Annotated in this window: 57 protein-coding genes (1 of these 57 cut by a window edge); 28 read left to right on the forward strand and 29 right to left on the reverse strand. The window is 61.8% G+C overall.

Annotation, left to right across the window (positions count from 1 at the left end; translation table 11 throughout):
• The first annotated feature begins 163 nt into the window (after positions 1-163).
• The 7 genes from rpmH (at position 164) to RTI30_RS00545 (ending at position 4,755) form a co-directional block, all read left to right on the forward strand.
• On the forward strand, positions 164-298 hold the full coding sequence (gene rpmH / locus RTI30_RS00515; RefSeq protein WP_215872187.1) for a 50S ribosomal protein L34: 135 nt from the start codon (positions 164-166) through the stop codon (positions 296-298).
• 3 nt (positions 299-301) lie between these two features.
• On the forward strand, positions 302-631 hold the full coding sequence (gene rnpA / locus RTI30_RS00520; protein ID WP_312262496.1) for a ribonuclease P protein component: 330 nt from the start codon (positions 302-304) through the stop codon (positions 629-631).
• Positions 631-849 (forward strand): membrane protein insertion efficiency factor YidD, encoded by a 219-nt coding sequence (gene yidD, locus RTI30_RS00525; RefSeq protein WP_312262494.1) that lies wholly within the window; start codon positions 631-633, stop codon positions 847-849. Before rnpA ends, yidD begins: the two co-directional genes overlap by 1 nt.
• A 14-nt stretch (positions 850-863) precedes the next feature.
• Positions 864-2,459: a membrane protein insertase YidC gene (yidC, locus tag RTI30_RS00530; protein ID WP_312262492.1), complete on the forward strand. Its 1,596-nt coding sequence runs from the start codon at positions 864-866 to the stop codon at positions 2,457-2,459.
• On the forward strand, positions 2,460-3,821 hold the full coding sequence (gene mnmE, locus RTI30_RS00535) for a tRNA uridine-5-carboxymethylaminomethyl(34) synthesis GTPase MnmE (protein ID WP_312262490.1): 1,362 nt from the start codon (positions 2,460-2,462) through the stop codon (positions 3,819-3,821).
• A gap of 71 nt (positions 3,822-3,892) precedes the next feature.
• On the forward strand, positions 3,893-4,414 hold the full coding sequence (locus RTI30_RS00540; RefSeq protein WP_312262488.1) for a thiosulfate oxidation carrier protein SoxY: 522 nt from the start codon (positions 3,893-3,895) through the stop codon (positions 4,412-4,414).
• Positions 4,411-4,755, forward strand: coding sequence for a thiosulfate oxidation carrier complex protein SoxZ (locus RTI30_RS00545; protein WP_312262486.1), 345 nt, complete (start codon positions 4,411-4,413; stop codon positions 4,753-4,755). Before RTI30_RS00540 ends, RTI30_RS00545 begins: the two co-directional genes overlap by 4 nt.
• Positions 4,756-4,795: 40 nt before the next feature.
• Here RTI30_RS00545 and RTI30_RS00550 read toward each other — a convergent pair whose 3' ends face one another.
• The 27 genes from RTI30_RS00550 to def all read right to left on the reverse strand — a co-directional run bounded on the left by RTI30_RS00550 (position 4,796) and on the right by def (position 31,380).
• On the reverse strand, positions 4,796-5,233 hold the full coding sequence (locus RTI30_RS00550; RefSeq protein ID WP_312262484.1) for an Hsp20/alpha crystallin family protein: 438 nt from the start codon (positions 5,231-5,233) through the stop codon (positions 4,796-4,798).
• Between the two features lie 74 nt (positions 5,234-5,307).
• Positions 5,308-6,204, reverse strand: a complete 897-nt coding sequence (locus RTI30_RS00555) for a lysophospholipid acyltransferase family protein (protein ID WP_312262482.1) — start codon at positions 6,202-6,204, stop codon at positions 5,308-5,310.
• A complete protein-coding gene (locus RTI30_RS00560; protein ID WP_312262480.1) occupies positions 6,201-7,043 on the reverse strand; it encodes a mechanosensitive ion channel domain-containing protein in 843 nt (280 codons plus the stop codon). Before RTI30_RS00560 ends, RTI30_RS00555 begins: the two co-directional genes overlap by 4 nt.
• 60 nt (positions 7,044-7,103) lie before the next feature.
• Positions 7,104-8,012, reverse strand: a complete 909-nt coding sequence (locus RTI30_RS00565; RefSeq protein WP_312262478.1) for a metal ABC transporter solute-binding protein, Zn/Mn family — start codon at positions 8,010-8,012, stop codon at positions 7,104-7,106.
• 128 nt (positions 8,013-8,140) lie between these two features.
• Entirely contained in the window at positions 8,141-9,418 is a 1,278-nt protein-coding gene (locus RTI30_RS00570; RefSeq protein ID WP_312262476.1) for a carbohydrate porin, read from the reverse strand.
• A 213-nt stretch (positions 9,419-9,631) separates the two neighbouring features.
• Positions 9,632-11,467 carry a glutamine--fructose-6-phosphate transaminase (isomerizing) gene (glmS, locus tag RTI30_RS00575; RefSeq protein ID WP_312262475.1) on the reverse strand — a complete coding sequence of 612 codons (1,836 nt, stop codon included), beginning with the start codon at positions 11,465-11,467 and terminating at the stop codon, positions 9,632-9,634.
• 22 nt (positions 11,468-11,489) lie between these two features.
• Complete coding sequence (glmU, locus tag RTI30_RS00580; RefSeq protein ID WP_312262474.1) at positions 11,490-12,869, reverse strand: bifunctional UDP-N-acetylglucosamine diphosphorylase/glucosamine-1-phosphate N-acetyltransferase GlmU; 1,380 nt, start codon at positions 12,867-12,869, stop codon at positions 11,490-11,492.
• A gap of 72 nt (positions 12,870-12,941) precedes the next feature.
• Positions 12,942-13,367 carry a F0F1 ATP synthase subunit epsilon gene (locus RTI30_RS00585; RefSeq protein ID WP_312262473.1) on the reverse strand — a complete coding sequence of 142 codons (426 nt, stop codon included), beginning with the start codon at positions 13,365-13,367 and terminating at the stop codon, positions 12,942-12,944.
• 8 nt (positions 13,368-13,375) lie between these two features.
• The gene (atpD, locus tag RTI30_RS00590) at positions 13,376-14,785 is read right to left on the reverse strand and encodes a F0F1 ATP synthase subunit beta (RefSeq protein ID WP_312262472.1); all 1,410 of its coding nucleotides are present in this window, start codon (positions 14,783-14,785) and stop codon (positions 13,376-13,378) included.
• Positions 14,786-14,813: 28 nt separating this feature from the next.
• The gene (gene atpG / locus RTI30_RS00595) at positions 14,814-15,677 is read right to left on the reverse strand and encodes a F0F1 ATP synthase subunit gamma (protein ID WP_312262471.1); all 864 of its coding nucleotides are present in this window, start codon (positions 15,675-15,677) and stop codon (positions 14,814-14,816) included.
• Positions 15,678-15,686: 9 nt separating this feature from the next.
• Positions 15,687-17,231, reverse strand: coding sequence for a F0F1 ATP synthase subunit alpha (gene atpA / locus RTI30_RS00600; RefSeq protein ID WP_312262470.1), 1,545 nt, complete (start codon positions 17,229-17,231; stop codon positions 15,687-15,689).
• Positions 17,232-17,245: 14 nt separating this feature from the next.
• Entirely contained in the window at positions 17,246-17,785 is a 540-nt protein-coding gene (locus RTI30_RS00605; protein ID WP_312262469.1) for a F0F1 ATP synthase subunit delta, read from the reverse strand.
• Between the two features lie 11 nt (positions 17,786-17,796).
• Entirely contained in the window at positions 17,797-18,276 is a 480-nt protein-coding gene (locus RTI30_RS00610) for a F0F1 ATP synthase subunit B (protein WP_312262468.1), read from the reverse strand.
• A 44-nt stretch (positions 18,277-18,320) separates the two neighbouring features.
• Entirely contained in the window at positions 18,321-18,575 is a 255-nt protein-coding gene (atpE, locus tag RTI30_RS00615) for a F0F1 ATP synthase subunit C (protein ID WP_009561114.1), read from the reverse strand.
• A 34-nt stretch (positions 18,576-18,609) separates the two neighbouring features.
• Positions 18,610-19,359, reverse strand: coding sequence for a F0F1 ATP synthase subunit A (atpB, locus tag RTI30_RS00620; protein WP_312262448.1), 750 nt, complete (start codon positions 19,357-19,359; stop codon positions 18,610-18,612).
• Positions 19,360-19,362: 3 nt separating this feature from the next.
• Positions 19,363-19,761 carry a hypothetical protein gene (locus RTI30_RS00625; protein WP_312262447.1) on the reverse strand — a complete coding sequence of 133 codons (399 nt, stop codon included), beginning with the start codon at positions 19,759-19,761 and terminating at the stop codon, positions 19,363-19,365.
• Between the two features lie 49 nt (positions 19,762-19,810).
• Entirely contained in the window at positions 19,811-20,668 is an 858-nt protein-coding gene (locus RTI30_RS00630; protein WP_312262445.1) for a ParB/RepB/Spo0J family partition protein, read from the reverse strand.
• Positions 20,665-21,420, reverse strand: coding sequence for a ParA family protein (locus tag RTI30_RS00635; RefSeq protein WP_312262444.1), 756 nt, complete (start codon positions 21,418-21,420; stop codon positions 20,665-20,667). Before RTI30_RS00635 ends, RTI30_RS00630 begins: the two co-directional genes overlap by 4 nt.
• 92 nt (positions 21,421-21,512) lie before the next feature.
• A complete protein-coding gene (locus tag RTI30_RS00640) occupies positions 21,513-21,938 on the reverse strand; it encodes a hypothetical protein (RefSeq protein WP_312262443.1) in 426 nt (141 codons plus the stop codon).
• A 19-nt stretch (positions 21,939-21,957) separates the two neighbouring features.
• Positions 21,958-22,623, reverse strand: coding sequence for a 16S rRNA (guanine(527)-N(7))-methyltransferase RsmG (gene rsmG / locus RTI30_RS00645; RefSeq protein WP_312262441.1), 666 nt, complete (start codon positions 22,621-22,623; stop codon positions 21,958-21,960).
• Entirely contained in the window at positions 22,624-24,498 is a 1,875-nt protein-coding gene (gene mnmG, locus RTI30_RS00650) for a tRNA uridine-5-carboxymethylaminomethyl(34) synthesis enzyme MnmG (protein WP_312262439.1), read from the reverse strand.
• Between the two features lie 45 nt (positions 24,499-24,543).
• Positions 24,544-25,065 (reverse strand): molybdenum cofactor biosynthesis protein B, encoded by a 522-nt coding sequence (moaB, locus tag RTI30_RS00655; protein ID WP_312262438.1) that lies wholly within the window; start codon positions 25,063-25,065, stop codon positions 24,544-24,546.
• Positions 25,065-26,459: a sigma-54 dependent transcriptional regulator gene (locus RTI30_RS00660; protein WP_312262437.1), complete on the reverse strand. Its 1,395-nt coding sequence runs from the start codon at positions 26,457-26,459 to the stop codon at positions 25,065-25,067. Before RTI30_RS00660 ends, moaB begins: the two co-directional genes overlap by 1 nt.
• Positions 26,459-28,684 carry an ATP-binding protein gene (locus tag RTI30_RS00665; RefSeq protein WP_312262436.1) on the reverse strand — a complete coding sequence of 742 codons (2,226 nt, stop codon included), beginning with the start codon at positions 28,682-28,684 and terminating at the stop codon, positions 26,459-26,461. The genes RTI30_RS00660 and RTI30_RS00665 overlap by 1 nt, the downstream gene beginning before the upstream one ends.
• Positions 28,681-29,952: a 16S rRNA (cytosine(967)-C(5))-methyltransferase RsmB gene (gene rsmB, locus RTI30_RS00670; RefSeq protein WP_312262435.1), complete on the reverse strand. Its 1,272-nt coding sequence runs from the start codon at positions 29,950-29,952 to the stop codon at positions 28,681-28,683. The genes RTI30_RS00665 and rsmB overlap by 4 nt, the downstream gene beginning before the upstream one ends.
• Entirely contained in the window at positions 29,949-30,884 is a 936-nt protein-coding gene (gene fmt / locus RTI30_RS00675; RefSeq protein ID WP_312262434.1) for a methionyl-tRNA formyltransferase, read from the reverse strand. The genes rsmB and fmt overlap by 4 nt, the downstream gene beginning before the upstream one ends.
• Positions 30,877-31,380 carry a peptide deformylase gene (gene def / locus RTI30_RS00680; RefSeq protein ID WP_312262433.1) on the reverse strand — a complete coding sequence of 168 codons (504 nt, stop codon included), beginning with the start codon at positions 31,378-31,380 and terminating at the stop codon, positions 30,877-30,879. The genes fmt and def overlap by 8 nt, the downstream gene beginning before the upstream one ends.
• A gap of 74 nt (positions 31,381-31,454) precedes the next feature.
• Between def and RTI30_RS00685 the strand changes: the two genes are divergently transcribed.
• From RTI30_RS00685 to RTI30_RS00735, 11 genes are read left to right on the forward strand one after another with little or no spacing between them, the layout of a single operon-like run.
• Entirely contained in the window at positions 31,455-32,507 is a 1,053-nt protein-coding gene (locus RTI30_RS00685) for a LysM domain-containing protein (protein ID WP_312262432.1), read from the forward strand.
• On the forward strand, positions 32,504-33,574 hold the full coding sequence (gene dprA, locus RTI30_RS00690; protein ID WP_312283310.1) for a DNA-processing protein DprA: 1,071 nt from the start codon (positions 32,504-32,506) through the stop codon (positions 33,572-33,574). Before RTI30_RS00685 ends, dprA begins: the two co-directional genes overlap by 4 nt.
• Before the next feature lie 9 nt (positions 33,575-33,583).
• Entirely contained in the window at positions 33,584-34,024 is a 441-nt protein-coding gene (locus tag RTI30_RS00695) for a DUF494 family protein (RefSeq protein ID WP_312262262.1), read from the forward strand.
• Between the two features lie 3 nt (positions 34,025-34,027).
• Positions 34,028-36,466 carry a type I DNA topoisomerase gene (gene topA / locus RTI30_RS00700; protein ID WP_312262261.1) on the forward strand — a complete coding sequence of 813 codons (2,439 nt, stop codon included), beginning with the start codon at positions 34,028-34,030 and terminating at the stop codon, positions 36,464-36,466.
• A gap of 3 nt (positions 36,467-36,469) precedes the next feature.
• Positions 36,470-36,802: a ferredoxin FdxA gene (gene fdxA / locus RTI30_RS00705; protein WP_312262260.1), complete on the forward strand. Its 333-nt coding sequence runs from the start codon at positions 36,470-36,472 to the stop codon at positions 36,800-36,802.
• Between the two features lie 17 nt (positions 36,803-36,819).
• The gene (minC, locus tag RTI30_RS00710; protein ID WP_312262259.1) at positions 36,820-37,509 is read left to right on the forward strand and encodes a septum site-determining protein MinC; all 690 of its coding nucleotides are present in this window, start codon (positions 36,820-36,822) and stop codon (positions 37,507-37,509) included.
• Positions 37,510-37,523: 14 nt separating this feature from the next.
• Entirely contained in the window at positions 37,524-38,333 is an 810-nt protein-coding gene (gene minD / locus RTI30_RS00715; protein WP_312262258.1) for a septum site-determining protein MinD, read from the forward strand.
• A 1-nt stretch (position 38,334) separates the two neighbouring features.
• Complete coding sequence (gene minE, locus RTI30_RS00720) at positions 38,335-38,586, forward strand: cell division topological specificity factor MinE (protein ID WP_312262257.1); 252 nt, start codon at positions 38,335-38,337, stop codon at positions 38,584-38,586.
• 18 nt (positions 38,587-38,604) lie between these two features.
• The gene (gene corA / locus RTI30_RS00725; RefSeq protein WP_312262256.1) at positions 38,605-39,711 is read left to right on the forward strand and encodes a magnesium/cobalt transporter CorA; all 1,107 of its coding nucleotides are present in this window, start codon (positions 38,605-38,607) and stop codon (positions 39,709-39,711) included.
• On the forward strand, positions 39,708-40,274 hold the full coding sequence (locus RTI30_RS00730; RefSeq protein ID WP_312262255.1) for an N-acetyltransferase family protein: 567 nt from the start codon (positions 39,708-39,710) through the stop codon (positions 40,272-40,274). Before corA ends, RTI30_RS00730 begins: the two co-directional genes overlap by 4 nt.
• Before the next feature lie 54 nt (positions 40,275-40,328).
• On the forward strand, positions 40,329-41,510 hold the full coding sequence (locus RTI30_RS00735; protein ID WP_312262254.1) for a glycerate kinase: 1,182 nt from the start codon (positions 40,329-40,331) through the stop codon (positions 41,508-41,510).
• Here the strand turns inward: RTI30_RS00735 and RTI30_RS00740 are convergent.
• On the reverse strand, positions 41,507-42,805 hold the full coding sequence (locus RTI30_RS00740; RefSeq protein WP_312262252.1) for an MFS transporter: 1,299 nt from the start codon (positions 42,803-42,805) through the stop codon (positions 41,507-41,509). The two genes, RTI30_RS00735 and RTI30_RS00740, sit on opposite strands and share 4 nt — an antisense overlap.
• Before the next feature lie 242 nt (positions 42,806-43,047).
• Positions 43,048-43,860 carry an IclR family transcriptional regulator gene (locus tag RTI30_RS00745; RefSeq protein WP_312262250.1) on the reverse strand — a complete coding sequence of 271 codons (813 nt, stop codon included), beginning with the start codon at positions 43,858-43,860 and terminating at the stop codon, positions 43,048-43,050.
• 93 nt (positions 43,861-43,953) lie between these two features.
• Between RTI30_RS00745 and RTI30_RS00750 the strand changes: the two genes are divergently transcribed.
• The 10 genes from RTI30_RS00750 to dhaL form a co-directional block, all read left to right on the forward strand.
• Positions 43,954-46,179, forward strand: coding sequence for a phosphoketolase (locus RTI30_RS00750; RefSeq protein ID WP_312262248.1), 2,226 nt, complete (start codon positions 43,954-43,956; stop codon positions 46,177-46,179).
• A 4-nt stretch (positions 46,180-46,183) separates the two neighbouring features.
• Positions 46,184-47,497: a four-carbon acid sugar kinase family protein gene (locus RTI30_RS00755; RefSeq protein WP_312262246.1), complete on the forward strand. Its 1,314-nt coding sequence runs from the start codon at positions 46,184-46,186 to the stop codon at positions 47,495-47,497.
• 2 nt (positions 47,498-47,499) lie between these two features.
• Complete coding sequence (locus tag RTI30_RS00760) at positions 47,500-48,963, forward strand: FAD-linked oxidase C-terminal domain-containing protein (protein WP_312262244.1); 1,464 nt, start codon at positions 47,500-47,502, stop codon at positions 48,961-48,963.
• A gap of 1 nt (position 48,964) precedes the next feature.
• Positions 48,965-50,029, forward strand: coding sequence for a glycolate oxidase subunit GlcE (gene glcE, locus RTI30_RS00765; RefSeq protein WP_312262242.1), 1,065 nt, complete (start codon positions 48,965-48,967; stop codon positions 50,027-50,029).
• Positions 50,030-50,039: 10 nt separating this feature from the next.
• Positions 50,040-51,263 (forward strand): glycolate oxidase subunit GlcF, encoded by a 1,224-nt coding sequence (glcF, locus tag RTI30_RS00770; protein WP_312262240.1) that lies wholly within the window; start codon positions 50,040-50,042, stop codon positions 51,261-51,263.
• A gap of 133 nt (positions 51,264-51,396) precedes the next feature.
• A complete protein-coding gene (gene glpD, locus RTI30_RS00775; RefSeq protein WP_312262238.1) occupies positions 51,397-52,914 on the forward strand; it encodes a glycerol-3-phosphate dehydrogenase in 1,518 nt (505 codons plus the stop codon).
• Between the two features lie 31 nt (positions 52,915-52,945).
• Positions 52,946-54,469: a glycerol kinase GlpK gene (gene glpK, locus RTI30_RS00780; protein ID WP_312262236.1), complete on the forward strand. Its 1,524-nt coding sequence runs from the start codon at positions 52,946-52,948 to the stop codon at positions 54,467-54,469.
• Positions 54,459-55,460 (forward strand): MIP/aquaporin family protein, encoded by a 1,002-nt coding sequence (locus tag RTI30_RS00785; protein ID WP_312262234.1) that lies wholly within the window; start codon positions 54,459-54,461, stop codon positions 55,458-55,460. The genes glpK and RTI30_RS00785 overlap by 11 nt, the downstream gene beginning before the upstream one ends.
• Positions 55,457-56,467 (forward strand): dihydroxyacetone kinase subunit DhaK, encoded by a 1,011-nt coding sequence (dhaK, locus tag RTI30_RS00790; protein WP_312262232.1) that lies wholly within the window; start codon positions 55,457-55,459, stop codon positions 56,465-56,467. Before RTI30_RS00785 ends, dhaK begins: the two co-directional genes overlap by 4 nt.
• A protein-coding gene (gene dhaL / locus RTI30_RS00795) for a dihydroxyacetone kinase subunit DhaL (RefSeq protein ID WP_312262230.1) crosses the window boundary here: on the forward strand, positions 56,461-56,614 show its 5' portion. 458 nt of this gene lie beyond the right edge of the window; only the first 154 of its 612 coding nucleotides appear in the window; it begins with the start codon at positions 56,461-56,463; its stop codon lies beyond the right edge, outside the window. The genes dhaK and dhaL overlap by 7 nt, the downstream gene beginning before the upstream one ends.

Consider the following 56,614-nt stretch of genomic DNA (forward strand, 5'->3'; position numbering starts at 1 on the left):
CAACGCCGAACGGCCACACCATCGACTCGGACAGAAACCACCGCTATCCTTCCTCCTCCAACATCTACCACAGTGCCAAAGGTGGTGGACGCATACATCGCCTTGACTTTAGCGGGGCTTCTCCTTATCTTCTCTGCCCTTACGAAATTTTGGGGTAGACATCATGAAGCGCACTTTTCAGCCCAGCGTCGTGCATCGCAAGCGCACCCACGGTTTCCGTGCTCGCATGGCGACCAAGTCCGGCCGCTTGGTCCTCAAGCGTCGCCGTGCCAAGGGTCGGTACAAGCTCTGCCCGTAAGGAATGAGCAGCCAGGCGTTCACCCGCAACGATCGCCTGCGTAGCAAGGCCGAGATCCAGCGGACCTTGCGCGAGGGGCAAAAGCGCAGTTTTCCAGAACTGGTCTTTTTTCGCCGCGACAATGAGCTCGGCCACGCCCGCCTGGGGCTGGCGGTGAGCCGCAAGGTCGGCAAGGCGGTGCTGCGCAACCGCCTCAAGCGGCGCTTGCGCGAAGCCTTCCGCCAGAGCCCCGGGCGTGCCTTGGCCCAAGATATCATGATCGTCGCCCGGCCGGCAGCGCGCGATGCGGATTACGCGGCGCTCTGCCGCCGCCTTGCCGCCGTGCTGCGCTGATGCGCATCTTTCGTCGCGGCGCCGTCCTGCTGATCCGCGGCTATCAACTCGCCCTCAGCCCCTTTCTCGGGCAAAATTGTCGCTATCATCCCACCTGCTCCCAGTACACCTGTGAGGCCATCGAACGCTACGGTGTGTTGCGCGGCGCCTGGATGGGGATGAAACGCATCGCCCGCTGTCATCCTTTTCACCCGGGGGGGTACGACCCCGTCCCCTGACACCACGGAGCCCCATGGATACCCAACGTACCATTCTCGCCGTCGTCCTCTCGGTCATCGTGCTCTTGCTGTTTGAGTGGCTGGCCCCCCATCCCAAGCCCGCCCCCAAAAATACGCCCACGGCTGCGACCCAATCGGTGCAGAGCCCGGCGGCGGCACCGGTTAGTAGTGCGGCAGCGCCAGCCAGCCCCGTAAGCCCGGTGCCAACGGCGGCCAATTTGCCAGTAGGGACTGGTCCGAGTGTTGCATTCGAGACCCCCCTCTATACCGGCAAGATCTATTTGCAGGGCGGCGATATCCAAAATCTGGGGCTACGCAAATACCCCATTGCCGTCGACAACCCAGCGCCCTATCCGATTCTCGATAGCAGCGCCGCGCGACTAACGGCACAACAGAGCGGCTTTGTTGCTGCCGACGGACAGGTTCTGCATCCGCAATTTTCGGCGCCGGCGAGCGTTACCCCAGGGGCGCCCATCACCCTCAGTGGCCAAGCCGGCCCCTTGCGTGTTGAGAAGACCTTTTCTTTCGCTCCCCACAACTATGTGGTCACCGAAGACATCCGCGTCACCAACACCGGCACGGAGCCCTGGCAGGGCAGCTATTTCGACCAAATTCTGCGCAACGACCGCACCCAGAGCCACTGGTTCATGTCGATCTTTACCGGTGCGGTGTTGATGCACAACGGCAACCTGAGCGAGAAGAGTTTTTCCGACCTACGCGACCATCCGCAGCAGGATGTTGGACCCGGTTGGGCAGGTATGACCGATCATTATTTTCTGCAGGCGGTGCTGCCGGAGCCGCACGCGGCGGTGCAACTTTATGCTCGCCCCGAGGCTGGTAACTACGTGGCGGGGGTACAGCAGGCCCTGCCCACCCTGCAACCGGGGCAGAGCTTTACCCTACGCCAGCAGCTCTTTCTCGGTCCCAAGCAGCAGGAACTGCTCGCGAGTATGGGTCGGGGTCTCGAGCAGACCGTCGATTATGGTTGGTTTGCCATCGTTGCCGAGCCCATGCATGGGGTACTCAAGTGGTTCCATAGCTGGACCGGCAATTGGGGCTTGGCCATCATTCTGCTGGTGATTGCCGTGAAGGTGATTTTCTTTTACCCCTCGGCCATCAGCTACCGCTCCATGGCGAATATGCGCAAGCTGCAGCCCAAGCTGGAGCAACTCAAAAAGGAATGTGGTGACGATCGACAAAAACTAGGCGCCAAGATGATGGAGTTGTACCGCACCGAAAAGGTCAACCCCATGGCCGGCTGCTTGCCCATCATCATCCAGATGCCGGTCTTCATTGCCCTCTACTGGGTGCTGGTGGAGAGTGTTTCCCTACGCCAGGCGCCCTTCATCCTCTGGATCCACGATCTGGCCGTACCCGATCCCTACTACATCCTGCCTCTGCTCATGGGCATCAGCATGTTCTTGCAGCAGCGTCTCAACCCCGCGCCCATGGATCCGGTGCAAAAGAAGATCATGTCGATTTTGCCCGTCGCCTTCGGTGTCTTTTTCTCCTTCTTCCCCGCCGGCTTGGTGCTCTACTGGCTGACCAACAACGTGGTCTCGATCGGCCAGCAGTACCTCATCACCCGTCATGTGATGAAAGAGGGCTGAGTGCCCCGAGCCGACGGCTATCAGCTGGGCGACAGTATCGTCGCCCTGGCGACGGCGGCGGGGGAGGCCGGCATTGGGGTGCTGCGCCTCTCCGGGCCACGGGCCTTGGCCATTGCCAATATTCTCTGTGGCTTGCCGGCAGCGCGGTCCTGGCGGCCCCGCCATGCTTATCTGCGCGCCTTTTACGGCAGCGACGGCGAGCTCCTCGACCGCGGCATCGCCCTCTACTTTCCTGCCCCGCACAGCTACACCGGTGAGGATGTCGTGGAGCTACAGGGGCATGGTAGCCCGGTTCTCCTCGAGGCCCTGCTCGCCGCTGCCGTGGCCCAAGGCGCGCGCCTCGCCCGCCCCGGCGAGTTTACCGAGCGCGCCTTTTTGCATGGGCGGCTCGACCTTGCCCAGGCCGAGGCGGTGGCGGATCTGATCCACGCCCGCAGTCGTTCCCAAGCCCGCGCTGCCCTGGCCAGCCTCGAGGGGCGTTTTTCCGAGGGTATCGATGCCTTGCGCCAACAAATTCTCGGCGCCCTTGCCCTTGCCGAGGCAGGCCTCGATTTTAGCGAGGAAGACTTGGGCGAGGCGCATATGGCGGCGATCGCCCAACAGCTCCAGGGCGTGCAGCAGCAGTTGCAAACCCTGCTGCAACAAAGTCGGCAGGGGGCAAAGCTCGGTCGCGGCGCCCGGGTTGCCCTGCTCGGCCGCCCCAATGTCGGAAAATCGAGCCTGCTCAATGCCCTAGCCGGTCGCGACACGGCCATCATCACCCCCATTGCGGGCACTACCCGCGACATCCTGCGCGAAGAAATCACCCTCAATGGCCTACCGGTGGAGCTACTGGATACCGCCGGTCTGCGCCAGAGCGATGATCCGGTAGAGCAAGAAGGGGTGCGGCGCAGCCGGGCGCTCTTGGCGCGGGTCGATTGGGTGCTGCTGCTGCTCGATGCCAGCAGCGGCTGGCAAGCGGAAGATGCCACCATCCTTGCCGAACTCGATGCGCAACGCTGCACCTTGCTCTGGAACAAAGTGGACCTGCTGCCGGCGTTTTGCCCGCCCGAACTTGGCCCACCCAGTTTTGGCATCTCGGCGCGCACCGGCGCCGGGCTTGCGGACTTGCGCGCGCATCTGCGCGCGGTCGTGGGTGGCGAAGACAGCGCCCCCTATTTGGCCCGGCAGCGGCACGTTCTTGCCCTGGAGGCCGCCGACAACGCCCTGCAAGAGGCCGCCATGCAGCTACACGCGGGCGCCGAAGAGCTCGTCGCTCAGGGCTTGCGCGACGCGGCCGCGGCCCTCGGGCAAATCACCGGCGCTGTCGATGTCGAGGAAATTCTTGGTGAAATCTTTTCGCGCTTTTGTATTGGCAAATAGCCGCTTTGTCAGCCGCGGCATCGTCGACTATGCTGTAGGCTGATTGGCAACCGCAGCATTCGGAGAAGAGCATGCAACGAAGGGAATTCCTGCGTTTGAGCGCCATGGCGAGCAGCCTGGCCGTCGGCGCCACGCTGGTGGGCACGCGCATCGCCCAAGCCGCCCAACTGGATACCTGGCCCGCCGCGGCCTTTGCCGCCGAAAGTCTCGAGGCGGCCTTGCAGGCTACCGTCGCCAAAGATCAGTTGCCGCCCTCGCCCAAGCTTCGCCTGCGCGTGCCCACTACCGTCGAGGATCCTCTCTCGGTGCCGGTTTCCGTGGCCGTCGACCACCCCATGCACAGCGACGACTATATTGAGGCGCTCTATATATTCGTCGACCACAATCCCACCCCCTTGGCGGCCATTTTCCACTGCAGCCCCGCCAATGGTCGCGCCGCTTGCTACCTGCGGGTAAAGGTCTTTCAGGATAGCGCCGTGCGCGTGGTGGCCCGCAGCAACCGTGGGCAACTCTTTGCCTCGGCGCCAGCGCCGGTCCGCGTCGGTCTGCCGCTGGCGCCTCTTCTCAAAAAATCTACGGAGAAAAAACCATGAGCCTTCTGGCAACCACCAGCAGTTTCATTGGCCGGCGGGAACAAGGCATCCTGCTCGAGGTGCCACAACGAGTGCGCGCGGGCGAAATCGTCGAAGTGCGCACCCTGCTCTTCCATACCATGGAAACCGCCCAAGAGGCCGGCAAGGCAAGCTTCATTACGCAAGTGACCGTAGAGCTCGACGGCAAGCCCCTGTGCTCCTTCGATTGCTCGGCCATGATGAGCCCCAACCCCTACCTGGCCTTTCCTGTGCGCGTAGAAAAGAATGGCATGCTGCGCTTGCGCTGGGTCGACAACAACGGTCAAACGGGCTCGGCAGAACGTCCCGTTACGGTGCAATGAAAAAAGGGGGCCGCAGCCCCCTTGCGTGTTGCGCTGTGGATCACTCGATGGCGATCTTGCGCCGCTTGGCCGACTCGGCCTTAGGCAGCACCAATTCCAGCACACCGTCTTTATAACTGGCCTTGCTCTGGCCGGCGTCTACATCCACTGGCAGCTGGATGGTACGCGAGAAATTCCCGTATCGACGCTCGCGATAGATGACCTTGCCTTCTTCCTTGTTGACTTCTTCTTCCTTGCTGCCGCTGATGTACACCTGATTGCCGTGTACCTGAATGTCGAGCTTGTCTTTATCGACACCGGCTACCTCGGCCTTGACCACAATCTCGTTGTCGCGGTCGATGACATCGATATGGGCAATGTTGGGTCGGGTACCCGTAGCGCCCTGCATCGGCCGGAAGAAGCCCGGTAGTACCGCATCAAAAATCTGCTCCACAGGATCCAATACCTGGACGGGAGCTGGGGTTTTTTCCTGACTCATACGAACCTCCTTGCATTGGCTGTCACTCACCTGCTCGGAAATTGGGGACCGCAAAAATGCTTTTCAAGCCCCCCTCAGTAGGGGTATTCCCAGCCGGGGGCGGGGTCTTTGTAGCGACGATGCACCCACCAATATTGCTCCGGCGCCTTGCGGATGGCAGCCTCGAGAACATCATTCATGGTCGCGGCATCGTCTTCGTCGCAACCACTCGGAAAACCCGCAGGCATGGGCAGGATCTCGATCGTAAAGCCGCGCCCAGCCGGTAATCGATAGGCAAAGAGGCCGAAGACCGGGCTACCACGCCGCTGCGCCAAGCGCCCAAGCAGGGGAGTGGTGCAGGCCGGGCGCCCAAAGAAGGGTGCAAAGACCCCTTCCTTGGGGTCGACGTTTTGGTCTGGCAGCACCCCCACGACTTCCCCTTTTTGCAGCGCCTGCAGTAAGGGGCGAATACCGCCCTCCTTGGCCACCAAGCGCGCGCCGCTACGCCCGCGGCCTGCCACCATGCGCGCATTGATGGCAGGATTGCGGGTGGGCATGTAGAGCACCGTCACCGGCCAACGCTGGCCGATGTACTGCACCGCCGCCTCCCAGGCCCCCAGATGGGCGGTAAACAGGATTACCCCCTTGCCCTCAGTCAGGGCGGCATCCACCAGCTCCGCGCCGCGCACCGCACGGATCAGGGCCAGGCTGCGCGCCAGCGGCCAAAACCAAAGCGGCCCCAGCTCGACAAAGGCCTGCCCTAGCTGCTGGAAATGGACACGCAGCCGGCGCCGGCGCGCACGTGGCGATAACTCCGGAAAAGCCAAGCCCAGGTTGATGCGCGCCACCCGGCGTGCCCGCGGCACGAGCATGGCCAGCTCCCCCAAGAAATTACCGAGCAGCACCCGCAGGGGGCGCGGCAAGGCCGCGCACAGGCGCAAAAATGCCGTCAGCACCGCGGCCAGGAGTCGATCGCTGCGCTTTCCGCTCAAGAAGCAGCGGGTTCCGTGTGGGAGACCGCCAAGGTTTGGCGCGAGGCTAGGGCAACGCCAGCCTCGTCAAAGGCTACCTTGATGGCCTCGAGCAGGGCACTGCGGGTGTTGGCGTAGTCCGCCGCCAGCACCCAAGGGCGGGCGAACAGTTGCACGCTGGTTTCCGTGAGCTCCAGCACCCCGTAGCTGGGGGCGGGATCTGCCAATACCCGTGTCTCGGCGGCAACCACTTCGGGTAGGATGCCGAGGGCGCGGCGCAAATCCGCATCTTGGGCGATGGCCAAAACAAGATCGATGCGCCGCTGCCCCAACACCGAATTGTTGGTGATTACCCCGCTGACGATCTTACCGTTGGGCACCGAGAGGCGCCGATTGTCGCTGCTGATGAGGATGCTCTGAAAAAGATGAATGCGCTCTACGGTCCCAGAAATACCCGCCACTTCCACGAGATCGCCAACGGTATAGGGTCGCAGCAGAAGCAGCAAAACACCCGCGGCAAAGTCGCTCAAAGACTTCTGCAGAGCCAGGCCAATGGCCAAACCCGCCGCACCGAGCATGGCCAGCAAAGAAGTCGTCTCCACCCCCAACTGGCCGAGGGCGGCCACGAAAACGACCAAGTACAGCGCAATCTTGATGGCGGAATCGAGGAAACGCGCCAGGGTCAGATCATAATGAAAGCGCTCGAGGGCGCGAGCAGCGAGCCGGCCAAGCCAATGCGCTATCGCAATTCCAATGAGAAGAACCAGCGCCGCCGCCAGCAGATGTCCTGCCCAAGACCAGAGGCGGTCGTGGATCATGGTCGACCAAGAGGGCAGGAAATCCCAGCGCGAATGCAACATGAAAAGGCTCCCAGGAAAAACTCCCAGGAGCCTAGAGCGTGCTCGCCCGGCTGGCAAGAGTCAGTGCAAGACGGTGGTCGATTGCCCTTGGCTTACCGCCCGCTCCAAGGCATTCAACTCGGCCATCATCCAGCGCTGGTAGTCATAGCCCGTGGGCATGGTCTCATACACCCCTACCACCGGAATTTTTGCCGCTTTGGCATTGTGTAGAAACGACTGCGTCAGGCTGTCGGTTACCTGCTGGTTATAGAGGAAAACTTTGACCTGATGACGCTGAAAGAGGGCATTCTGGGTGCTGACATCCTGGGGTGCCGGATCGGTGCCATTCATGATGGCCGCCTGCAAGGCCCAGGGAGTCTTGATATCGCAGCCCGCCGCCTCGAGCATGTAGTCCGCCACCGGCTCGGTTACCGCCACCGGCAGATGCGGGTACTTGCTGCGAAAGGCGCGCAACCCGGCAAACCACGGCTGTAGCGAGGCATCGAAGGCCTTCACCCGTGCTGCAAAGTAGCTCTTTTGCGCTGGCATCATCTCCGTCAGCGCTGCCGCCACCGCCGCCGCCACCTTGGGCATGGTCTCGGGCTTGTACCAAAGGTGCGGATTGCGCGTACTGCTCGGCAGGCCTAAGAGATCCTGCACCACAATCACCTTGCGCGCCGAATTGGGATGGGCAGCAAGGATCTTCTTCGCCCAGCTGTCGTAGCCCAGGCCATTGCGCACTACCAGCTGTGCGGCGGCTACCTCCTGGGCTACGGCAGGGCTCGCCTCAAAGGTATGCGGGTCGGTATTGGGATTGCTTTCGATGGCCTGTACCTGCACATAGGGTCCACCGATTTGGCTGATGACATTGGCGTATTCGTTTTCCACCCCGACCGCCTTGATCGCGGCCGCCTCGGCGCTGCCCAGCCCCAAAAAGAGCAATCCCCAGCCAAGCGCCAGGGAAGAAACAAGCGTTTTGCGAAGTAACATTGCGGCAATCTCCATAAATGCAACTATGTTGCGAATACTCCTACGCCCAAGGATGGCTGTCAACCCAAAAAAGCGCGCCCGGAGGCGCGCAATCGGCTACGGAGACGAGTGAGGAGAAAGCTACCGGGTCAGGAAAACTCCAGATGCAGGCGGAGAATCCCCACCAGGGCATTGGGATAGATACCGCTGGGGTGGGTGATGTACTGCAAATCGGGTTGAATGCTAACGTGGTCATTTAGCTTGGCCACATAGGTAATTTCGTAGGCGGTTTCAGCACTGTGTAAGCGACTGCCCGTAGGCGCATCTTGCGTGTCTTCGCTCGCTTCGAGGCCGAGAGCGTTTTGTAGCGCTGCGGCACGAAACCCCGCCCGCGCGAAGCCTATGGAGAGGGCGTCGTTAGGGCGCCCGGGCACAAAGTGCGAAATTTTGGTACCCAACCCCAAGTACCACGGCACGATGTTTTGCGTAGCGGTCGAGGCACCCCATTGCAGGAAAGGCCCAAGCTGCACCCCACCGACGTCATAGTGCGCCTCCACCACCCCGTAAAGCCCGCTGCTGCTGGGGCCAAGATCTTCGACCTCATCAAAACGGGGCTGCTGATAGTGCCAGGCCCCCAGCTTGAACACCCATTGTCCAAAGGTTTCGGTGTCGTCGTCAGGGTCATCGCCATCCTCCTGGCCCAGGTGCAGGGCGCCTTCCCAAAGCGCGAGATAACCTCGATCAAAGGTCCCACTCCAGGGATGCAGGGCATCGCCCTGAAAAATCCCCGCCTTGCTGCTCCAGTTGCTACCATGGGTGCTAACGATGAAACCAAGGCCGCTGTAAGGATAGGTTGGCGCTGCCGGTACATTCACCGCGATGGTCGGCGTCAGCCCAAACGAGCTGTTGATGAGCTGCAGGGCATTACTCGCCACATCGAAGTAGAGATTGAAATCGGTGAAGCCCACCCGGGTAGCCAACCATGGCGTCCATTGCTGCCGATAATTGGCCTCGTACAGGCGAATCCCGTTTGGCGCGTAGATGTTGCTCGCCACCTGCTGATCACCGCTGAAATCCGTTTGCTCGGCACTGCTGTAGGTCGCAAAAGTAGAAAGATTGATTTGGCCGCCCTTCCACATCCCCGCCTTTTCGCTATCCCACTGCAGGCCCAGCTGCCCCGCAGTATCGTTACTGGCGCCACGCTTGATGCCGCCGGAAAGATTGCTGAAAAGCTCAGTATCCAGATGGCCGGCCCAAGACACGCCATCAACGAGATGAGAGTAGTTGCTGAGGTAACGCGGGGCGACGCCGGTTTGCCCGGCAGCTGCCGAGTCCTCTCCCGGCCCCGGTAAGGCACCCCAAGCCACGGCGCTCCAACAGAGGGAAGAGCTGGTCCACAACAGCGTTTTCAGAAATCCTCGAATCACTTCTTGCTCCCGACTTGTTTGGTGGTGAGCACAAGGATTCCTGATAACGAGTACTTTGTCAAGAATGATTCTTATTCATTATGAAGGTAGTGACCAGGGAAATTGCGAAAACCTTGGGCAGAGAGAGGAGTACCTCCATAGAGGAGTGCCAAAGGTTTCTGAGCTTATGCAACTTTGTTACCTGTGGACACAACGTGATGGGCAGCGTGCGCTCTACTCGACCGTGACTGCTTTGGCGAGGTTGCGGGGGCGATCGACGTCGGTGCCCTTGACCAAGGCGGCATGATAGGCAAGCAGCTGTACCGGGATGGCATGCAAAACCGGCGAGAGCAGGCCGACATGCCGCGGTAGGCGGATGACATGCACCCCGCTGCTCGCCTGGTAATGGCTGTCGAGGTCCGTAAACACGTAGAGCTGGCCGCCGCGGGCGTGGACTTCCTGCATATTGGCGGCGAGCTTTTCGAGCAGGCGGTCGTTGGGGGCAATGACCACCACCGGCATTCGCGCATCTACCAAGGCCAGGGGACCATGCTTGAGCTCTCCGGCGGGGTAGGCTTCGGCGTGGATGTAGGAAATTTCCTTGAGCTTGAGGGCGCCCTCGAGGGCGATGGGGTAATGCAGGCCGCGGCCAAGAAAGAGAGCGTGCTCCTTGTCGGCAAACTGGCTTGCCCAAAGCTGGATTTGCGGCTCGAGGTTGAGCGCCTGTTGCACGCTACCCGGCAGCTGCCGCAAGGCTTCGCGCTGCGTTTGCAGCGCTGCGGCATCGATGCGCCCGCGCACCACGGCAAGGCTGAGCGCCAGCAAATAGAGTGCCACCAGTTGGGTAGTGAAGGCTTTGGTAGAGGCCACCCCAATTTCCGGCCCGGCACGGGTAAGAAAGCGCAGGGCCGAGGCGCGCGGAATCGCGCTCTCGGCCACGTTACAAATCGACAGGGTATGGGTATGCCCGAGGGCCTGGGCGTGACGCAGGGCCTCATAAGTATCGAGAGTCTCGCCGGACTGCGACAGGGTAACCACCAGCTGCCGCGGATCGGCAATGCTCTCCCGATACCGATATTCGTGACCTAGTTCGGCCTGGGCGGGGATGCCCGCCAGGGACTCGATCCACTGCCGCCCCACCAGACTTGCGTAATGGCTGGTTCCGGAGGCGAGGAATAGCACCCGGTCGATCTGTCGCAGGCGCTCCTCGGCCCCTTCGCCCCAGAGCTGGTCGATGGAGAACTCGTCGCCCAAGGCGCCCTCGAGGGTGTCGGCAATGGCGCGGGGTTGCTCGTGGACCTCTTTCTGCATGAAATGCCGATACGGTCCAAGGTCGATGGCGGCGGAACTGAGCTGGCTCCAGTGCTCCTCCCGCTGCAGTGCCACGCCATCCACATCCCGGAGCTGAAAATGATCTTGCGTCAGCGCAGCAAAATCGCCGTCTTCCAAGTACAGCACCCGCCGCGTTACCGGCAGGAGTGCCGCTACATCCGAGGCAAAATAGCGCCCCCCCTCGGCCACGCCTAGCAGAAGCGGGCAGCCACGTCGGTGCAGAATGAGGTTGCCGGGGTCGCGCCGGCTGAGCACGGCAAAGGCATAAGCGCCCTGGAGCTCGCGACTGGCCGCCTGCACCGCCGCCAACAGACTCGGCAGCTGGCTACGATACCAGTGCACCAGGTGGGCGATGACCTCGGTATCGGTCTCGGAACTGAAGGCGTAGCCCAAGGCCTGCAGGCGCTGGCGCAGATTTTGGTAGTTTTCGATGATGCCGTTGTGGACGACGGCAATCTCTTCCGAGGAAATGAGGGGATGGGCATTCTGCTCGGCGATACCACCATGGGTTGCCCAACGGGTGTGGCCAATGCCGATGCCGCTGGCAAAGCCCTCGGCAGCGTGCAGTGCCGCCAGCTCGGCAACCCGTCCAACGCTACGCCGCCGTTGCAAGGCTCCGTCGGCATCCAGAAAGGCCAAGCCCGCCGAATCGTAGCCACGGTACTCCAAGCGCCGCAATCCCTCCAAAATGACGGGGACCACATCCGCTGCGGCAACGCCGCCAACGATTCCACACATACGGGACTCCTAAAGTTTCGGTTTAGGCAGGTGTACCGGATTTTTTCGGCCGTCGCCAGTGAGCAATCGACTTCTGCGGGCTACGGCTCAAGGTCAGCCCGCCAGCCGGAACCTCGCGGGTGATGGTACTACCGGCACCAATGGTCGCACCAGCGCCGACTTTTACTGGGGCAATCAACTGGGTATCGGAGCCGACGAAAACCTCGTCACCAATTTCCGTGCGGTGCTTGTTGGCGCCATCGTAATTGCAGGTAATGACACCAGCCCCAATGTTCACGCCCTGGCCGATTTCAGCGTCCCCCAGGTAACTCAGGTGATTGGCCTTGCTGCCGGCCCCCAGAATTACTTTTTTGGCTTCGACGAAGTTACCAATATGGGCGGCGGCACCAATCTCCGTTCCCGGACGGATGCGCGCAAAGGGGCCAATGCGCGCCGCCGCACCAATCTTCGCCCCCTCCAGGAGCGAATAGGGCAGGATTTCGACATCGTCGGCAATTTCGACGTCGCGCAAGATGGCGCCAGCACCAATCCGCACCCGGTCACCCAATACTACTTGGCCCTCGATGATAACGTTGGGCTCGATCCAGCAGTCGGCACCGAAGCGAAGCTCGCCGCGCAGATCGAAGCGTGCCGGGTCGGCACAGCGTAAGCCCGCCTTTTGCAGGGCGGTAAGCTGCCGGCGCTGATAGAGGCGCTCCACCTCGGCGAGTTGCGCGGCATCGTTTACGCCGAGGGCCTCCTGCGGATCCGGCAGACAGAACGGCTCGACCGGGATCCCCTCGGCTACCGCCAGGCCGATCAGATCCGTCAGGTAGTATTCCCCCTGCGCATTTGCGGGCTGCAGCTGCCCAAGCCAGCGCGCCAGCGGGGCCGCCGGTAGCAGCAGGATACCAAGGTTGACCTCGGCAACTTGCCGCTCTTTCGGGCTGCAGTCACGCTCCTCGCGAATTGCCTGTACCCGGCCATTGGCCCCACGCAGAATGCGACCGTAGCCGTGGGGGTCCGCCAAGATGCCGGTGCAGAGACCCAGCGCGTTTTCGGGCACTGCCGCAATGAAATCCGCAAGGGTTTGCGCTTGCAGGAGGGGAACGTCTCCGTAGAGCACCAGTACGCGCTCGGCCGAATGCAGACCCGATAGCGCCGTACGCAAGGCGTCGCCGGTACCGCGCTGCTCCGCCTGTTCGTGCCAGAGGACATCGATGTCTTCGGCAAAGGCGTTGCGCACCGCCGGCGCGCCATGGCCGATGACCACATGCAGCTGCCGCAAGCCGCGGATAGCACGCGCCGTGGCCAGCACATGGGCCAACAAAGGCCGTTGTGCCAACGGCTGCAGCACCTTTGGCAAGGCCGAGCGCATACGCGTACCTTTGCCAGCCGCTAGAACAACAACGTCGATGCTCATCGGATTCTCCAATAAAGAGGCCCCAGTACGCGACTGCGCTGGGGCCATGAGGGTGCGCTAGACTTGCAGACCTTAGCGCAAAATGCCTTGGTCCCGGAGCCGCTGCAGTGCCTTCAGACGCGCCACCTGCTCGAGGAGCTCCGCCTGAGCTGCGGCATAATCCATCGCGTCGGTGTGATTGGCCATGCGTGCCTCCGCCGCATCCTTAGCGGCCCTGGCCTTGGCTTCGTCGATGTCCGCCGCCCGCTCGGCCGAATCGGCCAAAACCGTCACGCAATCCGGCTGGATTTCGAGAATCCCCCCATTGACGAAGAGATACTCGGTTTCCGCCCCATTTTTGATGCGCAACTCGCCGGGCCGTAGGCCGGTGAGCAACGGGGCATGTCGAGGCAAAATCCCCAACTCACCCATCTGCCCCGGCGCCACGACCATTTCCGCCTGGCCCTCGTAGACGCTGCCCTCGGCACTTACCACGCGCACATCGATTTGCATCGCCATGGCGTCGATCAGCCCTGCTGCAGCTTCTGGGCCTTGGCCAAGGCTTCGTCGATGGTACCCACCATGTAGAAGGCCTGCTCGGGCAGATGGTCGTACTCACCGCTAACGATGGCTTTGAAGCCGCGGATGGTTTCTTTGAGGGAAACATAGGTACCCGGGCTGCCGGTGAAGACCTCGGCCACGAAGAAGGGCTGCGAGAGGAAGCGCTGAATCTTGCGCGCCCGCCCCACCAAGACCTTATCGTCGGCGGAGAGTTCATCCATGCCCAGAATGGCGATGATGTCCTGCAACTCCTTGTAGCGCTGCAGAGTCTTCTGACAGGCGCGGGCAACGTCGTAGTGCTCCTGACCAACGATTTGCGGGTCGAGCTGACGACTGAAGGAGTCGAGGGGATCGAGGGCGGGGTAGATGCCGAGCTCCGCAATCTGTCGCGACAACACCACCGTTGCGTCCAAGTGGGCGAAGGTCGTGGCCGGAGAAGGATCGGTGAGATCGTCTGCCGGCACGTACACCGCCTGTACCGAGGTGATGGAACCCACCTTGGTAGAGGTAATGCGTTCCTGGAGCTTGCCCATTTCTTCCGCCAGCGTCGGCTGATAACCCACCGCCGAGGGCATACGCCCGAGCAGCGCCGATACTTCGGTACCCGCCAGGGTGTAACGGAAAATATTATCGATAAACATCAGGATGTCGCGGCCTTCGTCGCGGAAGTGCTCCGCCATGGTCAGACCCGTAAGACCAACGCGCAAACGGTTGCCGGGTGGCTCGTTCATCTGCCCGTAAACCAAGGCCACCTTGTCGATAACCTTGGACTCTGTCATTTCGTGGTAGAAGTCGTTGCCCTCGCGGGTCCGCTCGCCAACGCCAGCAAAGACCGAGTAGCCGGTATGCTCGGTAGCGATGTTGCGGATCAGCTCCATCATCAACACCGTCTTACCCACGCCAGCGCCACCGAAAAGACCGACCTTGCCGCCTTTGGCAAAGGGACAGATCAAGTCGACGACCTTGATGCCGGTTTCCAGCACCTCGGTGCTTGCCGCCAGCTCTTCAAAGGCGGGAGCGGGACGATGGATGGCCTTGCGCTCGTCGCACTGTACGGCGCCCTTGCCATCAACGGGATGACCGAGCACATCCATGATTCGACCGAGGGTGCCATGACCAACGGGGACGCTGATGGGGGCCCCCGTACGACGCACCGCTAGGCCGCGCTTGAGGCCTTCGCTGGAACCCATGGCAATGCCGCGGGCCACCCCATCCCCTAGCTGGCTCTGAATCTCGATGGTCAGATGATGATCGTCTACCACCACCGCTTCCATGACTTCGGGCACCTGTCCCCGGGGAAAGGCCACGTCGATGACCGGCCCAATCACTTGGACGATATGGCCTACCGCCTGCTCTGCCGCTTGTGCTTCGCTCATGCTCTGCTTCCTCAATAAATCCAAAAAATTACACCGCCGAGGCGCCAGCACTGATCTCCGCAATTTCCTGCGTGATCGCTGCCTGACGCGCCTTGTTGTAGGCCAGCTGCAACTCGCCCACCAGCCGCTTCGCGTTGTCCGAGGCGTTTTTCATGGCCACCATACGCGCACTCTGTTCGCAGGCCAAATGCTCGATGACCGCCTGATAGATGATCGACTCGACATAGCGCTGCAGGAGATGATCGAGCACCGGGCGTGCTTCCGGTTCGTAAATATAGTCCCAACGCTCGGCCGCGACCGTCCGCTGCTCCGGTTTCTTGACCGGCAAGACCTGCTCCAGGCTCGCGCGTTGTAGCATGGTGTTGACGAAGCGCGAAGAGACCAAGTAGAGGGCGTCGATTTCGCCACTGCGGTAGGCTTCGGTCATGACGCGGATGGGACCAATCATGTCGGCAAGGGCAGGACGATCGCCCAAGCCGGTGAGTTCGGCACTGAGCTGGGCACCATGACGACGTAAAAAGCCCACCCCCTTGTTACCGATGGCCGCTACCCGAACCTCTACGCCTTTACTTTCAAGTTCGTGCATCTGCTGCACGATAATACGCAGGACATTGACGTTGAGCGCGCCGCACAGACCGCGATCGGAACTAACCAGGAGAAAACCCACCCGCTTGATGGGACGCTCTTGCAAAAAAGGATGCGCGTATTCCGGGTGTGCCTGCGCCACATGGGCCAGCACCTCCCGAATCTTGTCGGCATAGGGACGCGAGGCGACCATGCGCTCCTGGGCGCGGCGCATTTTGCTCGCCGCGACCATCTCCATGGCCTTGGTGATCTTGCGCGTGTTTTTGACGCTCTTGATCTGGGCGTTGATTTCCTTCGCCTTTGCCATTGCCTTTCCTTAGTAGCTTGCGGTGGACTTGAACTGCTGCAAGGCCGCCTCTAGCTCGCTCTTGATCTCATCCGTCAATGCCTTTTTCTCCTCGAGGGCATCGACCGTTGCCTGATGATTGGAGTGCATGTAGGCGAGCAAGGCCTTTTCGAAGGAGCGGACCTTGCTTACCTCGACGTCATCGAGGGCACCGGCACTGGCGGCGAAAAGAGAGATCGACTGCTCGGCTACTGACATCGGCGCGTACTGATCCTGCTTGAGGAGTTCGGTAACGCGCTTGCCGCGCTCGATCTGCTTGCGGGTGATTTCGTCGAGATCGGAAGCAAACTGCGCGAAAGCGGCGAGCTCGCGGTACTGGGCGAGATCGAGACGAATACCACCACCGAGCTTTTTGATGACCTTGGTTTGGGCTGCACCACCAACGCGCGACACCGAAAGGCCAGCGTTGATGGCCGGGCGAATACCGGCATTGAACAGGTCCGACTCCAGGTAAATCTGCCCGTCGGTAATGGAAATCACGTTGGTAGGCACGAAGGCCGACACGTCACCCGCCTGGGTTTCGATGATCGGCAGTGCGGTTAGCGAACCCGTCTTGCCCTGCACTGCACCATTGGTCTTTGCCGCAACGAAGTCGGCATTCACCCGCGCCGCGCGCTCGAGAAGACGGGAATGGAGATAGAACACGTCGCCTGGGTACGCTTCGCGGCCCGGCGGACGGCGCAGCAGGAGGGAAATCTGCCGATAGGCCCAGGCCTGCTTGGAAAGATCGTCATAGATGATCAGGGCATCCATGCCGCGATCGCGGAAGTACTCACCCATAGTGCAGCCGGCGTAGGGCGCCAAGTACTGCATGGCAGCCGACTCGGAAGCGTTGGCGGCCACAACGATGGTGTACTCCAGCGCGCCGTACTCCTCGAGGGTGCGAACCACGTTGGCAACGGTGGAGGCCTTTTGGCCTACCGCTACATATATGCAGTACACATCCTTGCCCTTCTGATTGAGGATGGCATCGACGGCGACCGCTGTCTTGCCGGTTTGCCGATCACCAATGATCAGTTCGCGCTGGCCGCGTCCGATCGGCACCATGGCGTCGATGGCCTTGATACCCGTCTGCATGGGCTCGTCAACGCTTTGGCGATCGATAACGCCGGGCGCAATCTTTTCGAGGACGTCAAATTCCTTGGCGTCGATGGGTCCTTTGCCATCCACTGGCTGCCCGAGGGAGTTGACCACTCTTCCGAGAAGCTCCTTGCCGATGGGAACCTGCATCACCTTGCCGGTGCACTTGACGATGTTGCCCTCTTCGAGGCCAGAGAATTCCCCGAGCACCACGGCGCCGACATTGTCGCGCTCGAGGTTCATGGCCAGGGCATACTTGCCGCCCGGCAGCTCCAGCATTTCGCCGTACATCACGTCTTCTAGACCATGAATACGAAGAATACCGTCGCTAAGACTAGTGATTGTGCCTTGCGAGCGGGTTTCGACCCGCCCTTCGAAACCTGCTATCCGCGCGCGGATCAGGTCACTGATTTCCGAGGGATTCAGTTGTTGCATGCCATTACCTCAATTCAATTGCGAAGATTTTGCGCCAGCTGCTGAAGCTGACCGCGCACGGATGCATCTATGGATTCGTCGCCGGCCTGAATCAACAGGCCACCGAGCAGCTCGGGATCGATTTCTTCCCGCAGGGTAATGCGCATGCCGGGGTGGCGTCGCTCCATGGCCGCCACCACCGCCGCCTTCTGCGCGTCATCGAGAGCGAAGGCGCTGGTGACGAGAACGTCGAGCTCGCCTTTGGCACGACGCAGGGCGTCACGGAAAAGGTTGGCGATCTCGCGAGCAAGCAACCAGCGATCGTTGCGAATGAGCAGCTCGACAAACCGACCCCAAGCCTCACCATCCACGGCGACATCGATCCCGCGCAACAGATGGACTTTATCGGCATCGGAGCGTTCGGGATCGGCGAGAAAGGAGCGCGCGTCAGCGTTGTCCACCCAAGACGCCAAGGCCTGCAAGGCATCGTCCCAAGCGCTGGTCACCGCGCCGGCGGCGGCCATCTCGAAAAGGGCCTCCGCGTACGGGCGCGCCAGGGTATTGAAATCGGACATCGCGGCCTCCGTTAGAGTTGGGCAACCATGCGATCGACGATGTCGCGGTGGTTGTCGGCGTTGATTTCCCGATGCAGGATCTGCTGCGATCCATCGATCACCAGACGCACCACCTCACCACGCAATTGCTCGCGAGCCCGATTGCCTTCGACCTCGATCTCTGCCCGCGCCGCAGCGATGATGCGATCCGCCTCTTCCCGCGCCTTGGCCTGCGCCTCCTCGCGCATCTCGATGCTCCGGCGTTCGGCCATGGCGATGATCTCGCTGGCCTTTTCCTTTGCTTCGCGAAGGATCTCGGTCGCCCGCTTCTGCGCCAGATCGAGCTCCTCCTGACCGCGCTCGGCAGCAGCGAGACCGTCGGCAATCTTTGCCGAGCGCTCATCCATCATCCGCCGCAGCGGACCATACAAATAGCGATAGAGCAGGAGCACCAGGATCACGAAAGTGATCAGCTGGATGATCAAAGTCCCGTTGATACTTACTGGATTCATGTCGTCCTCTCTTGCACGAGGGCCAGCTCAGCCAGCCCGACGCATTAGCCCAGGAAGGGGTTAGCGAAGAGGAACCAGAAACCGAAGGCGAGAATGATGAAGGGGAAAGATTCCATCAAACCGGCAAAGATGAAGGTATTGACCAGCAACTGTGGGCGCATTTCCGGCTGCCGGGTGATGCCCTCGATGGTCTTGGAGGTGATGAGACCCCAGCCAATGGCAGAACCGAGGCCGGCGGCACCAAAGATGATGCCCACCGCGATGGCCGTTGCTGCAACGATGATGGTATGTGCGTCCATGTCGATACTCCTCAAGAGGTAAATGAAAGGGAAATCAGTGTTCTTGCATATTGGCCATGCCGAGGTAGACGACCGTCAGCACGGTGAAGATGAAGGCCTGCAGCATGATGATCAGAGACTCGAAGCCCGACCAGACCACCCCGAGAATCATGTTCCCCCACCAAGGCAAGAGCGCCAGGAGCAAAAAGACTAGCTCACCGGCAAACATGTTACCGAAGAGTCGCAGTGCCAAGCTCAGGGGTTTGGTGATCTCTTCGATCAAGGTCATCACGATATTGACGGGCATCAAGTACTTGCCAAAAGGGTGGGTCAGGTAGGTTTTGAAGTAGGCAAAGCCTTTTACGCGCAAGCTGGTGAAAATGGTCAACCCGAATACCGTCAGTGCCACCGCAAAAGTGGTGTTGAGGTTGACGGTAGGCGTGATACGAAAATGCTCGATACCGAACCAAGCAGCGACCGCCCCCGGCAGATAAGCAGGGATCAAGTCCATGCTATTCATGAGTAGGATCCAGAGAAAGACTGTCAGGGCGACGGGGGCGATCAGCGGATCCCGGACCGGAAAGCTGTCGGAAACGAGTTTGTCGATGAACTCTACAACTCCTTCCAGCCATGCCTGCATGCCGGCAGGGGCACCAGACTGCAGCCGACTACCGACGACCATGGCAGTGATCACCAGAATCGCTGCCATGACCCAACCCATAAGGATAGTATCGAGATCGAAGGTCCAGAAACCCTGACCAACGGTCCAGTTGGTCAAGTGGTGGGCGATGTCGCCAGATGCCACGTTTCATCTCCTTTTCCTGCTGCGTTCCCGCAGCATGAAGCCTAAGTACACGAAATGTGCGAGCAAGAGCCCGATAACGAGGCCGAGAACCGGCAAACGCAACCAAGCAATCGCCACCAACAGCGCAACGATGGTGAAGACCCAGCGCTGCAACACCGCTCCACCCAAGCGCCTGGTAGCAGCCGCAGGTACAGCGGGGAGCGCCAGCAGGCGACTTCCCAAGATGAGCATGTTCATGACGCTCAATATGGCGGCGTAGAGCACCGCCCATCCCTCCCGCTGGTTCCACCGCCAAGCAAGCACGGCGGCAACGAGTAGGGAGGACAGCAGCACCCACGCGGCAACCCGGCCCACATACGCGGAGATTGCCCAGGAGGCCATTGTTGCGGGTTTTTCTTGCATCGGCCTCACCGCAAATTGGCAGGGAGTCTAAACAGGCACTCGAGCAAGGTCAAGAGTCCGCAGCGGGATCATCAAGCAGCCCGAGGCGCTGCCACAAGGTGTCGGCTTCGGCAGCAGTGCGCCATCGAATGCAGAGCTCTCCCGCCTCACCCCGGCGGCGCAGACGGATCGGTAGGCCGAGAACCTGCTCGACTTGTCGCTGCAAGGCTGCTTGCTCGATATCCTTGGCTGCCGGTCGCGGCGCCGTTTCCGCGGTGAGGCGCTGCACCAGACGTTCGGTTTGTCGCACGCTGAGGCCGCCAGCAACGATATCCGCCGCTGCCCGCCGCTGCAGCGCGGGCGGTAAGGGGAGCAAGGCCCGGGCGTGGCCCGCGCTCAGGGCACCAGACGCAAGCTGTGGCGCCAGGGAGGAGTCGAGACGCAGCAAACGGAGTTGGTTGCTGATGGCCGCCCGGGAGCGACCCAGGGCCTGGGCCAAAGCCTCATGGCTAAGGGAAAACTCCGTCAAGAGTCGTTGCAAGGCGGCCGCTTCTTCGAGGGGGTCGAGGTCCTGACGCTGAATGTTTTCGATCACTCCGATGACCAAGGCCTGCTGCTCCGAGGCCTCGCGGATAAGGGCGGGGATTTCCCGCAGTCCAGCCAACTGAGCCGCCCGCCAGCGGCGCTCGCCCGCCAGTAGCGCGTAGCGACCATCGGCCTCGGCACGCACCAAGATCGGTTGCAGGACACCCTCAGCGCGGATGGAATCGGCCAATTCCTGCAGGGCATCTTCGGCAAAATGCCGACGCGGCTGCTGGCTACCGGGGTGGATCAAATCCAGGGGCAAATGGCGCAAGGTGCTGCTTTCCCGACTGCCGGCAAAGAGGGCGTCGAGACCACGCCCGAGGGCGGCGGGTTTTTTGCTCATTGGCGCTCCTCCCGGAGCAGAAATTCTTGCGCCAGGAGCCGATAGGCTTCCGCCCCGGCACAACTGGGGTCGTATTCGACGGCCGGACGGCCAAAACTTGGCGCTTCGGCAAGTCGTACGTTACGGGGAATGATGACGTGATAGAGGCGATCTGGAAAATGGCTTTCGAGTTCGCCACTGACCTCCGTGGAGAGGCGATTGCGAGCGTCGAACATGGTGCGCAACAGGCCGTCGACCTCCAAACCGGGGTGCAACTGGGCACGTACCCGACGCAAGGTGTCGAGGAGTTGGGTCAGCCCCTCGAGGGCAAAGTACTCGCATTGCATGGGGATGAGAACGCGATTGGCCGCAACGAGGGCGTTGAGGGTGAGCAAGCCAAGCGAGGGCGGGCAGTCGATCAAGACATATTCCCAGTCGTCGGCGCATTGCAAAGCATTACGCAATCGGAATTCGCGCTCGTCGCCACTCGCGAGTTCCAGCTCCACGGCCGCCAAGTCTGCGCTGGCAACCAGAAGAGAGAGCTGCCCACGTTGGAGCAACGCGCTGCGCAGGTCGGCCTCACCCATCAGCACGTGGTAGGCATTGGGCCAGCGTCCTTTCTCCATCCCGAGGCCGGTGCTGGCATTTCCCTGGGGATCCAGGTCGATGAGCAGGACTTGCTTGCCGAGGGCCGCGAGGGCGACGGCGAGATTGACCGCCGTTGTGGTCTTTCCGACCCCCCCTTTTTGGTTGGCAATGGCCACAACCCGCATTTTCGTTCTCTCCAAAGCAAACTGCGGGTCAAGGATACCGATTGCCGGGGGCGCCGACTAGGGAGGACAGGCGGTAACTGGCCATGACGACGCTAGGCCTTTTTACGCAATGCCTCGACTTCACGCTCCAGCTTTTTCACGCGGGTGAGGACCGGGTCGGTGGCCGTCGGTCGCCGCGCTGCCAAAATTGCTGCAGTAAGGGTATCGAGGCGGGCATCCAAACGGGAAAAGCCGTCTTCCATACGCTCGGCGAGATGGTCGACGCGGGCGTTGTGGCCGGTACCGAGGGCATCGACCCGCGCATCCAGACGCGCAAAGCCATCATTCATCCGCTCGGCGAGGGAGTCGACACGGGCCGCGAGGTGATCGACGCGCCCATCCAAGCGATGGACGCCTTGCCCGCTCTCCCGCACTTCTTTTTCGAGGGAGTCGAGGCGAGAACGCAGGGATTCGACGCCGGGGGCGATGACGCCCTCGAGCACCTTCCGCACGCTATCGATGGTTTCTTGGATGTCCATGGCATGCAGTCTAGTACTATCAACCTGTTGCTGCCAGGGGGACTTGCGCCTGAAGGAGAAAACGCTGGGGCTGGCCAGGAACCGCGATGGGATGCGCGACAAAGCGTGGCTTCCATTCTTCGGGTAACCGGGCAAGCTCTTGCGGCCAAGCCGGGCCTTTGGCCAAGAGCAACAGGGTACCAGGCTGCAGGCAAGCCGCCACCATTTGTAGAAAATCGGCGAGCTCGGCGGTGGCACGGCTGACCAAGACCATTTGCGGGGCGGTAGGTAGTTTTTCTGCCCGTTGCGGGAACACCGTAACAGCGGGCAGTCCCAGCAGCGCGATGCTGTGGCGGAGGAAGGCGACGCGCTTGGCCGCTGGCTCCACCAAGGTAAAGGCCTGCTGCGGGCGAGCAATGGCCAGGGGGATTCCGGGAAGCCCGGCACCGCTGCCGATGTCATAAACGGGCCTATGCGCCGGTAGGAAGGGCAAGAAACTGAGACTATCGAGAAGGTGACGCTCGACGGCCACTTGCGGGTCTTGGATGGCGCTCAGGTTATGCACCCGGTTCCAGCGCAGGAGTTCGACGAGATAATGCAGCAGGCGCTGCCGCGCCAAGGCATCGATTTCCGCGTCTAGGCCCATGGCGACCAGCCCCTGCTCGAGATGCTGGCCCAGCTGGGTAAGAAGTGCTGGTGCAGACACTCAGCTCGCGGCCGCCCAGTGCTGGCGTTTCACGTGAATCAAGAGCAGGGAGATCGCCGTGGGGGTAACGCCGCTGATGCGGCTCGCCTCGCCGACGGTTTCTGGGCGCTGGGCGCGCAGGCGTTGCCGTACCTCGGTAGACAGCCCGTCGATGCCATCATAGTCGAGGCTAGCGGGGATGGGCAGGGCTTCCCAGCGCTGGTTGCGCTCGACTTCTTCCTCTTGTCGCTGCACATAACCGGCGTATTTGCAGTCGATTTCGAGGACCTTGGCCAAAGATTCGGGCAGGGCATCGCCCACGCCGCAATCTTCCAGCAGCTCGGCGTACGAGAGCTCGGGCCGACGCAGCAGCTCCCAAAGGCTATGGTCGCGGCGCAGGGGTTGTTGCAGACGCGCCGCCAATTGCTGCGCCGCGGCGGTATCGGGATGGATACGCTGTCCCTCGAGACGCTGCCTTTCGGCCTGCAGAGCCGCTTGCTTGGCAACGAAGCGCTGCCAGCGCTGGTCATCGACCAAGCCCAACTCGCGCCCGATGGGGGTCAGACGCTGGTCGGCATTGTCCTCCCGCAGGCGCAGGCGATATTCGGCACGACTGGTGAACATGCGATAGGGTTCATCGAGACCGCGGGTGACGAGATCGTCGACCATCACCCCAAGATAGGCCTCGTGCCGCTCGGGGCACCAGCCGGGTTCCCCCAGCGTCCAGCGCAGGGCATTGATGCCGGCAAGGAGGCCCTGGGCGGCGGCCTCTTCATAACCGGTGGTGCCATTGATCTGCCCGGCACAAAAAAGCCCCGGCAAGAGTTGGCTCTGCAGCTGCCGGGTGAGGGCTCGGGGGTCGAGATAATCGTACTCGATGGCGTAGCCCGGACGCAGCAGCACGGCATGTTCGAGGCCCAGCATGCTGCGTACCAAGGCCTCCTGCACGGCGAAGGGGAGGCTGGTGGAGATGCCGTTGGGATAGACCTCGCGGGTACGCAGCCCCTCGGGCTCGAGAAAAATCTGATGCGCCGCTTTGTCGGCAAAGCGCACGATCTTGTCTTCGATGGAAGGGCAGTACCGCGGTCCCTTCGACTGGATATGGCCGCCGTAGAGGGCGGAGCGCTGCAGATTCTCGCGGATGATGCGATGGGTCTCGGCGTTGGTGTAAGTGATATGACAAGGCCGCTGTTCGACGGTGATGGCATCGGTGAGGAAGGAGAAAGGCGGCGCTGGATCGTCGCCAGGTTGCTCCTCGAGACGAGAATAGTCGATGCTGCGCCCGTCGATACGCGGCGGCGTGCCGGTCTTTAGTCGCCCGACCGGAAAACCGAGGGCGCGCAGACGCGCCGCCAGGGCATTGGCCGGGGGATCGCCGGCGCGGCCGGCGGGGGTGCTCTGGTCGCCAATATGGATGCGCCCGGCTAGGAAGGTGCCGGTGGTCAAGACCACGGCGGGGGCGTGAAAGCGTTGCCCATTTTCGAGCTGCACCCCGGCAATTTGCCCGTTCTCGACCAGGAGATCACCGACGGTTCCCTGGAAAATCTGCAGGCTGGGGTATTCTTCCAATAGCTCCCGCACCGCAGCCTTATACAGGCTGCGATCGGCCTGGGCGCGGGTGGCGCGCACCGCCGGGCCCTTGCGGGCATTGAGAATGCGGAACTGGATGCCGGCGCGATCGATGGCGCGCGCCATGATGCCGCCGAGGGCATCGATTTCCTTGACCAGATGCCCCTTGCCGATGCCGCCAATGGCGGGGTTGCAGGACATCTGCCCAATGGTATCGATATTCTGGGTAAGAAGCAGGCAGTGGCCGCCGGCGCGCGCTACCGCCGCCGCCGCCTCGATGCCCGCGTGCCCCCCTCCTACTACAATGACCGAAAAGCGATTTTCCATGGCGCAATTATGCGCAGCGCGGGGTGCACGGACAAGCGCGGCGCATCAGCGTTCGTTACGGATACGCGGGAGGAGCTGGGTGAGGTTGCAGGGCTTATGACGGATGTCGAGTTGGGGAAGGATGATTTGACTGATGCCGGTGCGCACCGCCCCCGAGGAACCCGGCAGCAGGAAGAAGAGGGTGCCGGAGCAGATGGCCGCCTCGGCGCGGGATTGGATCGTGCTGGTGCCGATCTCCTGGTAGGAGAGGTAGCGGAAGAGCTCGCCAAAGCCGGGAATGGGCTTGCTCACCAGAGGTGCCATCGCCTCGGGGCAGACATCACGGCCGGTGAGCCCGGTACCACCGGTACTGACGACAACGTCGATACGCGGGTCGTCGATCCAGGCCTGCATCTGGGCGCGCAATTGCAGGAGGTCGTCGGCAACGATCTTGCGGTCGATGAGCCGATGTCCGGCTTCGGTGAGGAGGGCTTGGGCGAGATCGCCGGACTTGTCGGTTGCCGCCGTGCGGGTGTCAGAAGCAGTAAGGATGGCGATCCCCAAGGGTTGCAAGGCGCTTTCTTCCATCAGTCCTCCAAGTCTTCGTCACCGCGGCGCTCACCGCGCAGCCCAATGCCCAGATTTTTCAGTTTACGATATAGGTGGGTACGCTCGAGCCCTGCTACTTCGGCGGTGCGGGCGATGTTCCAGTCGTTGCGGGCAAGATGATATTCGAGAAAGGCGCGTTCAAAACGCTCCCGCGCCCGCTTTAGGGTACCGCCAAAATCATCGCCACTGGCGTTGCTGAGGGGGGCGAGGCGCTGATCGAGCCCGAGTGCCCCTTCCACTTCCTCGGCGCTGACCTCCGGCCCTTCGCTAAGGATCATCAGGCGCTCGACGAGATTCTGCAGCTCCCGCACATTGCCGGGCCAGGGGTAATGCCGCAATACCTCCATGGCCTCGGGAAGAAACTGGCGCCGACTCAATCCATCGCGGCGGCGATGCAGGTTCATGAATTCTTCGACCAGCTCGGGAATGTCGGCACTGCGCTGGGCCAAGGTGGGTACCTGTAGGGGCAGGGCGTGCAGACGATAGAACAGATCTTGGCGAAAACGACCCTCGGCGACAGCCTTTTGCAGATCCCGCGCCGTACCGGCGATGACGCGCACGTCGAGGGCTACGGGATGGGTGCCACCTACACGGAGAATGCGCCGTTCTTGCAGGGCAGAGATCAGCCGCGCTTGGCTTTCGAGGTCCATGTCGGCGATTTCGTCGATGAAGAGGGTGCCGCCATGGGCCTGCTCGAGCCGCCCGCGCTGGATCCGGCCATCCTGCTCGGAGCCAAAGAGCTCTACGGTCACATTGGGCTGGGCAATGGCACCGGCACGCAGGTCGATGAACGGGCCTTCGGCACGCCGACTCTGGCGGTGCAGATAGCGGGCCGCCACCTCCTTGCCGCTGCCCGGCTCACCGGAAAGGAGCACCCAGGAATCTACCGCCGCCACGCGCTCGAGCTGCTCGCGCAACTGGCGAACCGCGCTGCTCTGGCCGCTTGGCCGCTCCACCAGCCCGCTCTGCTCGCGCAGCTGGCGATTGTCGCGCTGCAGACGGAAGGCCTCCAAGGCATGCCCGACGCTAAGCAGGGTCTTGTCGAGGGAGAGGGGCTTTTCGATGAAATCGTAGGCACCGAGCTTGGTCGCCTGCACCGCCGTCTCGATAGTGCCGTGCCCGGACATCATTACCACCGGCTGTTCGAGCCCTGTCTCGGCAAGGCGTTGGAGAAAATGCAAGCCGTCCTCGCCGGGCATCCAGATGTCGAGGAGGAGAAGATCGAAGGCGGCGTCGCGCAGACAGGCCTCGGCCTCGGCGGCACTACCCGCCTGGGTGACCTGGTAACCCTCGTCTTCGAGGATATCGGCCACGGTGCTGCGAATGTCTGGCTCGTCGTCGATCACCAGGATGCTCAGTCGTCTCGTTTCCATCAGCTATCCTCTAGCACCCCTGCCGCGAGGGGAAAAAGCATACAGACCCGGGCACCACTTCCCTCGTCGCGAACACCGGCAACAATCTGCCCGCCATGTTCTTCGACGATGCGCCGGACGATGGCAAGCCCCAGCCCGGAACCCTTGGGCTTGCTGGTGACATAGGGCTCAAAGACCCGGCTGAGCAACTCCGGCGGAAAGCCTGGACCATCGTCCTCCACCGTCCATTCTAGCATGGGGCGCGCCTGGTCGAGAGCCAACCGGGTGCGAATCCAAATCTGCCGCGGTGCTTGTCCCGAGTCCGCCTCGGCGGTGAGGGCGTCGAGAGCGTTGCGTAGCAGATTATTGAGGATCTGCCGCAGACGATGGGCATCGGCAAGAAGGGGGGGCAGTTCGGGGGCAAGGTCGGTGTGGATCTCTACCCCGGCCCCCTGGCCGCGATAGAGCTCGACGACGTCGGCAATGAGGGCATTGAGATCAAGGGGATGCAGATCGAGCTTGGGCGCGCGGGCATATTCGGAGAAGGCATCGACGAGTACCTTGAGGGCATCGACCTGCTGGATGATGGTATGGGTGGCGCGATCGAGGGTCTCGCCCTCCCCCCCCAGACGCTCGAGATATTTGCGCCGCAGGCGCTCGGCGGAAAGTTGAATGGGCGTGAGTGGATTCTTGATCTCGTGCGCCAAGCGCCGCGCCACCTCGCCCCAGGCAGCGCTGCGCTGGGCCGCCACCAACGGACTGACGTCGTCGAAGACGAGGACGAAGCCGACGGTGCCTTCGGTTTCGGTAAAACGCGCGCCATGCAGAATGAGGGTTTGGGTGCCGTCGCTGCGCTCGATCTGCAGCTCCCGCTGCATGTCGGGGCGAGGATGACGAATCCACTCCTGAATCTGCGCCCAGAATTCCTGCAGTTGCGGGTCGTTTTCGCGCTCGGGCAGGCCCTCCTCGGGCAGACGCAGGATTTTGCGCGCGGCAGAGTTGATTTCGAGGATCTGGCCATCCTCGGCAAAGATCAGAATGCCGCTGGAGATTTGCGCCAGGATGGTCTCCAGGTAGTAGCGTCGCTGTTCTGCTTCTTCTTGGGCCTTGGCCGCCTGCTGTTTGGCGCGGGCGAGTTGGCGCGTCATGTTGTTGAAGGAGTGGATCAAGACGCCGAGCTCGTCGTTGCTGGGGACGATCTGCAGGGGAATGAATTCCCCGCGCGCCACGGCTTGGGTGCCGGCCGCCAAGCGGGCAATGGGGGCGGTCAGGCGGCGCGCCAGCAGCAACGCAATCCACAGGGCCGACAAGGCGGTAAGCAACAGCGCCACGGCGAGGTTCATTTGAAACGCCGTCTTCATCGGCCCGCGCATCAGGGTCAACTGCCGGTAGCGATGATCGGCATCCTGTACCGCTACGGCGGCGCGACTGAGTTGTTCCGGCACCACCTGCTCGACATAGAGCAGGCGATTGCCACGCCCAAAGTGGGGATTCATAACCGGAATCAGCACGCGCACCAGGAGCTGTCCATTCTCCGTCGCCATTTTCACGACCGGGTGGTTTTCGTGCATCCCAAGCAAGAGGTCGCGGGGCAGGCGCGGCACCAAGTCGAGGTTATCGCTGCTGGTAGCGATGATGCGGTTGCTGCTCGAAAAAAGCGTCACGCTGCTCAGACGAAACTGGTCGCGCATCTGGATGACGGTGAGCACGGCATTGGCGTCGGAGGCGCCGGTTAGGGCCTGGGCAATGCTCTCGGCGGAGAGCAGCGTGCTGCTGCGATAGCGTTCGATACCGGCCTTGGCGACATCGACGGCTTGGGCCAGGGTCACCTCCACCGCCGTACTCAACCAAGAATCGATTCCTTGGTTCAGATAGCGCCAGGAAAAGGCAAAGACCACCGCCGCCGGACTCAGGCTGAGGATGGTGATGATCACCACCAAGCGGGTGGCGAGCTGACTGCCTACCTCGCCGCGGCGCAATCGCAGAAGCAGGCTGCCGACGGCAAGGAGCACCAAAACCAAGAGCAGCAGGACGATACCGGCGGAGGCAAGCAGCATCGGCACGAAGTACGGGCTGAGCGGCCCGGCGCTGCTGACGAAAAAGGTAAAGCCGAGAAAGCCCAGCACCAAAAGGATGAGTAGAATCGCCCACCAGCGCAGAAATCCGCCTTGGCTCTGCTCTTCGGCGCTGGCGTGCAGGGCATGCAACCAGCGTCGTCGCGGCGAAGGAGTACGGCGTTCCGTCACGCGGCCTCTCCCGCTTCGGCCACTTTGCCGAGAAGCGCGTAAAAAAAGCCATCCATGCCGTCTTGGCCTGGCAGGCGCTGGCCGCTCAGGGGATGCACCTGCAGGCGGGCATCGGCTTGCTCGTCCAAGAAAGCCGCGATCTGCTCGCCATTCTCCTCGGGCAAGACGGAGCAGGTGCAGTACAGCAGGCGACCGCCGGGGCGCAGCAGCGGCCAAACCCCGCGCAGCAAGCGTGCCTGCTCCTGGGTGAGGGTGGCGAGATCGGACGGACGATGAAGGATGTCGGGATGGCGACGGATGATCCCCGTGGCGCTGCACGGAACATCGAGGAGGATGGCGTCGAAGGGCCGGGCATCGGCATACGTGGTAGGATCTGCGGCATCGGCCAGGCGCAGAGTGGGAGCAAAGCCCTGGCGTTGCAGCGCCGCTTGGGTGCGCTGCAAGCGACTTTCGGAGCGATCGAGGGCGAGCAGGTCGTCGGCGCCGAGGGCGAGGAGATGGGCCGTTTTACCGCCTGGGGCGGCACAGGCATCGAGGATGCGCTCCCCCGCCTTGGGCGCCAGAATCTCTGCCGCCAGTTGCGCAGCCCCGTCTTGCACCGCCACCCAGCCCTCTTCCCAGCCCGGCAACTCCTGCACCGGCAGACTCTGCTCCAGCATCAGCGCATCCGGTAACTGCGGGTGCGAGCTGCTGGCAACCCCGCGCTCCGTCAAGAGCGCCTGATAGGCATCGCGGCTACGGCGCTGCCGGTTGACCCGCAACCACAGGGGGGCGGGCTGCAAGTTGGCGGCGATGATCTGCGGCCATTGCTCCGGGTAGGCGACCTGCAGGCGTTGCAGGAGCCACTGCGGATGGGACTGCGGAGGCGGGATGGCGTCGAGGCGAGAGCGCTCGCGTAGGTAGCGGCGCAGAACAGCGTTGACCAACCCCTTGGCCCAGACCTTGCCGATCAACTGGGTGGCAGCGACCCAATCATTGACGACGGCAAATTCTGGGCGCTGGCCGTGGCGCAGTTCATACAAGGCCAACTGCAACAGGGCAGAAATCTGCTCGTCCTGACGCCCCGGCCGCAACAACTGCGCCAGCAGTGCCTGCAGGATCGCCGTCTCGCGTAAGGCACCACTGAGCAGCCACTGCAGGCTCGCCCGTTCCGCCCCCTGCAGCGCACTCCGCTCGAGGAGAAAATCGAGACGCTCCCCGCCGAGGGCAGCAGGATAGGCAATCAGGGCGGCGCGGCGCAGACGCTGTCCCTGCAGCGCTTCGCTCAAGCAAAAACCTCCCCCGGCATGGGGCGATAGCCGCGCACAAAATCCGCACCGCTCAGCTGGGCCTTGCCCGCCGGCTGCACGCGGGTGAGCACCAGGCTGCCTTCGCCACAGGCAATTTCCGGCCCCTCGGCATGCAAGGCGATCACCGTACCCGGGCTACCGACACCCACGCCGCGGCTTGCCGACCAAACGCGCAAGTTCTGCCCACGAAATGCAGTATGTGCCACTGGGTAGGGATGAAAGGCACGGATTTGGCGGTCGAGGACCGACGCGCTCTGCGCCCAATCGATACGCGCCTCCTCCTTGCGCAATTTTTTGGCATAGCTGACCCGCGTCGCATCTTGCGGAACAGCCTGCAGGCCGCCATCCCACAGGCGGTCGAGGGCCTCGCCGAGGGCCTCGGCACCGAGTTCGGCCAGGCGGTCGTGCAGGGTTGCTGCCGTATCGGTGTCGAAAATCGGCGTTGTGCGCGTCCACAGCACGGGCCCGCTGTCGAGGCCCGCCTCCATCTGCATGATGCAGATGCCGGTTTCGGTATCGCCGGCGGCAATGGCGCGGGCGATGGGGGCAGCACCCCGCCAAGCCGGCAAGAGGCTGGCGTGGACGTTGATGGCGCCGAGGCGGGGCAGGTCGAGCATCGCTTGCGGGAGAATTTGGCCAAAGGCGACGACGATGAGTAGATCGGGAGCAAGTTGCCGCAGCCAATCCAGGGTCTCGGGGGCCCGACTCGACTCCGGCTGCAGGATGGGGAGCCCGGCCTCGCTGGCCAGCATTTTGACCGGACTGGCCTGCAGTTTGCGGCCGCGGCCCGCCGGACGGTCGGGCTGGGTTAGTACGCCGACGAGCGCCTCACCGCGCCGTAACAAATGCGCCAGCACTACCGCCGCGAAGGTCGGGGTACCGGCAAAGACGATGCGCCGTCCCTCAGCCATGCTGGCGCAACCGTTTTTCTGCCTTGCGACGGATCAGGCTCTGCTTCAGCCGCGAGAGGTGATCGACGAAAAGTACACCGTTGAGATGGTCGATCTCGTGCTGCAGGCAAACTGCCAGCAAACCATCGGCCTCGATTTCCAGGGTCTTACCGCTGAGATCCTGAGCGCGCACGGTAATACGCTCGGCGCGGCGCACGGTCTCCAAAACCCCGGGCACGGAAAGACAGCCCTCCTGCATTTCTTCTTCACCGGATTTCTGGATGATCTCGGGGTTGATCAGAGTTAGGAGCTCGTTGCGCCCATCCGATACATCCACCACGATCAAGCGTTGGCCAGCCGCCACTTGCGGTGCCGCCAGACCGATACCGGGAGCGTCGTACATGGTTTCCGCCATATCGTCGGCCAATTGCCGAATTTCCCGGTCGATGCGGGCGATCGGCTGGGCCACGCCTTTCAGGCGGGTATCGGGATATTCGACGATTTTCAAAAGCGCCATGGAATCACCGTTCTCGCAAAAATGGATATCTTGGACTAATACTATGGGGCGCGGAAGCCCTGAGGAGTACAGACATGCGAAAAACGGTTGCGTTCCTGGCCATTACCTGCGCCCTGCTTGGTACTGCTGTTCCGAGCGTAAGCTGGGCGCAGAATATTGGCCAGAGCCAAGAGCTAGGCAGCTATGTAGTGCGCCCCGGCGATACCCTCTGGGGGATTGCCGCGCACTTTCTCAAGAACCCCTGGGAATGGCAAAAAATTTGGCGGGCCAACCCGCAGATTCGTAACCCCGATCGCATCTATCCCGGCGATCGCATCGTCCTCTACCGCAACGCCGCCGGCAGCCCCGCTGTGGAAGTCGTTTCCTTGCATCCGCAGCTGCAGGTCGGCGCCATCCCCAGCTACCATACCGGCATTCTCCTGCCTTTTTTGCATAGCCCCGCGGTGGTCGCCAGCAAAGCGGACTACGACAAGCTCCCCTATCTCGCCGCCGCACTCGAAACGCGGCCGGTCTACACCGCCGGCGACAAGATCTTTGTGAGCGGCCTGGCGGATGCCAAACCCGGCACACGCTATAGCATCGTCCGCCTCGGTGCGCCCCTGCACCGCTTAGCGGATCCGCATGCCCTGGGCTATGCCATGATCAATCTCGGCACGGCGGAACTGCTGCGCGGTGGCAGTGAAGCAGAGATCCGAATCGATGAGGCGCGGCGCGAGATCGATCTGGGTGATCGCCTCATCCCCATCCAGTCAACGCCAACCCCGCACTATTTTCCGAGTGCCCCAAGCCAGGCGGTGGCGGCACAGATCGTTGCTGCCAATAACAATGCCGACGAGCTGACGGTGGGCGACGTCGTGGTCATCGACCAAGGGGCCAACGCCCAGCTGCAGCCCGGCAATGTACTGGAAATTGCCGAATCGGCACGGATGACGAAAAACGCCGTAACCGGCAAAAACTTTCCCTTGCCCCCGGAAACCATCGGCTATCTGATGGTCTTCCGCGTCTTTCCGCAGGTTTCCTATGCGGTCATCACCGCGGCCAAGCGGGGAATCCCCATCGGCGCCAATATCTACTATCCTGTGGCAGGTCCAGCACAACTGCGTTCCGAGGCGCAACTCAACCCTTGAAAGAAGCGGCCTGGCTTTCCCTCTTGCGCTGCCCCGGTATTGGCCCGCGGCGGCAGCGCGCGCTGTTGGAAAAATGCGGCTCGGCAGCGGCCTGTTTTGGCCTTCGCCATGCAGAGCTGCCAGCCGCTGCCCAAGAGTGGCTGCGCCGCTCGCCCGAGGAGGGCCTCATGGCCGCCGACTGGCAGTGGCTGGAGAACCCGGAGCAAGATCTCTGCACCTGGTTGGACGACGATTACCCGCCGTTGCTGCGCGAAATCGATGATCCGCCCATGGCCTTGTTTTTGCGCGGTCAGCGGGCACGCCTGCGCGATCCGCTCTTTGCCATCGTCGGTAGTCGTACCCCGAGCCCTGTCGGCGCGGCCACCGCCCGCGCCTTTGCCGAGGAGCTAGGCAGCAGCGGCCTGGTCATCGTCAGCGGCCTGGCGCTCGGCATCGATACCGCCGCCCACCAGGGTGCCCTCGCCAGCGGCACCCTCGCCGTCCTCGGGAACGGTATCGATCTCATCTATCCGCGAGAGAATCTCTCCTTGGCACGAGAGATTCTCCAGCAGGGTCTGATCGTAAGCGAGCAGTTGCCCGGAACGCGTATTCACCGCGGCCTCTTTCCGCGTCGCAACCGCCTGATCAGCGGCATGAGCCTGGGCACCTTGGTAGTGGAAGCGGCAGAAAGCAGTGGCTCGCTGATTACCGCACGGCTGGCCCTGGAGCAAGGGCGCGAGGTCTTTGCCATCCCTGGTTCCATTCACAGCCCGCTTTCGCGCGGGCCGCATCGTCTGATTCGCGAGGGGGCAAAACTGGTGGAGACGGCGCGGGATGTGCTCGAGGAGTTGGGACCGCTCTTCGCCGCCAGCCGCGCCCAACCCACCGCCCAGCGCGAGCCGGAGGATGCCGACGAACGCCGGGTTTTTGCAGCGCTCGGGCAGGAAACCCTGAGCAGCGAGGAAATTGCTCAGCGTTGTGGATTGACGCTCCCGGCGCTTTCGTCCATCCTCATGCGCATGGAAATCCACGGATATATCGCCTCCTGTCCCGGGGGGCGCTTCTGCCGCCTTCCCTATCCTGCCTAGAGGTTCAGCATGGAAGACGTCATCGACATCATCAGTTACCTCCTCGATCACCTCGACGAAGAAGACGAGGGCAGCGAGATCGAAGAACAGTTGCGCGCTGCCGGCTACCCCGAAGAGGGAATCCAGCGCGCCCTCGACTGGATGGACGGCTTCGACGAGATGCAAAGCCCGGAAAACAGCGGTGCCGCCTTGCGCAGCTATCAGCCCTGGGAAAGCCAACAACTCTCGGTGGCAGCCCGCGGTCAACTGGCGGAATGGGAGTACCTGGGGGTCATCAACAGCAGCATACGCGAACGCATCATCGATCGCCTCCTCGCCCTGGAGCTAGAGGAAACGGATCTCGAAACCCTCGATTGGGTGGCCTTTCTCGTGCTCGTCAACGGGGAGGGGCCGGAAAGCTACTGGATGGACCAACTCCTCAGTCCCGATGGTTCTCGGATTCTGCACTGACCCATGTCGCAACTGCTGATCGTCGAGTCGCCGGCCAAGGCCAAGACCATCCAGAAATATCTGGGGGGCGACTTTACTGTTCTCGCTTCGTATGGACATGTGCGCGATCTGCTCCCCAAGGAAGGGGCCGTCGACACCGAGCATGACTTTGCCATGCACTATGCCGAGATCGCCCGCAACGGCAAGCATGTGGATGCCATCGCCAGCGCTCTACGCAAGGCCGACGGCCTTTGGCTCGCCACCGATCCGGATCGCGAGGGGGAGGCCATCTCCTGGCATCTGGTAGAGTTGCTGCGCGATAAGAAATTGCTTGAGGGCAAGCCGGTGCAGCGCGTCGTCTTCCACGAGATCACGCCGCGTGCGGTGCAGGAGGCAATCGCCCACCCCCGCGCCATTGCCATGGATCTGGTCAATGCCCAACAGGCCCGCCGCGCCCTCGACTACCTCGTCGGTTTCAATCTCTCTCCGTTGCTTTGGCGCAAGGTGCGGCCGGGCTTGTCGGCGGGCCGGGTGCAGAGTGCCGCCCTGCGCATGATCTGCGAGCGCGAGGCGGAAATTCGTGCTTTCGTTGCCCGCGAATACTGGACCCTGACGGCGCAACTCGGCCAAGACGACAAGCGCTTTCCCGCCCGCCTCACCCATTGGCAAGGTAAAAAACTCGAACAGTTCGACATTGCCGACGAGGCAGCCGCCACGACCCTACGCGAGGAGATCCTCGCCAGCGTGGCAAGCAAGCAATTGCAAGTCAGCGAGGTAGAGCGCAAGCAGCGCCAGCGCCAGCCTGCTCCCCCCTTCACCACCTCGACCCTGCAGCAGGAGGCCTCGCGCAAGCTGGGCTTCAATGCCAGCCGCACCATGCGGGTGGCACAACAACTCTACGAGGGTATCAGCATCGGCGAGGAGACCGTGGGTCTCATTACTTATATGCGTACCGACGCCGTAAACCTCTCGGAAGATGCCATCGCGGCGATGCGCGGCTTTGTCGAGCAGCACTTTGGCAAAGAATACCTGCCCGCAGCACCGCGCCGCTTCAAGACCAAGGCCAAGAATGCCCAGGAGGCGCACGAGGCGATTCGGCCTACCGACATCCGGCGCCACCCCGATCAGTTGAAGGCACGCTTGGACAAAGACCTATGGCGGCTCTACGACCTGATCTGGAAGCGTGCCGTGGCCTGCCAGATGGCGGCGGCACAGCTCGATCTGGTCGCAGTAGATTTCGACAATGGCGGCCATTGGCGTCTGCGCGCCAATGGCTCGACGGTCACCTTCCCGGGCTTTCTAGCGGTGTATCAAGAGGGCAAAGACGAGGACGACGAAGACGACGAACAACGGCTGCTACCGCCGATGCAGAAAGGCGATCATCCGCGCTTTGACGGTCTCGATGCCGAGCAGCATTTTACCGAGCCGCCACCGCGCTATAGCGATGCCACCTTGGTCAAGACCCTCGAGGCGCACGGCATTGGGCGGCCCTCCACCTACGCGAGCATCATTCAGACCTTGCAGAATCGCGAATATGTGGCGGTGGAACAGCGACGTTTTCATCCCACGGATCTCGGCGAGGTGGTCAACCAGTTCCTGGTGCAGCACTTCGACCAGTATGTCGACTATGGATTTACCGCCGAACTAGAAGATCAACTCGATGCCATCTCCCGCGGTGAAAAACAATGGCAGCCGGTGTTGGCTGCCTTTTGGAAACCCTTCCGCGAGCGCTTGGAAGAAAAAGCGGGCGTGAGCCGCTCCGAGGCCACCAGCGAAGCCATCGACGAGGACTGCCCGCAATGTGGCAAGCCGTTGCGTCTGAAGCTAGGGCGCTATGGCCGCTTCATTTCCTGCAGCGGCTACCCGGACTGCAATTATGCCCGCCCTATCGATGGGCCGCGGGAAGCGCCGGAGCCGGTGGGACGGGACTGCCCCGAATGTGGCAAGGAACTGGTCTACCGCCAAGGGCGCTATGGTCGCTTCATTTCCTGCAGCGGTTACCCCAGCTGCAAGTATCTGGAGAGTCTCCAAGCGGTCAAATCGACAGGGGTCACCTGCCCACAGTGCCAACGTGGCGAACTGGTCGAAAAGCGTAGCCGCTATGGCAAGATTTTCTATTCTTGCAATACCTATCCCCAATGTACTTATGCCGTTTGGGGCGAGCCGGTGGCTCGCGCCTGCCCGCGCTGCGCTTGGCCCGTCCTCTACAAAAAGAGTACCAAACGGCGAGGCGATGAGCTGATTTGCCCGCAAGCCGACTGCGCTTTTCATTTTCCTGCGGCAGCCGAGCCGGCAGAGATTCAAGAATTGCTGCAGACCTATCAGCCGCCCGAGCCCAAGGAGAAGGCGGAAAAGCCGGCGAAATCGGCCAAGACCACGACTCGCCGTGGCAAGACTACCGCCAAGAAGGTTGCCCCCAAAACGGCAAGCAGCCGTAAGAAATCCACTGTAGCCAAGGTTTGATGCATGACCTACGTCGTTACCGAAAACTGTATCGAGTGCAAGTACACCGACTGTGCCGAAGTCTGCCCCGTGGAATGTTTTCATGAGGGACCGAACTTTCTCGTGATTGATCCCGTAGAGTGCATCGATTGCGCCGCCTGCGTCCCGGAGTGCCCAGTCGATGCCATCTTCGCCGAGGATGAAGTTCCGGAGGACCAAAAACATTGCATAGCACTCAATGCGGAATTGACCCCGCACTGGCCGGTCATCATCCGTAAGCACGACCCGTTGCCTCGGGCAGAGGAATTCAAGAACCAAAAAAACAAGCTTCCCTTGCTCCGTCGTGAGCGCGCCTGACCAGTTTCACGTGAAACATGCCTGCCGCCCAGCCTCCCAAACCCATCCTTCGCTTTAGCGGTGGCGTATTCACCCTCAGTATCCTGCGCTTGGCGGATCTTTCTCCCGAGGCGCTAGCCGAAGAACTTGCGGCACAGGGTACCGCCTTGCAGCTACTGCAGGGCGCGCCGCTGGTGCTCGATCTCGGCGAATGCCCTTCTTCGACTCCTCTCCCTTTTGCTGAGCTGCTCGCCGTTTTGCGCGCGCAAGGCTGTGTGCCGATTGGGGTGCGCAATGCGAATGCGGCACAGGCCGCGGCTGCCGCTGCCCATGGGCTCCCGCAGCTGCGCGGGCGGGAGGAGCCGACGCCGGCGGCAGCACCTCCTGTCGTCACCCGCGCCGCTGGCGAGATACTGCAACAAGGCTTGCGCTCCGGGCAACGCCATTATGCGCGCGGCAGTGATTTGATTTGCCTGGGTGCAGTAAATGCGGGCGCCGAGCTGCTCGCTGACGGCCACGTTCACGTTTATGGACCGCTGCGAGGGCGAGCTCTGGCCGGGGTGCAAGGCGACGAATCGGCGCACATCTTCTGTCAGCGTTTGGAAGCGGAGCTCGTAGCCATTGCCGGGGTGTACATCAACCTCGATGCCCAGCATCCCCTGTGGGGCAAAGCTGCCCAAGTTTCCCTCGAAGGCGAACACCTGCATATAATCGCGTTGGCAAAATAAAGGAGAGAAACACCGTGGCCCAAACCGTCGTCGTCACCTCTGGCAAAGGAGGAGTAGGGAAAACAACCACCAGTGCTGCCTTTGCCAGCGGCCTCGCCCAGCGAGGGTATCGTACCGTGGTCATCGACTTTGATGTCGGCCTGCGCAATCTCGATCTCGTGATGGGTTGCGAACGCCGCGTCGTTTACGATTTCATCAACGTCATTCAGGGGGAGGCTCGGCTGCAGCAGGCCCTGATCCGCGACAAGATGCTGGACAATCTCTACATCTTGCCTACCTCCCAAACCCGCGACAAAGACGCCCTGACCCGCGAAGGAGTAGCCGCGGTGATGGAAGAATTGCAAAAAGAATTTGATTATGTGGTCTGCGATTCACCTGCTGGCATCGAAAGTGGTGCCCTGCGCGCCCTCTACCATGCCGATGCGGCGATTGTCGTTACCAACCCGGAGGTCTCCTCGGTGCGAGATTCCGATCGGATTCTTGGCATCCTTGCCGCCCGCTCGAAGCGTGCCGAGGAGGGTGCTGAGCCCATCCGCGAGCATCTTCTGCTGACTCGCTATTCGCCCAAGCGAGTACAGGGCGGCGAAATGCTTTCCCTCGATGATGTCCAGGAATTGCTACGCATCCCATTGCTGGGGGTGATTCCAGAGTCTGAGGTCATCCTCCAGGCGTCCAACCAAGGTATCCCTGCCATCCACATGCGCGGTTCCGACGTGGCCCTGGCCTACGAAGATGTCGTTGCTCGTTTTCTTGGCGAAGAGCGTCCGCTGCGCTTCATTCAGGCCGAAAAGAGCGGCTTCTTCAAACGGCTCTTTGGAGGCTGAAATGTCCTTCCTCGACTATCTCTTGGGTTCAAAAAAAAAGACGGCAAGCGTCGCCAAGGACCGCCTCAAGCTCATCCTTGCCCACGAGCGTAGCGCTGGCGCGCCGGATTTTTTGCCTGCCCTGCAGGCGGAACTCCTGACCGTGATCAGTAAATATATCCCCGTGGAAAAAGATCAGATTTCCGTGCATATGGAACGACGGGGAGACTTTGAGGTGCTGGAACTGAACATCCTCTTTCCCGACCAGCACTGACTTCCAACGAGGAGCGGCATGGGTAACCGGCGCTTCGTTTCACGTGAAACCAACCTGCGTGCCCAAGCGAGTCGACGTGGCCTTGCGCCGGGAACGCTTCTCGACGAGGGTGGCCAGAGCCCAGCCACGCTGCGACTTCTGCGCTATCGCCCTGAGGCCTGCGAACAGGAAGCAGCGCCGAGTTTTTCCCGAGCCGCGCAGCTCTGCGCGGCCAAGGCCGGAACCGTCTGGCTACACAGTAGCGGTATTCCCAACCGTGCGCAGCTAGAAGAGCTCGGCCAGCAATTCGGTATTCATCCCCTCACCCTGGAGGACATCCAGGGTAGCTTTCACCAAGCCAAATTGGAGACATTCGAGCACTATGTGTACCTCCAATGCCAGAATCTGAGTGTCCAGAACGAACGGGTGGAGGTGGTGCCCTTTCACATCCTGCTCAAAGAAGACTTGGTGATCAGCATCCTTTCCGGCGCCGACGACATCACCACGCCCCTATTGGATCGATTGCAAAATCCGCAGTCCCGCCTGCGCCAGCGTGATGCCGGTTATCTCGTATATGCCTTGCTCGACCTTGTCGTCGATCAGGCCTTTCCTGCCCTGCAACGCTTTACCCACCAGGTCGAAGTCTTGGAGGAGGATCTCCTCACGCGCGTGCACAATGGCCAGATAGTCGCCATCCAACAGGCCAAGCGTGACCTCATCGTCTTCAACCATGTTCTATGGCCCATGCAGGAAACCGTCTCCCGCCTCAACCACAGCATCGGTGAGCACCCCTTGCTGCGCAGCAACCTCCGACCCTTTCTCAATGACCTCTACGACCACACCATCCAGCTCATGAGCCTCCTCACGAGTGAGCGCGACGTGGTGAGTGGCCTGATGGACATTTATCTCTCGATGGTCAATAACCGGCTGAGCGACATCATGCGGGTCTTGACCATCATCTCTACCATTTTCATCCCCCTCACCTTCGTGACCGGGATTTACGGGATGAACATCGACGGCATTCCCCTGCTCCACTATCGCTATGGCTATGAAATCGTCGTTACCTTCATGACTATCGTCGCGCTCAGCATGCTCTGGTATTTTCGTCGGCGCGGCTGGATTTTCCAGCGTCGTGGCCGTGCATGATGAAGACGGTCACACCGCCAGCACTCGGCGCCGCGCCACAAGCCCACGTCGCACCAAATCTGCAGATCCATCGCCTTTCTGCTTCGGATTGGCCGCGCTACGCGCTGGGCATAGGCGAATTGCTCAATCACGAGATTACCCATAGCGCCTACCTGTATCGCGAGGAAGTCTTCGACCGCGAAGAGCTCGAACGCTGGCTGCAAACGCGAACCCAGCCCCAGGGAATGCTCTGCGTCGCCATCCTCGAGGGCAACTTGGTTGGCTTTGCGAGCTATGCACCATTTCGCAGCTTTTCCGGTAGTGTCGATACCGTCGAGCACTCGCTCTATGTCAGCCAGTATTGGCGTACGCAGGGTATTGGTGGCAAGCTCTTACAAGCGAGCCTGCACATCGCCCAGCAAGCCGGGAAAAAATCTCTGGTCGGCGTTATCGATAGCGAGAACTTGCCGAGCATCCGTTTGCACGAGCGCCACCAATTCGATCACGTTGGCTGCCTGCGCGGCTTGGGGCGAAAGTTTGGGGTCTATCGCAACGCCGAGCTCTTTCAGCGACTGCTATCCTAAGTAAGCCCATACCGAAGCGGCGCCCTGTAAAGGCGCACTGGAAGAGATCTACCCATGAATTCGACCATGCCGCACGCTTTACGTATTCTGATTGCGCCGGATCATTACAAGGGGAGCATGAGCGCCCCAGCGGCGGCGCAGATCATGCAGCAGGCCTTTGCTCGGCATTTCCCGGGCGCGACTTTCGATCTTCTCCCCCTTGCTGACGGTGGCGAAGGGACTGCCGCGGCCTTTCAGCAGGCCAAAGCCGGGCTTGTCGAAAAAGTTGCGGTGCGCGATCCTTTGGGGCGATGGCGCGAGGCGGACCTCGTATTACTCGATGCCGGCAAGACCGCCGTGGTGGAAATGGCGCAGGCAAGCGGACTTCTCCTGCTGCGTCCGGAAGAACGCAACCCCCTGCAGACGAGCTCCCACGGCACCGGCGAATTGCTGCGGGCGGCGTTGGAGCGCGGCGCCGAAACCATTCTAATCGGCCTGGGCGGCAGTGCCACCAACGACGGCGGCATGGGCATGCTCACTGCCCTCGGCGCCCGCTTTTATGACGCCAAAGGCAAGGAACTGTCTGCTACAGGGAAAGATCTTGCCCGCGTTGCCAAAGCCGATTTCAGCCAACTGCATCCGCGCCTAGCCGAAGTACACCTTCTCGCCATCTGCGATGTCGATAATCCCCTCCTTGGTCCTACCGGCGCCACCCAAGTCTATGGCCCACAGAAGGGGGCGGATGCCGCCGCGCTCTCGGCTCTGGAGGCCGGCATGCGCAATTACCTCCATCATCTCGAGGCCGATAGCGGCAAAGCCCTTGCTGCCTTGCCAGGTGCCGGTGCGGCCGGCGGTTTGGGTATGGCCTGTCTCTTCTTGGGCGCGCAACTGCGTTCGGGCATAGGGGTCATTGCCGAGCTGCTGCAATTGGAAGAACGCATCGCTGCTGCAGATCTGGTCATTACCGGCGAAGGCTGTATAGATGAGCAAACCCTGCATGGTAAGACGATTGCCGGGGTGCTACGCGTCGCGCAGCGTCAAGCCCGCCCCGTCGTGGTCATCGCTGGCGCTTTGCGAACGGATGTCGAAACTTGGCGGAAATTGGGCGCCACGGCGGTATTCAGTAGCGTCGCCAGCTCGGCCCCGGAGGCGGACCTGCTTGCCTCGGGGCCCAGCAACTTAGAGCGAACCGCCAGCAGCGTTGCCGCCACCTTGGCCTGCGGCCTTGGCCTCGCTGCCCGAACTGCCCAAGCCTAGCCCACGGCAGCACCCATATCGCCGGCGGGGGTAACACTACGCTTTGCCTCCAGATCGATGGGCAAGGGGATGCGCATGGCCCAGAGGTTGACGAGCATACCCAAGGCAGCCAAGACCGCCATTACCCAAAAGACACCGGACCAGCCAACCGTGCCAATGAGCACCGAGGAGGACACCGGTCCAATGGCACTCACGGAGTTGGAGATCAGGCCAATGGCGAAGGCGCCGGCGCCCATAGTCGCCACCGGAAAACAATTACACGGCGACGCCCAATAGTTGGGTGGAGTGGCCATGGTGCAGGCAACGACCAGGGCAGAAATCAAAAACCACGTGTAGGATATTGGTGCAACGTACAAAATCATCAGGGCACCGAGAATCACCGCACCGTTGGCAAAGCTGATCACACGCAGGCGCGCGTTGATGACACTACGGTGGGAGGCATCGCGCCGAGCCCGGAGATCCCCCAGAAGCGCGCCGAGGATGGCGGCCACAAAGCCCATCAGACCCCAGATGAACATGACATTACCGGTTTGCGTCGGTTGGTAGCCGAGATGATAGGCATACAGAGGCAAGAAGCCGCCAATGGTGAACAGCGCCCAATTATTGGGAATCTGGACGATGCCCATGATCCAGGTCATGGGATAGGACCAGGCGCTGCGATGGTGCCCAACCTTGGCTTTTTTGATATCGCCGGCGTGGCTTGCGGCGTCCTTGGCGAAGAGAAAATAGATCACGGAACCCAGCACCATGATCCCGGCAGTAATGAAATAGACATCCTGCCAACCGAGGGCGGCCAGACTCCCGGTGACGATACCGCCAACGGCACCGCCGAGGGTAATGGCGCCCAGCATTGCCGCCAGGGAAATACCGCGCTGGCTAGACCGGAACCATCCTCCGAGTTGCAGCGAGAAGAGCGCAATCATCATGATCATCAACCCTTGGCAGAAGCGCAGCACTACCAGCAGCAGCAAGGATTTGGTGAGGGGAATGAGGATGGGCAGCAATACCTGCGGCACAATGAGAAAAACCTGCGCCAATAGTACCCCGAGTTTGATGCGCGTATCGAAGATGCCGCCGTGGCCAAGAAAAAAGGCCACGAACAACCCAACGGAAAAGGCGTCTACCCCGGCAGTGGCAAGGGTGGATGCGGAAACCCCCATGGCCTGCGCCATGGCGGGCGCGGCGACTCCGAAGGCAGTCAACGACATGAAACTGGTGGTCATGATGATGCCTGCAACCGATGCCATTACCCAACGGTAGGGCGACGAGTATTCCGGTAATTCTTGTAGATCCATGGCTTACTCTCCTCTCAAAAACCAACGCCCCCACCGAGGGGAGGGCTCGGCGGTTTTTCGGGCAGCTCTGGATATAAGAGAATAATAATTTTTGAATACATAGAGTTACCGCCCTAACTTGCCGCTTTTTCAGGCTAGTTCCGGCTCTTTCTTTCCGCAATATTCTATTATTCCACGATGTGGGATAAAGGCGCCGATTTGGGCCTGTGCGGCAGGATAATAAAGGAGAAAGGCTTGCCCGCTCAGCGCGCCATGGGCTTGTATTCCGGATGTTCTGGATAGTGCACGTTGAGGGTGACCTTACGACCGCGTAGGTTACGGACGATGCGCCGCCCCGCCTCGGACAGGAGTTTGCTCCAGACGAGTTGCCGGCGATCGATGGGCGCCGAGATGCTCAGCCCCACCACCCAGGGCAACTTGGCCTCGAGCAGGATGGCAAGACAGCCAACCCCTTCCTCGGCCTCTTCGTTGTCGAGGGCAAAACCGCGCTCCCGGGTGGCCTGCAGTTCCGCGGTCAGGGCGGGAAGGCTTTGCAGGGAGTGGCGGGTAAGGGCAGGAAGGCCACAGCGGCGCGCATAGGCGGCAACGGCTTCGGCATCGCCGCGAGCCAGCATCAGCTTGCCGACGGCGGTGCAATGCAGGGGTGCGCGGCTGCCGATGATCTGCTCCACCCGCATCAGACGACGGGGAGAAACCCGCGCCACATAGAGCACCTCATCCTGCTCTTGAATGCTCAAATTTACCGTCTCTTGCACCTGATCGCGCAACCAGAGCATGGCGGGTCGGGCCAGAGTGCAGAGGTCGTTGCGCCCGGCAATGAGTTCGGCCCAGTCGGCAAGCTGTGCCGCGAAGAGATAGTGTCCTTGCGCATCGCGCGTCAGCAAGCCATTGGCCTGCGCCGCAGCAAGAATGCGAAACGCGGTGGAGCTGGCCAGGCCGGTTTCTGCGGCGAGCACCTTGAGGCTCGCCTCGCCGCCCTCGGCAGCGAGGGCATCGAGGAGGGAACGTAGGCGGTCAATGACTTGTATTCCCGAAGAAACTTGTTTCTTCGCCACGTTTTTATTCCGCATCATGAAAAATTATTTTCATTGCGGAATGATAGTTTTCTTCCTAGAGTGAAAACAAGTTTTCTTCCAACGGACCAAACCATGCAAAGCTCTAACCCTCCGCGCAGCGAATCTCCCGATTTTCGTCACGGCATTCGGTATTTTGGTGCGCCCTGGAGCGCTGATACCGACTACGGCCGCGCGCCCGTGGTACAGAACGACAGCGGTCGTATTGCCGATCCGGCCGATCCGGCCGCGGCCTACCAGGGGCTTTTGCTGGCCGACGCCCTGCGCTATTGCACCCTCCAGGTCTGCGCCGCAAAGTCCTCGGGCCATCCCGGCGGCTTTGCCTCCAGTGCCGAGGCCTATGCCGCCTTGGTACTCCTCGGGCACACCAATATCGTGACGGAAGTGGGGCACCATGCCCCTGGCTTCTACAGCGCCATGTTCCTCGATCGCTCCTTGGAGGCCATGGGGATACACAACATGCAGGATTTCATGGATCGCTATCGCGAGCGCCATGGCCTGCTTGGTCATCTTTCCGGTGCCATTCCCGGTCTTCTTGCCCCGGCCGGTCCCCTCGGTCAGGGACAGCACTTCGCCATGGCCGGCGCCTTGTTGCATCCTGGCGTTCTCTTTCCGGTGACCATTGGCGACGGCGGCCTGGGCGAGCCCTACGTGCTGAGCAGCATGAAGCATTTTCATTTTGCCTACCCGCAAGTCACCAACTATCTGCCCATACTGGTCTGGAACGGCTTTAGCCAGGAACATCATTCGATGATCTCGCGCATGGGCAATGCGGAAATGATTGCCTATTGGCGCGCCCACGATTTTGACGAGGTGATCCTGGTCGATGCCAAGGACTTTGACGATGCCGGGCAGGATGGCGCCTACGTCGATTCCACCCGCTTCTCCCAGGCGGCTCGTATGGCCTTCATGCAGGCAGTGCTGACCGGTATGGCGAAGGCGGCGACCAGCGCCCTTAGTGGCCGCCACACCGCCTTTTTGCTCAAGCAGCTCAAGGGGGCCGGGGTACACACGACGGGAGCCAAGGCGCACAATCTCCATCCGCACGATACCCTGGAGTCGCCCGAGATCTGCGCTGCCCTGAGCGAACGCGCGCTTTCTCCCGAGGCCTGGGCTTTGGTGCGAGAAAACTGCGTACGTGCCGGTGGTGGACCGGCAGCAAAGACGGTGGTTACCGAGCGGGAGTTGGAATTACCTGCCCTGGGCGAGTTTCCCCTGCACGAATACCGGCTCGGCGAAGCAGCAGTGCCGGCCAGCGCCATGGCGGCCTTGGTCGCTTGGCTGGGTGCCCGTGATCGCCGTTTTGTGGTCAGCAATGCCGACGGCACCGAAGCCTCGAACATGAAGGCCATCAACGAGGCCCTGAAGATTCGCCATCCCACCCCGGATCCGCTCTATCATCAAGAGCCGGGGGGCCAGGTTTATGAGCCCTTGAGCGAAGACGCCTGTGCCGGCCTTGCGGCGGGCCTTGCCCTCTTTGGCGGACGTGCGCTCTGGCTGTCGTACGAATCCTTTGCCATCAATGGCTGGCCCATCGTGCAAACCGTTGGCCAGGCAATGGCGGAGCTGCGCCGACGCACGCCCTCGCTGGTGTGTATGTTTACCGCGGGCGCCCTCGAACAAGGTCGCAACGGCTGGACCCACCAGCGGCCGGAAATCGAGAGTTACATCGCCGCACAGATGCGTAATGGCAATGTCTTTTTGCTCTATCCGCCCGATGCCAACGGCATTCAGGCGGCCTATGAGATGGCGAGCACCAGTCACAACAAGATCATGACCATCATTGCCTCGAAGAGTCCGCTGCCCGTGCGCCTGAGCCTCGCCGATGCGCGCCGGGGCCTGCAGGCCGGCGCCGTGACCTTGGCCGAGGCAGGCGAGGGCCAGCGCGGCAGTATCGTCTTTGCGGTCTTGGGCGATATGGTCTTGCAGTCGGTTTTTGCGGTGCAGGAGGATCTCGTGGCGGCGGGCTACCGGGTGCGTATCGTGGCGGTGATCAACCCTCGCCAGCTCTATCGTCCCGAGGATGTGGCGGGAACCGATGTGGCGGAGTTCGATGACCATTTTCTTGCCGACGACGCCTTTCATGCCCTCTTCGATGCCGATCTTTTGGTTGGCGTCAGCGGCGGGCCAGCCACCGCCCTCGAGCCGGTGTTGTTGCGCAGCCGCCATCGCGCCCGGGAGATTTTTGCCTGGCAACGCGGCGACACCACCGCCTCGGCGGGGCAGCTCCTCGGCCTCAACGGTTTAGCCCCGGAACAGATCCGCGCGCGTCTGCGCCAGCGCCTGGAGAGCTTGGGGTAGGGCCATGGGCAAGATCATCGTCATCGACGACGACCCCACCGGGTCACAGACGGTGCATGGCTGCCTCCTGCTCACGCGCTGGGACAGCAGCAGCCTGCGAAGCGCCCTGGCCGATACTGCGCCGCTCTTTTTTATACTGGCCAACACCCGCGCCCTGCCCGCCGCTGCCGCTGCCGACCGCCTGCGGGAGATTGCTCGGGGGTTGCGGGAGGCCCTGGCGGCATCGCCCTCGCCCGATGGCTATCTTCTGGTGAGCCGCTCCGACTCGACCCTGCGCGGTCACTATCCCTTGGAAACCGATCTCCTCGCCGAGGAACTCGGCCCCTTCGATGCCCACTTTCTGGTGCCGGCCTTTTTCGAGGGGGGGCGCATCACCCACAACGGCACCCATTATCTGCGGCAGGATGGACACTTGGTGCCGGTGCACGAAACGGAATTTGCCAGGGACGCGGTCTTTTCCTTTCACCACAGTTATTTGCCCGATTATGTGGAGGAGAAGACAAAGGGTCGCATCCCGGCTGCAGCCGTTCGCGTTCTGCGCCGCGCGGACTTGGTAGAGCAGGGGGAGGCGATTCTCCGTGGCCTGCGCGACAATGCTTGCGTGGCGGTAGATGCAGAAACGCCGGACGATCTCGCCTGTTTTGCCGCCGCGGTGCGCGCCGCCCAACGGGCCGGCAAACGTTTTCTCTTTCGCAGCGCCGCCAGTCTGCTCACCGCCCTGGCCGATCTGCCGCCACAACCGGTTGCCCCAGAGGCGATGGGGCAGTTTCGCCGTGGCACCACTCCCGGCGTGGTTCTCGTCGGCTCCCATGTCCGCAAGAGCAGCGAACAGCTCGAGGTCCTACTCGAGGAGGAGGGGGTTGCTGCCATTGTCGTGGACGTCGATCGATGCCAAGGCGAGGAGCGGGTTGCCTACCAGAACGCGGTGCTGCAGCAATGCGCGGCAGCCTATGCGCAAGGCCAAGATCTGGTGATCTACACCAGCCGCGAGGAACGTCGTTTTGCCAGCGATACCGAGCGTCTGACCTTTGGCGAGGCGGTGTCGCGCTTTCTCATGGAAGTTTTGCAAGGCCTGCCGCGGGATATCAGCTTTCTCATTGCCAAGGGCGGCATTACTTCCAACGACACCCTGAGCACGGGGCTCGCATTGGCAATGGTGCGCAGTATGGGGCAGATCTTACCGGGCTGTTCCCTGGTCCTCTGCCCCGCGGAGCACCCACGTTTTCCCAATCTGCCGGTGGTGATTTTTCCAGGCAACGTCGGCGACCGCGACGCCCTCGCCCTGGTTCGTCGTCGGCTGCGCGGCGCGGGGGCCTGACCATGCTGGCGCCGCGGGAAGAAGAATTTTTTCGCGCCCTGGCAGCGTTGCTCCCCAAGGACGGCCTGTTGCGGGATGTCGAAAGCCTGCGTCCCTATGAGTGCGATGGCCTATCCGCGTTACGCAGCCTGCCGTGGTGCGTCGCCCTGCCGGAGACGGCGGCAGCGGTAGAGGCAATACTCCGTCTCTGCCACGAATATGGCGTTGCCGTGGTGCCGCGCGGGGCGGGGACCGGGCTCTCCGGTGGGGCGCGGCCCTCGCATGCCGCCTTGTTGCTTGGCCTCGCCCGCCTGCGGGAAATGGCCGAGCCGGATCTGCGCAGTCGCTCCATTCGCGTCGGTCCAGGGGTGCGCAACCTGGCGGTTAGCGAAAAGGTTCGTCGCCATGGTCTCTACTACGCCCCTGACCCTTCCTCGCAAATCGCCTGCAGCATTGGCGGCAATGTGGCGGAAAACTCCGGCGGTGTGCACTGCCTCAAATACGGTCTCACCACCCACAATGTCCTCGCGGTGGAGCTCTGCGACAGCAGCGGTGAACGTCTACCCATCGGCAGTCTCGCCCCCGATACTCCGGGCTTCAATTTGCTCTCTTTGGTCATTGGTAGCGAGGGACTCCTCGGTGTGGTCACCAGTTGTACACTGCGCCTCCTGCCCCTCCCACCCCAGACCCTCGTCCTACTGGCCGCTTTTCCCTCGCTGCGGCAGGCGGCCGATAGCGTCGGTGCCATCATCGCCGCCGGCATCCTGCCAGCTGGCCTGGAGATGATGGATCAACTGGCCATACAAGCCGCCGAGGACTTCGTTCATGTCGGTTATCCGCGGGAGGCGGCGGCGATCCTCCTCTGCGAATTGGACGGCGAGGAAGATGAACTTCAGGAGCAACTGCAGCAAGTTGCAGAAATCCTGCGCCAGCAAGGAGCGACGGAGCTGCGTGTCGCCCGCGACGAGGCTACCCGCATGACCCTGTGGAAGGGGCGCAAGGCGGCTTTTCCGGCGGTGGGGCGCATTGGTCCCGACTACTACTGTATGGACGGCTCCATCCCGCGACAGCGCCTGGCGGAGGTACTCGAGCAAATCAACGTCTTGGCCCGCGACTATGGTCTGCGCGTTGCCAACGTTTTCCATGCCGGGGATGGCAACCTGCACCCGCTCATTCTCTACGATGCCAACCAGGAGGGGGAACAGGAACGGGCCGAGGCCCTCGGTGCGCGCATCCTCGAACTCTGTGTTGCCGTTGGCGGCACGGTCACGGGCGAACATGGGGTTGGAGTGGAGAAGCTCGACGGGATGTGCGTGCAGTTTTCGAGCGCCGAGCTCGCGCAACTCCATCGCATCAAGGCGGCCTTCGATCCTGCTGGTCTGCTCAACCCTGGCAAGGCGGTGCCGAGCCTCCACCATTGCGCCGAGCTCGGGGCCATGCATGTGCACGGCGGCCAGCTCCCGTTTCCCGAACTGGAGCGCTTCTGAAATGGATCGCAGCGACGAGATCCGTGCCCAAATAGTCGCTGCCTACGAGAATCGCAGCGCCTTGGCGATCCGCGGCGGCGGCAGCAAGTCCTTTTATGGGCGCCCGGTGGCGGCATCGCGGACTCTGGAATTGGGCGGGCATCAGGGCATCCTCGAATATGAACCCAAGGAGCTATATATTTGCGCCCGCGCCGGCACCCCATTGTCGGAAATCGAGGCGGTTTTGGCGCAACGGGGGCAGATCTTGGCCTTTGAAGCACCGCATTTTTCTCCGCACGCCACCCTCGGCGGCTGCGTGGCCAGCGGTCTTTCCGGCCCCCGTCGACCCTATGCCGGAGCCGTGCGCGATCACGTCCTCGGGGTGCGTATGCTCAACGGTCGTGGTGAGGATCTGCGCTTTGGCGGCAAGGTGATGAAGAATGTAGCCGGCTATGACGTTTCCCGACTCCTGGCGGGTTCGCTGGGAAGCCTGGGCGTGCTTCTCGAAGTCACCTGCAAGGTGCTTCCGCGTCCAGTCGCTACCCGCAGCCTCGCTTTCGATATGTCGGCTGCCGCGGCCCTCGAGCAGCTGGTGACTTGGTCTCTGCGTCCTAGTCCCATCAGTGCCGCCGCCCACGATGGCGAGCGGCTCTACTTGCGTCTCGAGGGCGCCGCCAGCCGGGTGGAGAACTTTGCCCGCGCCGTCGGCGGAGATCTTCTTGCCGACGATGTGGGCGATCGCTTTTGGGAAGATCTGCGTGAGCAACGATTACCTTTCTTTGCCGGTACCGCTCCCCTCTGGCGTTTGGCTCTGCCGGCTGGATCGCCGCCCGTGCCGGAGAGCTTTGGTACGGTCTTCTACGATTGGGGCGGACAGCAAGGCTGGTTGCGCGGCCCCCTCGATGCCCCGGCATTGCGGGCTTGGGCCGCGCGCCAGGGCGGCCATGCCACCGCCTTCCGCCACCCGCCTGATGACGCCGTCTTTCAAGACCTACCTCCGGCACTCCTCGCCTTGCAACAACGTCTGAAGGCGGCTTTTGATCCTGCCGGTATTCTCAATCCCGGTCGTTTCTATCCTGGTCTATAGGAATCAGTCGATGCAAACTCGTCTCGCCCCACAATATCAGAGCAATCCGCTCGCCCAGGAGGCCGAGACGATTCTGCGCAGCTGTGTCCACTGCGGCTTCTGCAATGCCACCTGCCCGACGTACCAGGTGCTCGGCGACGAGTTGGATGGTCCGCGCGGCCGCATCTACCTACTCAAGGAACTGCTGGCCGGCGCCACAGCAGCGGAGAGTACCCGCTTGCATCTCGATCGTTGCCTATCCTGTCGGGCCTGCGAAACTACCTGCCCCTCCGGGGTGCGCTATGCGCGCCTGCTCGAGATCGGTCGCCACTTGCAGAATGCTGCCTTGCCCCGCGCTCCTGGAGAGGAATTACGGCGGCGAGCGATTCGCGCCATCATCGGCCAGCCCCGGCGCCTACGGCCGCTCCTGGCCCTCGCCCAGACCCTGCGACCGGTGCTGCGCGCACCCATCGCGCGCCATATTCCTGTGCCAGCGCCGGTGCGCTCACCATACCCCGTCACCACCCCGCAGCGCGGGAAAGTCCTTGCCCTTGCCGGCTGTGTGCAGAGTGTGGCAACCCCACAGACTGAAGCAGCGCTACAAAAGATCCTCGCCCACCTTGGTTACACCTTGTTGCGTGGCGAGGGCTGTTGTGGCGCCCTGAGTCTGCATCTGGATGCCTGGGAGGAGGCCCACGAGCAGATTCGGCGCAATATCGATGCCTGGTGGCCCGTCGTTACTGCCGGAGTAGACGCCATCCTCGTCAGCGCCAGCGGCTGTGGCAGCGTCGTCAAGGACTACGGCGATATCCTCCGCGACGATCCGCAGTACGCCGCCAAGGCGGCCCGCATAGCAGCCCTGGCCAAGGACCCCTCGGAGTGGCTGCAGGCTCATCGTGAGGCGTTGCCAATGGCAACGGAGGAGCGCGCTCGCATCGCCTTTCATGCCCCCTGTTCCTTGCAACATGGCCAGCGCATTCAGGGCGTCGCCGAGGCAATTCTGCAAGGCTTGGGCTACCGTTTACTGCCGGTGACCGACGCCCATCTCTGCTGCGGCTCGGCCGGCAGCTATTCCTTGCTGCAGCCACAAATGGCAGAGGAGCTGCGTAGGCGCAAGCTGGAAAATCTCGAAGCCGAACAGCCGCAATGGATTGCCACCGCCAATGTTGGCTGCCAACTCTTTCTCAACCAAGCCGCGCAGGTACCCGTTCGTCATTGGCTGGAATTGGTGGCAGAGGCCTTGCCGGAGGCGTAGACCGGCGGCGCGATGATATTTTTTTATGGGACGAAAATCGCTTGTGCAACGCCCAGGCGCGAACTATACCTAGACGAAATCGTCCGTAGAACTCTCGATACAAGGCGACAGTAGCAGCGAGTGGAGGTGATCGATGGCGGCAACCTACGACATCCTCATTGTTGGCGGCGGCATCAACGGCGTCGGAATTGCCAGGGATGCGGCCGGGCGCGGCCTTTCGGTCCTCCTGGTGGAGCAAGACGACCTCGCGGCCCATACCTCGTCTGCCAGCACCAAGCTGATACATGGTGGCTTACGCTACCTGGAATACTACGAATTCCGTTTGGTGCGGGAGGCACTACAGGAGCGAGAGCGCTTACTGGGAATTGCCCCCCATATCATCTGGCCGCTCGAATTTTTGCTGCCCGAGGGTCCAGGCGGGCGAGCCCGCTGGAAGATACGGGCCGGCCTATGGTTGTACGATCACCTTGCCAGCCGGCAGAGTTTGCCGGCCTCGCGAGCGCTCGATTTCGCCACGCATCCCGCTCACGAGATCCTGCAGGAGCCATACCGACTGGGCTTTAGCTATGCCGACTGCTGGGTGGAAGACAGCCGCTTGGTGGTGCTCAATGCCCTCGACGCCAAGGAACGTGGAGCGGAGATTCGCACCCGCTGCCGCTTGCTGTCGGCACGGCCGGAACCGGGCCACTGGCGCGCGCAGCTACAAGAGCCATCCGGCACTACCTACACCGTCACGGCATCCGTCTTGGTCAACGCCACCGGCCCATGGGTAGGAGATCTTCTGCACCGCGAGCTCGGCCTCGCAAGCCAGAAAACCGTGCGCAAGGTAAAGGGCAGCCACATCATCGTGCCCAAATTATACGCCGGTGACTTCGCCTTTCTCCTACAAAATCCCGACAAGCGCATCGTCTTTGCCATTCCCTACGAAAGCGAGTACACCCTGATTGGCACCACCGATATCCCCATGCAGGGCGATCCGGCCAAGGTGGAGATTTCTCCGCAAGAGACGCAGTATCTGTGTGCGAGCGTCAACGCCTATTTCCGCAAATCCATTACTCCGCAAGATGTTTGCCGCAGCTATTCGGGTGTTCGTCCCCTGTACGATGACCATGCTGCCAACGCCTCGGCGGTGACCCGCGACTACGTGCTCGACCTGCAACAAGATGGGCACCCGCCCCTGCTCTCGGTTTTTGGCGGCAAAATCACTACCTATCGGCGCCTGGGAGAGCATGCACTGCAACTCCTCGCACCAGCACTGGGACTTGCCAACATTTCTTCCTGGACGGCCAGCGAGGCCCTGCCCGGCGGTGCATTGGGCGGAAGCTTCGAATCCTTTCTGGTCCGCCTTGGGCAGCGCTATGCCTTTCTGCCGCCGGCACTTTGCCGGCGTTTGGCGCGTGCGTACGGGAGCCGCGTCGAAAGCATCCTCGGCACCGCCCAAAGTCTCGCCGACTTGGGGACAGATTTTGGCGGCGGGCTGTATCAGGCCGAGGTCGATTATCTCTGGGATCAGGAATGGGCCAGGGAGGCGGAAGATATTCTCTGGCGTCGATCCAAGCTCGCCCTCCACGTGCCCGCGGAAACCCCCGCTCGCCTGGAGGCCTATCTACAGCAACGCAGCAGAGGAGGACGGGAAAGTATTGGCAACTAACCGCAGGTAACGCTGTCGAGGAGGAGAAAAAATGTCGAAAGAATATATCGGCGCCATCGATCAAGGCACCACCAGCACGCGCTTCATGGTCTTCGATCGCGAAGGCAAGGTCATCAGTAGCGCCCAGAAAGAGCATCGACAAATCTACCCACAACCGGGATGGGTAGAACATGATCCGCTGGAAATCATCGATAACAGTAACGAAGTCATCGGCGCCGCTCTGGCGCGCGCCAAGCTCAGCCCCGAAAACCTCATTGCCGTGGGCATCACCAATCAGCGCGAAACGACCTTGCTTTGGGATCGCCACAGTGGCAAACCCCTGTGCAATGCCCTGGTCTGGATGGACACCCGCAACGACGAGCTGGTGCAGCGCTACGCCCAGAATGGCGGACAGGATCGCTTTCGTAGCCGCACCGGGCTGCCCTTGGCCACCTATTTTTCCGCCCTCAAACTTGCCTGGATCCTCGAGCAGGTTCCGGGCGCGCGGCAAGCCGCCGAGCGTGGCGACGCCCTCTTCGGCAATATCAATACCTGGCTTGCTTGGCAGATGACTGGGGGGCCCAAGGGTGGGCTGCATATTACCGATGTCAGCAATGCCAGCCGAACCATGTTGATGGATCTCGCCAGCTGTCAGTGGGATGCCGATCTCCTGGCGGAATTTCGCATTCCCCCCGCCTGCCTGCCGGAAATTCGTCCTTCTGCCATGGTCTACGGCGAACTCTGCTGTGCACCCCTGCGCGGCACCCCCCTGGCCGGCATGTTGGGAGATCAGCAGGCCGCACTTTTCGGGCAAACATGTTTTCGCCCCGGCGGCGCCAAGAATACCTACGGTACCGGCTCCTTTTTGCTGATGAACACCGGCAACAAGTTGGTGCACTCGGCGGCCGGCCTGCTATCGACCATCGCCTACCAAATCCAGGGAGAAGCCCCGGTATATGCCCTCGAGGGCGCCATCGCCATCACCGGTGCCCTGGTCCAGTGGTTACGCGACAATCTTCGGCTTTTCGATGTTGCCGGGCAGATCGAACCCCTCGCACGCAGCGTCGCCGACAATGGCGATGTCTACTTCGTGCCCGCCTTTTCTGGACTCTATGCCCCCTATTGGCGCGATGATGCCCGCGGCGTCATCGCTGGCCTCACCCGCTTTGCCACCAAGGCTCACATTGCCCGGGCCGCCTTGGAGTCTACGGCGTATCAGGTCCGCGATGTGGTCGAGGCCATGGAACAAGACAGTGGCATTGCCCTTAGCCGTTTGCGCTGCGATGGCGGTATGGTGGTCAACGAGCTCCTCATGCAGTTTCAGGCAGACATGCTCGGTAAACCGGTCCTCCGTCCACGCATGATCGAAACTACGGCCCTGGGCTCCGCCTACGCGGCGGGCCTGGCTACTGGATATTGGCAGAATTTTCAGGATCTCGAGGCCAACTGGGGCATTGATCGCGAGTGGCAACCTGCCCTCGCGGAAGGCGAGCGCGCGCGTCTCTACCATTCCTGGAAAAAAGCCGTTGCACGTTCCTTCGGCTGGGTAGAACAAGGAGAACGACATGTCAACTAATACTTCTCGTCCCGGATATGGCGTAAAGACCGGCTGGCGCGCCGAATCCATCTGGTCGGAGATGCTGGCGGAATTCTTCGGCTGTTTTGTTTTGCTCGCCTTTGGCGCCGGCTGCGTTGCCGTGGCCGTGGTCGGCCTCACCGAATCGGGACGCACCAGCGTCATCTTTCAAGGGGCGGGGGGCTGGATGCTCATCGTCTGGGGCTGGGCCTTCGCTGTGATCATGGCCATCTATGTTGCCGGAGGGGTCACCGGGGCACATATCAATCCCGCCGTGACCCTGGCTTTCGCCCTCAAAGGGGATTTTCCCTGGCGTAAGGTTCTGCCCTACTGGTTAGCGCAGGTCGCTGGCTGCTTTGCTGGCGCGGCCATCGTCTTTCTCGACTATTTCAAAGCAATCGATGCCTGGAATCTCAGTCATCAGGTGCTCAGCCGCGCCGATCCTGGGGGTATGACCACCTTCAGCATCTTTGCCACCTTTCCTGCGGCGTATTACGGTAACGAGATGGGTCTGGCCTTGCTCGATCAAGTGATTGCCACCTTCTTTTTGGTGCTCTTCGTTTTTGCCATCATCGACAACATGAATGTTGGACCACGCGCCAATCTTGCCCCCTTTCTAGTCGGCCTTGCGGTGGCTGCCATCGGTGCCTCGTTTGGAACCGGCACTGGCTATGCCATCAACCCCGCCCGCGACTTTGGCCCGCGTTTCTTCTGTTGGCTGGCCGGCTGGGGCAGCAACGCCCTGCCAGGACCGCACGGCTATTGGTGGGTGCCGATCCTCGGACCCCTCATCGGTGCCAGCCTCGCGGTTTTCGCCTACGACTGGTTCATCAGTAGGACGCTCTGCGCCCGCGCCAAGCTACTACGCGAGCGCCAACCCCATGTAGAGCAACACGGCTTGGGCTTCAAGCTCGAAAAATTGCAAAGCGCCCTCGAAGAGGTCCGCAAGGAAATGGAAGCCGACCGAAAGGCGGCGGGAGAATCTTCATGAAAGCCCTCGTCAATGCCCCCGAAAATGTCGTAGCCGAAGCCTTGGAGGGGATGGCCCTCGCCTATCCCGAGTTGCTACACGTCGAGACCGAGCCGCGCTTTCTGCGCCGCAGCGACGCGCCCCGGCGCGGCAAGGTCGCCCTGGTTTCGGGCGGCGGTTCTGGTCACGAACCGCTGCACGGTGGCTTCGTTGGCAGCGGCATGCTCGACGCCGCCTGTCCGGGCGAAGTCTTCACCAGCCCCACTCCCGACCAGATCCTTGCCGCCGCTCAGGCGGTGAATGGCGGTGCCGGCGTTCTGCTCATCGTCAAAAATTACACCGGCGATGTCCTCAACTTCCAGCTCGCAGCGGAGCTCTTGGCGGCCGCCGACATCCCCACGGAGACGGTATTGGTGGATGACGATGTCGCCGTCACCGACTCCCTCTACACCGCTGGCCGGCGCGGCGTGGGTGCAACGGTGCTCATCGAGAAGATCTGCGGCGCTGCCGCCGAGGCGGGAAAGAGTCTGGCCGATGTTGCTCGCATCGGACGCGAAGTCAACGCCGCCGCTCGCTCCATGGGCCTTGCCCTTACCCCCTGTACCAATCCCCAGGCCGGACAGCCCAGCTTCCAGCTCGGCGAACAGGAAATCGAGTTCGGCATTGGTATTCATGGCGAGCCGGGACGCAGCCGTATTCCCCTGGCCAAAGCAGACACGCTCACCGAGATGCTCCTCACTCCCATTCTTGCCGATCTTCCCTTCCGCTCTGGCGATACTGTCTTGCTCTTTGTCGATGGCTTGGGGGCCACACCGCTACTCGAACTCTATATCGTCTACCGTGCGGCAACGCGAATTGCCGAGCAACACGGCCTGCGAATTAGCCGCCGCCTGGTCGGATCGTATATGACGAGTCTGGATATGGCCGGGGTTGCCATTACCCTACTGCGCATGCAGGAGGACTGGCTCGGCTACTGGGATGCGCCGGTACGCACCCCTGCCCTCTCTTGGGGTGCAACGCCATGCTGACGACGACGAATCTACGCGCCTGGCTCGACTGCCTGCACGGCCGCTTGGTGCAAGAGAAGGATCAGCTCAACGCCCTCGACACCGCCATCGGCGACGCCGACCACGGCAGCAATCTGTTGCGCGGCTTTCAAAAAGTGCAGGAAAAAT

The organism is Candidatus Igneacidithiobacillus taiwanensis, assembly GCF_031962545.1.
Classification (GTDB): Bacteria; Pseudomonadota; Gammaproteobacteria; order Acidithiobacillales; family Acidithiobacillaceae; genus Igneacidithiobacillus; species Igneacidithiobacillus taiwanensis.

Excerpts from the sequence above, each read along its gene's own strand:
- RTI30_RS00565 (WP_312262478.1), bottom strand. The coding sequence starts at position 8,012 with ATGTTACTTCGCAAAACGCTTGTTTCTTCCCTGGCGCTTGGCTGGGGA.
- RTI30_RS00685 (WP_312262432.1), top strand. The coding sequence starts at position 31,455 with ATGCGAAAAACGGTTGCGTTCCTGGCCATTACCTGCGCCCTGCTTGGT.
- glmS (WP_312262475.1), bottom strand. The coding sequence starts at position 11,467 with ATGTGTGGAATCGTTGGCGGCGTTGCCGCAGCGGATGTGGTCCCCGTC.
- RTI30_RS00605 (WP_312262469.1), bottom strand. The coding sequence starts at position 17,785 with ATGTCCGATTTCAATACCCTGGCGCGCCCGTACGCGGAGGCCCTTTTC.
- RTI30_RS00640 (WP_312262443.1), bottom strand. The coding sequence starts at position 21,938 with ATGGACATCCAAGAAACCATCGATAGCGTGCGGAAGGTGCTCGAGGGC.
- RTI30_RS00585 (WP_312262473.1), bottom strand. The coding sequence starts at position 13,367 with ATGGCGATGCAAATCGATGTGCGCGTGGTAAGTGCCGAGGGCAGCGTC.
- glcF (WP_312262240.1), top strand. The coding sequence starts at position 50,040 with ATGCAAACTCGTCTCGCCCCACAATATCAGAGCAATCCGCTCGCCCAG.
- RTI30_RS00785 (WP_312262234.1), top strand. The coding sequence starts at position 54,459 with ATGTCAACTAATACTTCTCGTCCCGGATATGGCGTAAAGACCGGCTGG.
- RTI30_RS00740 (WP_312262252.1), bottom strand. The coding sequence starts at position 42,805 with ATGGATCTACAAGAATTACCGGAATACTCGTCGCCCTACCGTTGGGTA.
- fmt (WP_312262434.1), bottom strand. The coding sequence starts at position 30,884 with ATGGCTGAGGGACGGCGCATCGTCTTTGCCGGTACCCCGACCTTCGCG.
- RTI30_RS00635 (WP_312262444.1), bottom strand. The coding sequence starts at position 21,420 with ATGCGGGTTGTGGCCATTGCCAACCAAAAAGGGGGGGTCGGAAAGACC.
- atpG (WP_312262471.1), bottom strand. The coding sequence starts at position 15,677 with ATGGCAAAGGCGAAGGAAATCAACGCCCAGATCAAGAGCGTCAAAAAC.
- RTI30_RS00560 (WP_312262480.1), bottom strand. The coding sequence starts at position 7,043 with ATGTTGCATTCGCGCTGGGATTTCCTGCCCTCTTGGTCGACCATGATC.
- glcE (WP_312262242.1), top strand. The coding sequence starts at position 48,965 with ATGGATCGCAGCGACGAGATCCGTGCCCAAATAGTCGCTGCCTACGAG.
- RTI30_RS00610 (WP_312262468.1), bottom strand. The coding sequence starts at position 18,276 with ATGAATCCAGTAAGTATCAACGGGACTTTGATCATCCAGCTGATCACT.
- glpK (WP_312262236.1), top strand. The coding sequence starts at position 52,946 with ATGTCGAAAGAATATATCGGCGCCATCGATCAAGGCACCACCAGCACG.
- RTI30_RS00545 (WP_312262486.1), top strand. The coding sequence starts at position 4,411 with ATGAGCCTTCTGGCAACCACCAGCAGTTTCATTGGCCGGCGGGAACAA.
- RTI30_RS00660 (WP_312262437.1), bottom strand. The coding sequence starts at position 26,459 with ATGGAAACGAGACGACTGAGCATCCTGGTGATCGACGACGAGCCAGAC.
- atpD (WP_312262472.1), bottom strand. The coding sequence starts at position 14,785 with ATGAGCGAAGCACAAGCGGCAGAGCAGGCGGTAGGCCATATCGTCCAA.
- RTI30_RS00730 (WP_312262255.1), top strand. The coding sequence starts at position 39,708 with ATGATGAAGACGGTCACACCGCCAGCACTCGGCGCCGCGCCACAAGCC.
- mnmG (WP_312262439.1), bottom strand. The coding sequence starts at position 24,498 with ATGGAAAATCGCTTTTCGGTCATTGTAGTAGGAGGGGGGCACGCGGGC.
- rnpA (WP_312262496.1), top strand. The coding sequence starts at position 302 with ATGAGCAGCCAGGCGTTCACCCGCAACGATCGCCTGCGTAGCAAGGCC.
- RTI30_RS00630 (WP_312262445.1), bottom strand. The coding sequence starts at position 20,668 with ATGAGCAAAAAACCCGCCGCCCTCGGGCGTGGTCTCGACGCCCTCTTT.
- glmU (WP_312262474.1), bottom strand. The coding sequence starts at position 12,869 with ATGAGCATCGACGTTGTTGTTCTAGCGGCTGGCAAAGGTACGCGTATG.
- RTI30_RS00695 (WP_312262262.1), top strand. The coding sequence starts at position 33,584 with ATGGAAGACGTCATCGACATCATCAGTTACCTCCTCGATCACCTCGAC.
- RTI30_RS00625 (WP_312262447.1), bottom strand. The coding sequence starts at position 19,761 with ATGCAAGAAAAACCCGCAACAATGGCCTCCTGGGCAATCTCCGCGTAT.
- topA (WP_312262261.1), top strand. The coding sequence starts at position 34,028 with ATGTCGCAACTGCTGATCGTCGAGTCGCCGGCCAAGGCCAAGACCATC.
- fdxA (WP_312262260.1), top strand. The coding sequence starts at position 36,470 with ATGACCTACGTCGTTACCGAAAACTGTATCGAGTGCAAGTACACCGAC.
- yidC (WP_312262492.1), top strand. The coding sequence starts at position 864 with ATGGATACCCAACGTACCATTCTCGCCGTCGTCCTCTCGGTCATCGTG.
- RTI30_RS00550 (WP_312262484.1), bottom strand. The coding sequence starts at position 5,233 with ATGAGTCAGGAAAAAACCCCAGCTCCCGTCCAGGTATTGGATCCTGTG.
- minE (WP_312262257.1), top strand. The coding sequence starts at position 38,335 with ATGTCCTTCCTCGACTATCTCTTGGGTTCAAAAAAAAAGACGGCAAGC.
- corA (WP_312262256.1), top strand. The coding sequence starts at position 38,605 with ATGGGTAACCGGCGCTTCGTTTCACGTGAAACCAACCTGCGTGCCCAA.
- RTI30_RS00735 (WP_312262254.1), top strand. The coding sequence starts at position 40,329 with ATGAATTCGACCATGCCGCACGCTTTACGTATTCTGATTGCGCCGGAT.
- glpD (WP_312262238.1), top strand. The coding sequence starts at position 51,397 with ATGGCGGCAACCTACGACATCCTCATTGTTGGCGGCGGCATCAACGGC.
- RTI30_RS00540 (WP_312262488.1), top strand. The coding sequence starts at position 3,893 with ATGCAACGAAGGGAATTCCTGCGTTTGAGCGCCATGGCGAGCAGCCTG.
- def (WP_312262433.1), bottom strand. The coding sequence starts at position 31,380 with ATGGCGCTTTTGAAAATCGTCGAATATCCCGATACCCGCCTGAAAGGC.
- RTI30_RS00760 (WP_312262244.1), top strand. The coding sequence starts at position 47,500 with ATGCTGGCGCCGCGGGAAGAAGAATTTTTTCGCGCCCTGGCAGCGTTG.
- dhaK (WP_312262232.1), top strand. The coding sequence starts at position 55,457 with ATGAAAGCCCTCGTCAATGCCCCCGAAAATGTCGTAGCCGAAGCCTTG.
- atpA (WP_312262470.1), bottom strand. The coding sequence starts at position 17,231 with ATGCAACAACTGAATCCCTCGGAAATCAGTGACCTGATCCGCGCGCGG.
- minC (WP_312262259.1), top strand. The coding sequence starts at position 36,820 with ATGCCTGCCGCCCAGCCTCCCAAACCCATCCTTCGCTTTAGCGGTGGC.
- rpmH (WP_215872187.1), top strand. The coding sequence starts at position 164 with ATGAAGCGCACTTTTCAGCCCAGCGTCGTGCATCGCAAGCGCACCCAC.
- atpE (WP_009561114.1), bottom strand. The coding sequence starts at position 18,575 with ATGGACGCACATACCATCATCGTTGCAGCAACGGCCATCGCGGTGGGC.
- yidD (WP_312262494.1), top strand. The coding sequence starts at position 631 with ATGCGCATCTTTCGTCGCGGCGCCGTCCTGCTGATCCGCGGCTATCAA.
- RTI30_RS00750 (WP_312262248.1), top strand. The coding sequence starts at position 43,954 with ATGCAAAGCTCTAACCCTCCGCGCAGCGAATCTCCCGATTTTCGTCAC.
- RTI30_RS00755 (WP_312262246.1), top strand. The coding sequence starts at position 46,184 with ATGGGCAAGATCATCGTCATCGACGACGACCCCACCGGGTCACAGACG.
- moaB (WP_312262438.1), bottom strand. The coding sequence starts at position 25,065 with ATGGAAGAAAGCGCCTTGCAACCCTTGGGGATCGCCATCCTTACTGCT.